This is a genomic window from Actinomadura sp. NPDC049753 (genome assembly GCF_040674655.1).
GTDB classification, from domain to species: Bacteria; Actinomycetota; Actinomycetes; order Streptosporangiales; family Streptosporangiaceae; genus Spirillospora; species Spirillospora verrucosospora.
The window spans coordinates 1-57252 of sequence record NZ_JBFARL010000027.1 but is presented as its reverse complement, the minus strand read 5'-3'; the positions used below and the strand labels follow the sequence as shown (position 1 = coordinate 57252).

At 71.0% G+C, this 57252-nt stretch carries 52 protein-coding genes and 1 riboswitch (1 of these 53 only partly in view); of the genes, 27 read left to right on the top strand and 25 right to left on the bottom strand.

The features are described 5' to 3' along the window. The 6 genes from AB0K37_RS10540 to AB0K37_RS10515 form a co-directional block, all read right to left on the bottom strand. Positions 1–1221 carry the 5' portion of a DUF4032 domain-containing protein gene (locus AB0K37_RS10540; protein WP_363977881.1) on the bottom strand. It extends 12 nt beyond the left edge of the window, so 1221 of the gene's 1233 nt are visible here — the first part of the coding sequence; the start codon lies at positions 1219–1221; its stop codon lies beyond the left edge, outside the window. Positions 1222–1224: 3 nt separating this feature from the next. Next, positions 1225–2514: a sn-glycerol-3-phosphate ABC transporter ATP-binding protein UgpC gene (gene ugpC / locus AB0K37_RS10535; RefSeq protein WP_363977878.1), complete on the bottom strand. Its 1290-nt coding sequence runs from the start codon at positions 2512–2514 to the stop codon at positions 1225–1227. A 9-nt stretch (positions 2515–2523) separates the two neighbouring features. Then, positions 2524–3354 (bottom strand): carbohydrate ABC transporter permease, encoded by an 831-nt coding sequence (locus tag AB0K37_RS10530; protein WP_363977875.1) that lies wholly within the window; start codon positions 3352–3354, stop codon positions 2524–2526. Continuing rightward, positions 3354–4304 (bottom strand): sugar ABC transporter permease, encoded by a 951-nt coding sequence (locus AB0K37_RS10525; RefSeq protein ID WP_363977872.1) that lies wholly within the window; start codon positions 4302–4304, stop codon positions 3354–3356. Before AB0K37_RS10525 ends, AB0K37_RS10530 begins: the two co-directional genes overlap by 1 nt. Positions 4305–4365: 61 nt before the next feature. After that, positions 4366–5745 carry an extracellular solute-binding protein gene (locus AB0K37_RS10520; RefSeq protein WP_363977869.1) on the bottom strand — a complete coding sequence of 460 codons (1380 nt, stop codon included), beginning with the start codon at positions 5743–5745 and terminating at the stop codon, positions 4366–4368. A 271-nt stretch (positions 5746–6016) separates the two neighbouring features. Next, positions 6017–7000, bottom strand: a complete 984-nt coding sequence (locus AB0K37_RS10515) for a hypothetical protein (RefSeq protein ID WP_363977866.1) — start codon at positions 6998–7000, stop codon at positions 6017–6019. Between the two features lie 199 nt (positions 7001–7199). Here AB0K37_RS10515 and AB0K37_RS10510 point away from each other — a divergent pair, with 199 nt between their 5' ends. Then, positions 7200–8378, top strand: coding sequence for a hypothetical protein (locus AB0K37_RS10510; RefSeq protein ID WP_363977863.1), 1179 nt, complete (start codon positions 7200–7202; stop codon positions 8376–8378). A gap of 40 nt (positions 8379–8418) precedes the next feature. Here AB0K37_RS10510 and AB0K37_RS10505 read toward each other — a convergent pair whose 3' ends face one another. Then, entirely contained in the window at positions 8419–8613 is a 195-nt protein-coding gene (locus AB0K37_RS10505; RefSeq protein ID WP_363977860.1) for a DUF6243 family protein, read from the bottom strand. Between the two features lie 247 nt (positions 8614–8860). Between AB0K37_RS10505 and AB0K37_RS10500 the strand changes: the two genes are divergently transcribed. Further along, a complete protein-coding gene (locus tag AB0K37_RS10500; RefSeq protein WP_363977857.1) occupies positions 8861–9931 on the top strand; it encodes a quinone-dependent dihydroorotate dehydrogenase in 1071 nt (356 codons plus the stop codon). A gap of 23 nt (positions 9932–9954) precedes the next feature. On the opposite strand, the gene AB0K37_RS10495 is transcribed toward AB0K37_RS10500, so the two are convergent. The 4 genes from AB0K37_RS10495 to AB0K37_RS10480 form a co-directional block, all read right to left on the bottom strand. After that, positions 9955–11394 (bottom strand): class I SAM-dependent methyltransferase, encoded by a 1440-nt coding sequence (locus tag AB0K37_RS10495; RefSeq protein WP_363977854.1) that lies wholly within the window; start codon positions 11392–11394, stop codon positions 9955–9957. A 65-nt stretch (positions 11395–11459) separates the two neighbouring features. Further along, positions 11460–12296, bottom strand: a complete 837-nt coding sequence (locus tag AB0K37_RS10490) for an N-acetylmuramoyl-L-alanine amidase (RefSeq protein ID WP_363977851.1) — start codon at positions 12294–12296, stop codon at positions 11460–11462. Positions 12297–12380: 84 nt separating this feature from the next. After that, positions 12381–12620: a hypothetical protein gene (locus AB0K37_RS10485; RefSeq protein WP_089315141.1), complete on the bottom strand. Its 240-nt coding sequence runs from the start codon at positions 12618–12620 to the stop codon at positions 12381–12383. Between the two features lie 429 nt (positions 12621–13049). Then, positions 13050–14105 carry a LacI family DNA-binding transcriptional regulator gene (locus tag AB0K37_RS10480; RefSeq protein WP_363977848.1) on the bottom strand — a complete coding sequence of 352 codons (1056 nt, stop codon included), beginning with the start codon at positions 14103–14105 and terminating at the stop codon, positions 13050–13052. A gap of 317 nt (positions 14106–14422) precedes the next feature. Between AB0K37_RS10480 and AB0K37_RS10475 the strand changes: the two genes are divergently transcribed. Then, a complete protein-coding gene (locus tag AB0K37_RS10475; RefSeq protein WP_363977846.1) occupies positions 14423–15112 on the top strand; it encodes a TetR/AcrR family transcriptional regulator in 690 nt (229 codons plus the stop codon). Positions 15113–15475: 363 nt separating this feature from the next. Here the strand turns inward: AB0K37_RS10475 and bldC are convergent, their stop codons facing one another. Together bldC and AB0K37_RS10465 are read right to left on the bottom strand one after the other, a co-directional pair. Then, positions 15476–15679, bottom strand: coding sequence for a developmental transcriptional regulator BldC (bldC, locus tag AB0K37_RS10470; RefSeq protein WP_012850682.1), 204 nt, complete (start codon positions 15677–15679; stop codon positions 15476–15478). A 273-nt stretch (positions 15680–15952) separates the two neighbouring features. Then, positions 15953–16870 (bottom strand): hypothetical protein, encoded by a 918-nt coding sequence (locus AB0K37_RS10465; protein WP_363977914.1) that lies wholly within the window; start codon positions 16868–16870, stop codon positions 15953–15955. An 86-nt stretch (positions 16871–16956) separates the two neighbouring features. Between AB0K37_RS10465 and AB0K37_RS10460 the strand changes: the two genes are divergently transcribed. After that, the gene (locus tag AB0K37_RS10460; RefSeq protein WP_363977843.1) at positions 16957–18039 is read left to right on the top strand and encodes a Glu/Leu/Phe/Val dehydrogenase dimerization domain-containing protein; all 1083 of its coding nucleotides are present in this window, start codon (positions 16957–16959) and stop codon (positions 18037–18039) included. Positions 18040–18369: 330 nt separating this feature from the next. Further along, the gene (locus AB0K37_RS10455) at positions 18370–18576 is read left to right on the top strand and encodes a DUF3073 domain-containing protein (RefSeq protein ID WP_149260363.1); all 207 of its coding nucleotides are present in this window, start codon (positions 18370–18372) and stop codon (positions 18574–18576) included. Positions 18577–18788: 212 nt separating this feature from the next. Here AB0K37_RS10455 and purM read toward each other — a convergent pair whose 3' ends face one another. Next, a complete protein-coding gene (gene purM / locus AB0K37_RS10450; RefSeq protein ID WP_363977840.1) occupies positions 18789–19829 on the bottom strand; it encodes a phosphoribosylformylglycinamidine cyclo-ligase in 1041 nt (346 codons plus the stop codon). After that, on the bottom strand, positions 19826–21280 hold the full coding sequence (gene purF / locus AB0K37_RS10445) for an amidophosphoribosyltransferase (RefSeq protein ID WP_363977837.1): 1455 nt from the start codon (positions 21278–21280) through the stop codon (positions 19826–19828). The genes purM and purF overlap by 4 nt, the downstream gene beginning before the upstream one ends. Positions 21281–21406: 126 nt before the next feature. Here purF and AB0K37_RS10440 point away from each other — a divergent pair, with 126 nt between their 5' ends. Further along, complete coding sequence (locus AB0K37_RS10440; protein WP_363977834.1) at positions 21407–21772, top strand: hypothetical protein; 366 nt, start codon at positions 21407–21409, stop codon at positions 21770–21772. A gap of 10 nt (positions 21773–21782) precedes the next feature. Here the strand turns inward: AB0K37_RS10440 and AB0K37_RS10435 are convergent, their stop codons facing one another. After that, the gene (locus AB0K37_RS10435) at positions 21783–22421 is read right to left on the bottom strand and encodes a LamG domain-containing protein (RefSeq protein ID WP_363977832.1); all 639 of its coding nucleotides are present in this window, start codon (positions 22419–22421) and stop codon (positions 21783–21785) included. Positions 22422–22511: 90 nt separating this feature from the next. After that, the gene (locus tag AB0K37_RS10430) at positions 22512–22955 is read right to left on the bottom strand and encodes a sterol carrier family protein (RefSeq protein WP_363977829.1); all 444 of its coding nucleotides are present in this window, start codon (positions 22953–22955) and stop codon (positions 22512–22514) included. A gap of 129 nt (positions 22956–23084) precedes the next feature. Between AB0K37_RS10430 and AB0K37_RS10425 the strand changes: the two genes are divergently transcribed. The 7 genes from AB0K37_RS10425 (at position 23085) to AB0K37_RS10395 (ending at position 30986) form a co-directional block, all read left to right on the top strand. Further along, the gene (locus AB0K37_RS10425) at positions 23085–25004 is read left to right on the top strand and encodes a serine/threonine-protein kinase (RefSeq protein WP_363977826.1); all 1920 of its coding nucleotides are present in this window, start codon (positions 23085–23087) and stop codon (positions 25002–25004) included. A gap of 136 nt (positions 25005–25140) precedes the next feature. Next, on the top strand, positions 25141–26304 hold the full coding sequence (locus AB0K37_RS10420; RefSeq protein ID WP_363977824.1) for a S8 family peptidase: 1164 nt from the start codon (positions 25141–25143) through the stop codon (positions 26302–26304). Between the two features lie 149 nt (positions 26305–26453). Further along, positions 26454–27422, top strand: a complete 969-nt coding sequence (locus AB0K37_RS10415) for a hypothetical protein (protein ID WP_363977822.1) — start codon at positions 26454–26456, stop codon at positions 27420–27422. Between the two features lie 202 nt (positions 27423–27624). Next, positions 27625–28725 carry a tyrosine-type recombinase/integrase gene (locus AB0K37_RS10410; RefSeq protein WP_363977819.1) on the top strand — a complete coding sequence of 367 codons (1101 nt, stop codon included), beginning with the start codon at positions 27625–27627 and terminating at the stop codon, positions 28723–28725. Next, positions 28725–29075, top strand: coding sequence for a helix-turn-helix transcriptional regulator (locus AB0K37_RS10405; RefSeq protein ID WP_363977816.1), 351 nt, complete (start codon positions 28725–28727; stop codon positions 29073–29075). Before AB0K37_RS10410 ends, AB0K37_RS10405 begins: the two co-directional genes overlap by 1 nt. Positions 29076–29576: 501 nt before the next feature. Continuing rightward, positions 29577–30671, top strand: coding sequence for a hypothetical protein (locus AB0K37_RS10400; protein WP_363977814.1), 1095 nt, complete (start codon positions 29577–29579; stop codon positions 30669–30671). Between the two features lie 108 nt (positions 30672–30779). Next, positions 30780–30986, top strand: coding sequence for a hypothetical protein (locus AB0K37_RS10395; protein ID WP_363977811.1), 207 nt, complete (start codon positions 30780–30782; stop codon positions 30984–30986). A 545-nt stretch (positions 30987–31531) separates the two neighbouring features. On the opposite strand, the gene AB0K37_RS10390 is transcribed toward AB0K37_RS10395, so the two are convergent. Then, entirely contained in the window at positions 31532–31891 is a 360-nt protein-coding gene (locus AB0K37_RS10390) for a hypothetical protein (RefSeq protein ID WP_363977808.1), read from the bottom strand. 178 nt (positions 31892–32069) lie between these two features. Further along, entirely contained in the window at positions 32070–32327 is a 258-nt protein-coding gene (locus AB0K37_RS10385) for a hypothetical protein (RefSeq protein ID WP_363977805.1), read from the bottom strand. A 193-nt stretch (positions 32328–32520) separates the two neighbouring features. On the opposite strand from AB0K37_RS10385, the gene AB0K37_RS10380 reads away from it, so the two are divergent. Beyond that, positions 32521–32700, top strand: a complete 180-nt coding sequence (locus AB0K37_RS10380) for a DUF1737 domain-containing protein (RefSeq protein ID WP_363977803.1) — start codon at positions 32521–32523, stop codon at positions 32698–32700. Between the two features lie 57 nt (positions 32701–32757). On the opposite strand, the gene purL is transcribed toward AB0K37_RS10380, so the two are convergent. From purL to purS, 4 genes are all read right to left on the bottom strand, one after another. Further along, complete coding sequence (gene purL, locus AB0K37_RS10375; RefSeq protein ID WP_363977911.1) at positions 32758–35049, bottom strand: phosphoribosylformylglycinamidine synthase subunit PurL; 2292 nt, start codon at positions 35047–35049, stop codon at positions 32758–32760. Between the two features lie 1031 nt (positions 35050–36080). Next, the gene (gene purQ / locus AB0K37_RS10370; RefSeq protein WP_363977800.1) at positions 36081–36761 is read right to left on the bottom strand and encodes a phosphoribosylformylglycinamidine synthase subunit PurQ; all 681 of its coding nucleotides are present in this window, start codon (positions 36759–36761) and stop codon (positions 36081–36083) included. A 101-nt stretch (positions 36762–36862) separates the two neighbouring features. Then, on the bottom strand, positions 36863–37306 hold the full coding sequence (locus tag AB0K37_RS10365; RefSeq protein WP_363977908.1) for an ATP-binding protein: 444 nt from the start codon (positions 37304–37306) through the stop codon (positions 36863–36865). 225 nt (positions 37307–37531) lie between these two features. After that, positions 37532–37774, bottom strand: coding sequence for a phosphoribosylformylglycinamidine synthase subunit PurS (gene purS, locus AB0K37_RS10360; RefSeq protein WP_363977797.1), 243 nt, complete (start codon positions 37772–37774; stop codon positions 37532–37534). A gap of 95 nt (positions 37775–37869) precedes the next feature. Between purS and AB0K37_RS10355 the strand changes: the two genes are divergently transcribed. From AB0K37_RS10355 to AB0K37_RS10340, 4 genes are all read left to right on the top strand, one after another. Further along, positions 37870–39489, top strand: a complete 1620-nt coding sequence (locus AB0K37_RS10355; protein WP_363977794.1) for a hypothetical protein — start codon at positions 37870–37872, stop codon at positions 39487–39489. A gap of 247 nt (positions 39490–39736) precedes the next feature. Further along, positions 39737–40867: a pyruvate dehydrogenase (acetyl-transferring) E1 component subunit alpha gene (gene pdhA / locus AB0K37_RS10350; protein ID WP_360358564.1), complete on the top strand. Its 1131-nt coding sequence runs from the start codon at positions 39737–39739 to the stop codon at positions 40865–40867. Then, complete coding sequence (locus AB0K37_RS10345) at positions 40864–41847, top strand: alpha-ketoacid dehydrogenase subunit beta (RefSeq protein ID WP_363977791.1); 984 nt, start codon at positions 40864–40866, stop codon at positions 41845–41847. The genes pdhA and AB0K37_RS10345 overlap by 4 nt, the downstream gene beginning before the upstream one ends. 5 nt (positions 41848–41852) lie before the next feature. Beyond that, positions 41853–43247 (top strand): dihydrolipoamide acetyltransferase family protein, encoded by a 1395-nt coding sequence (locus tag AB0K37_RS10340; protein WP_363977788.1) that lies wholly within the window; start codon positions 41853–41855, stop codon positions 43245–43247. Positions 43248–43285: 38 nt separating this feature from the next. Here AB0K37_RS10340 and AB0K37_RS10335 read toward each other — a convergent pair whose 3' ends face one another. After that, positions 43286–44776, bottom strand: a complete 1491-nt coding sequence (locus tag AB0K37_RS10335) for a hypothetical protein (protein ID WP_363977785.1) — start codon at positions 44774–44776, stop codon at positions 43286–43288. A gap of 386 nt (positions 44777–45162) precedes the next feature. Between AB0K37_RS10335 and AB0K37_RS10330 the strand changes: the two genes are divergently transcribed. The 4 genes from AB0K37_RS10330 (at position 45163) to AB0K37_RS10315 (ending at position 49861) form a co-directional block, all read left to right on the top strand. After that, positions 45163–45735, top strand: coding sequence for a type VII secretion system-associated protein (locus AB0K37_RS10330; protein ID WP_363977905.1), 573 nt, complete (start codon positions 45163–45165; stop codon positions 45733–45735). A gap of 717 nt (positions 45736–46452) precedes the next feature. Beyond that, positions 46453–47595 (top strand): DMT family transporter, encoded by a 1143-nt coding sequence (locus AB0K37_RS10325; RefSeq protein WP_363977783.1) that lies wholly within the window; start codon positions 46453–46455, stop codon positions 47593–47595. Between the two features lie 883 nt (positions 47596–48478). Continuing rightward, a complete protein-coding gene (locus AB0K37_RS10320) occupies positions 48479–48724 on the top strand; it encodes a hypothetical protein (RefSeq protein ID WP_363977780.1) in 246 nt (81 codons plus the stop codon). Between the two features lie 408 nt (positions 48725–49132). Beyond that, positions 49133–49861 carry an alpha/beta hydrolase gene (locus AB0K37_RS10315; protein ID WP_363977779.1) on the top strand — a complete coding sequence of 243 codons (729 nt, stop codon included), beginning with the start codon at positions 49133–49135 and terminating at the stop codon, positions 49859–49861. A gap of 66 nt (positions 49862–49927) precedes the next feature. Here the strand turns inward: AB0K37_RS10315 and AB0K37_RS10310 are convergent, their stop codons facing one another. Then, complete coding sequence (locus AB0K37_RS10310; RefSeq protein WP_363977776.1) at positions 49928–51763, bottom strand: acyl-CoA dehydrogenase; 1836 nt, start codon at positions 51761–51763, stop codon at positions 49928–49930. Positions 51764–52031: 268 nt separating this feature from the next. Here AB0K37_RS10310 and AB0K37_RS10305 point away from each other — a divergent pair, with 268 nt between their 5' ends. The 5 genes from AB0K37_RS10305 to AB0K37_RS10285 all read left to right on the top strand — a co-directional run bounded on the left by AB0K37_RS10305 (position 52032) and on the right by AB0K37_RS10285 (position 57214). Next, on the top strand, positions 52032–53369 hold the full coding sequence (locus tag AB0K37_RS10305) for a UDP-glucose/GDP-mannose dehydrogenase family protein (RefSeq protein WP_363977773.1): 1338 nt from the start codon (positions 52032–52034) through the stop codon (positions 53367–53369). Positions 53370–53483: 114 nt separating this feature from the next. Next, positions 53484–53550, top strand: a riboswitch (guanidine-III (ykkC-III) riboswitch). Between the two features lie 33 nt (positions 53551–53583). Next, complete coding sequence (locus AB0K37_RS10300; RefSeq protein WP_363977771.1) at positions 53584–53907, top strand: multidrug efflux SMR transporter; 324 nt, start codon at positions 53584–53586, stop codon at positions 53905–53907. A 142-nt stretch (positions 53908–54049) separates the two neighbouring features. Beyond that, entirely contained in the window at positions 54050–54835 is a 786-nt protein-coding gene (locus AB0K37_RS10295; protein ID WP_363977768.1) for a sporulation protein, read from the top strand. 76 nt (positions 54836–54911) lie between these two features. Continuing rightward, positions 54912–56369 carry a hypothetical protein gene (locus AB0K37_RS10290; protein ID WP_363977766.1) on the top strand — a complete coding sequence of 486 codons (1458 nt, stop codon included), beginning with the start codon at positions 54912–54914 and terminating at the stop codon, positions 56367–56369. 86 nt (positions 56370–56455) lie between these two features. Then, a complete protein-coding gene (locus AB0K37_RS10285) occupies positions 56456–57214 on the top strand; it encodes an SDR family oxidoreductase (protein ID WP_363977763.1) in 759 nt (252 codons plus the stop codon). Positions 57215–57252: the final 38 nt, after the last annotated feature.

Genomic DNA, 57252 nt, shown 5'->3' with positions numbered 1-57252 from the left:
GTCAGGAGGACGGCCGGTCTCTGTCAGGCCCTCGGGCACCTCCGGCAGGACGGAGGTGAGGTAGTCGCGCGCCGCCGCCGACGTTCCGACGTCGCGTCCCGCCTTCTCGGACAGGAACCAGCGGTGTTCGAGCACCTCGTGGAACAGTTCGACGTCGTCCAGCCGGTCGCGCAGATCGGGCGGGACCGCGGCGACGACCGGCTCGTACACGTCCGCCAGCCACCGGTTCGACGCGACCACCTCGGGGACCGGGCCGCCGCGGACCCGCTCCAGGTGGCCGCGGTAGGCGGCGATGTCGTTGAGGAGGCGGCGGGCCTGGTTCTCCTGCGCGTCCAGCCCGGTGCGGGCCATGAGGATGCGGCGGTGGTGGCCGGGTTCGGCCACGCGGGTGCGGACGCGCAGGCGGGCGCCGGACGGCCCCGCGTCCACCAGCTCCACCTCGTCCACGTCGAAGCCGAGGGAGTTGATGCGGCGCAGGCGCTCGGCGATGCGGTAGCGCTGCTCGTCGGGACGAAGGACCTCCTCGCGGGTCAGCTCGTCCCACAGCCCCCGGTAGCGGCGGACGGTGTCGTCCGCGACGTCGATCGGATCGACCTCGCCGGGGAGCGTGCCCGCGGCCGCGAGGTCGAACAGCTCCCCGGCGATCCGCTCGCGGGCGAGGGAGAGGTCGTAGCCGCGCTGCCCCTCGGTGAGGGAGGGGTGCAGTTCGGCGGTCTCCGCGTCCACCAGGTAGGCGGCGAACGCCCCGGCGTCCATGCGGAACAGGACGTTGGACAGCGAGCAGTCGCCCCACATGAAGCCCGCCAGGTGCAGCCGGACGAGCAGCTCCACCAGCGCGTCCAGCAGCCGGTCCGTGGGGTGGCCGTAGCGCGCGTTGGCGAAGAGCGCGCGGTAGGACGAGGAGTGGTCGAGGAACCGGGTGACAAGGACGGCGTCCAGCTCCGGGCGGTCCACGACCACCCCGACGACCTCGACGGCGGGCAGGCCGAGCTCGCGGAGCCGCCGCAGGAGCCGGTACTCGCGGCGCGCCAGCCGCGCGTCCAGCTCCTTCACCGCGTAGACGCCCCCGCCCTCGGACACGAACCTGACCGTGTGCCGGGACAGGCCCCGCTGCCGGATCTCCACGATCCGCTCGTCGTCCCAGGCGTCGAGCGGCTCGGACCACGGCAGGTCCAGCAGGCCGGCCGACGACTCCCCTGGCGGGGTGAAGACGAAGTGCACGGCTCAGGGTCGCGTCGCGGACGTCCCGCCCGCGGTTTCGGCGGCCGGCTCGCGCTGCGCCTCCCGGTGGGCGGCGCGCGACTCCTCCGCGAGCCGGTCGAGCTGCGCGACGCGCTCCTCGTCGCGGGTCAGGTTCTCGCCGGTGGCCGGGTCGAACAGGTGCACCCGCGTCGTGTCGATCCACAGCTCCGCCCCGCGCCCCGGCGCGATCATGCTGGCCGCGTCCAGCGCCACGACCGCCTGGGTCCGCAACTGGTCGCCGTCGAGCTCCCGCGACAGGTCCCGCAGCTGTGCGGCGAGGTCCTCGGGCGCCTCGTACGGGACGTAGGCGTACAGCTCGTTGCCCAGCCACTCGGTCACGTCCACCCGGACCCGCACGAGGCTGCCGCGCGCCTGCTTCTCCTCGCCGACGAGCGAGGCGTCCTCGAAGTGCTCCGGGCGGATCCCGACGAGCACGACCGACCGGTCGCCGACCGCGGCCGCCTTGCGCGCGTCGCGCAGCTCGAACCGCCCGAGCGGCGTCTCCAGGAACACGCCGTCCGCCGCGCGGTCCACGGACGCGGGCAGGAAGTTCATCGACGGCGATCCGATGAACCCGGCGACGAACAGGTTCACCGGCTCCTCGTACAGCTCGCGCGGGCTCCCGACCTGCTGCAGGACGCCCTTGCGCAGCACCGCGACCCGGTCGCCGAGCGTCATCGCCTCGGTCTGGTCGTGCGTGACGTACACGGTGGTGACGCCGAGGCGCCGCTGGAGCCGGGAGATCTCCGTGCGCATCTGCCCGCGCAGCTTGGCGTCCAGGTTCGACAGCGGCTCGTCGAACAGGAACGCGTCCGCCTGCCGGACGATCGCGCGGCCCATCGCGACCCGCTGCCGCTGCCCGCCGGACAGGTTCGCGGGCTTGCGGTCCAGGTGCTCGGTCAGCTCCAGCAGCTCGGCGGTCTCCGCCACGCGCCGCCGCACCTCCTCGTCGGCGGTCTTGGCGAGGCGGAGCGGGAAGGCGATGTTCTCGAACACGCTGAGATGCGGGTAGAGCGCGTAGTTCTGGAACACCATCGACAGGTTCCGCTCCCGCGGCGCGACCTTGTTGACGACCCGGTCGCCGATGACCATCTCGCCGGACGTGATGTCCTCCAGCCCGACGATCATCCGCAGCAGCGTGGACTTGCCGCAGCCGGACGGCCCGACCAGGATCATGAACTCGCCGTCCCGCACGTCCAGGGACACGTCGTTCACGGCCGGGAAACCGTCGCCGTACCGCTTGACGATGTTCTTCATGGTGATGGCGGCCATGGTTTCCTCTCAGCCTTTGACGGCGCCGGACGTCAGCCCGGCCACGATGCGGCGCTGGAACGCCAGGACGATGATCACGACCGGGACCGTGACGACGACGGCGGCGGCGCAGATGGCGGTGGTGGGCTGCTCGAAGTAGGACTCCCCGGTGAAGAACGCCAGCGCCGCCGGGACGGGCCTGGCCCGGTCGGTGGAGGTCAGCGAGATCCCGAAGACGAAGTCGTTCCAGCAGAAGAAGAAGGTCAGGATCGCGGCGGTGAACACGCCGGGCGCCGCCAGCGGGACGATCACCTTGCGGAACGCCTGCCAGGAGGTGGCCCCGTCCACCTGCGCGGCCTGCTCCATCTCCCACGGGATCTCGCGGAAGAACGCCGACAGCGTCCAGATGGCGAGCGGCAGCGCGAACGAGATGTAGGGGATGATCAGGCCCGGCCAGGTGTCGTACAGGCCGATGTTGCGCCACAGGTCGAACAGCGGACCGACCAGCGACACCACGGGGAACATCGCGATGGCGAGCGCGAACGACAGGATCAGCCTCTTGCCGGGGAACTCCAGCCGCGCGATGGCGTAGGCGACCAGCGTCGCGAACACCACCCCGACGAACGTGGCGATCAGCGAGATGCCGATCGAGTTGATCAGCGCCGAGGTGAACAGGTCGGTCTTGAAGACCGTCTCGTAGTTGTCCCACGTCCAGGTCTTGGGGAAGAAGCCCTGGACGTTGCCGATCTCGCTGGGCTGCTTGAACGACAGCATCACGATCCACACGATCGGGAAGGCCGTCCACACCAGGATCAGCAGCGAGGCGACGATCCACAGCGACTTCGAGCGCGACGACTCCATCAGCGATCACCTCGCACCTGGGACAGGTCCACGCGGAACCCCTTGATGAACACGGCCGCGATCAGCACCACCGACAGGAACAGCAGCACCCCGACCGCGTTGCCGAGGCCGAGCTCGGTCCGGGTGATGATCTGCTGGTAGGTCAGGAACGACAGCACCTGGGTCTTCTCCTGGCCGGACGTCATGACGAACACGTTGTCGAAGATCCGCCACGCGTCCAGCGTCCGGAACAGCACCGCGACGAGGATCGCGGCCTTCATGTTGGGGATCGTGACCCGCTTGAGGCGCTGCCACGCCGTCGCGCCGTCCACCGTCGCGGCCTCGCCGAGGTCGGCCGGCACCTGCGCCAGCCCGGCGAGCAGCAGCAGCGACACGAACGGGGTCGTCTTCCAGATCTCCGACAGGACGATCACGAACAGCGCCGCCCAGCGGTCGGAGAACCAGGCGAAGTCGCCGAGCCCGAACCAGGAGTTGACGAATCCCGACTGGACGTCGAAGGCGTACTTCCAGGCGAACGCGGAGATGACGGTGACGATCCCGTAGGGCAGCAGGATCGCGGTCCGCACGGTCCGCCGCCCGAAGACGGCCCGGTGCATCACCATCGCGAGCGCGAACCCGATGACCAGCTCCACCCCCACCGTGGCCACGGTGATGATCAGGGTGGTGAGCACCGTCTGCCAGAACAGGGCGTCCGACAGCGCGGTCGCGTAGTTGCCGAGCCCGACGAAGCGCCGGTCCTCGGGCGCGGTGATCCGGTAGCTGAACAGCGACTGGTAGACGGCGTTGACCAGCGGGTACGCGGTGACCAGCAGCATCACGACCACGGCGGGCAGCGAGAGCAGCAACCCGAGCCTGCGCTCGGCGCGGCCGCGGTCGGAGATCTCCGCGCGGGCGGGGGCGGGGGCACCGTCGGCGCGGCCGAGCTTCGGCGCCGTTTCTGCGGACGTCATCCGGACACCTTTCTTTCCGAGGCTTCCCTCACGGCGGCGCCGGCCTCGCGGCGGTCCTGTCTCACAGCAGGGCCTGGTCGCTCAGGACCGCCCGGACGAACTCCGCGGACCGGCGCGGCGTCGTCGCGGGGTTCACCGAGGCGGGCGGATGCCAGCGGTTCTGGATGGCGCCGGACAGGTCGGCGTAGTAGGGGGTGGCCGGACGGGGCGCGGCCGCGGCGATGGAGTCCCGCATCAGCGGGGCCATCGGGAACTCCTTGAGGATGTCGGGATCGTCGTAGATCGCCGGGCGGGCCGCGACGTTGCCCTCGTCGAGCATGTAGCGCTTCATGTTGGCCGGCGAGGTGATGCACCGGACCGCGTCCACGGCCAGGTTCTTGTGCTCGCTGTAGGCGCCCACGCCGATCTCGATGCCCCCGAACGGCGGTCTGCTCGGCTGCCGCGGGTCGACCCGCGGGTAACGGGCCCAGCCGAGGTCGCCGACGATGTTCTTGCCGATGGCACCCGCGTCGGCGTCGCCCTTCTCGGCCCGCCAGACGTAGCCCCAGTTGAGCAGGAAGCCGCCGCGCGCGCCGTTGATCGTCGCCCGGGACTGCTCCTCGATGTCGGTGGACAGCGTCGGGCTCGCCGCGGCGGACCGGGCGAGCCTCCGGATGATCGAGGCCGCCTGCCGGCCGGCCGGGGAGTCGATGTCGATGCTCGCGTCGTCGCCCTTCTCGGCGCCGCTGATGACGCGTCCCCCCGCCGAGGCGATCAGGGCGTTGATCCACACCATGTAGCCCTCGTACCGGTTGCCCTGGACGCCGATCGTGGTGTTCGTGCGGACGGCCGCGGCGATGAGCTTGTCCCAGGTGAAGTCGGCCGCGTTCGGGTCGATGCCCGCCTTCTTCGCCACCGACTTGCGGTACCAGAGCAGCTGCGTGTTGGCCCAGAAGGGCGCCGCGTAGAGCTTGCCCTCCCACATCGAGCTCTGCACCGCGGGGGCGAACACCCCGTCGGTCAGCGGCGCGGCCTCGCTCTTGGTGAACGGCCGCAGGAACCCGGCGTTGGCGGCCTCCGCCACGAAGACCGGGTCCAGGCTCATGAGGTCGAGCCCGGAGTCCTTGGCGGCCAGCCGCCTGATCAGCTGCTCGCGCTGCTGCGTCGCGTCGCTCGGCAGCAGGGACGTCTCGATCCGGTAGCGGCCGCCCGCGGCCTGCGTGCAGGACTTCGCGATGGCCGCCTGGCCGCCGTTGTCGGGGTTGACGTACCAGGTGAGCTTCGGCGCCCCTCCGCCGTCCCCGCAGGCCGTCAGCCCCCCGGCCAGCAGTGCCGCCGCCACCGCGCCCCTGAGCCAGGCCGATCGCGCCCGCTCCGCGGGACCGTGCCGCCCGGCCGTCCTCTCCCGGGGCCGGACGCGTCCCGCCTGCTCGCTCTCCGTTCGGTCGACTCGCTCGCCCATAGGGCCTCCCGGTGCTCCCACCGGACTGCGGGCACTTCGCCGGGCCGCACCCTCGGCGGGATTGGCCCTCCATTCGAACATCGGATCGCGTGAGTGTCGAGATCCGGAGAGTAATCGAAAAGCAAAGGCCCTTGGTCCGGATATGGCAATGCCCCGATCGGCACGTGATACACGTCACGACAAGAAGGCGCGAAGGGGGCGCGGGCCCCGACCGACCCGCGCCGCCCTCCGCGCCTTCGCCTGATGGGCGGGTATGGCGTGGTGAACGGCCCTAGTAGCCGCCCCCCGACCCGTAGCCTCCGCCTCCGCCGCCCCCGTCACCGGTGCCGGAGCCCGTGCCGGCGGCCTTCTTGCCGGTCGGCGTGGTGGCCCACCAGACCCCGCCCACGCCCTGGCCCTTGGTGTCGCCGGGCTGCTTGTCCTGCTCGTAGTAGTACATGGGCCAGCCGTCGATGGTGAGCTGGCACTTGCCGTCGTCCTTGCGCTCGATGAAGTTGACGACCTTCTTCGAGACGCCTTCGAGCTTGAGGTGCTTCCAGCCGTTGAAGACGGCCGGCGGCCACGCCTTCTTGCACGAGCCGAAGCAGTTCGTCGTCGGCGGCTTGTTCCTGTCCTTGTCATAGCGGTAGAGCGTCATGCCCTTGCCGTCGGTCAGGATCAGGCCGAGTTTCGGGTCCCGCCTGGCCTTGACGACCGTCCAGCCCTTCCAGCGGTTGCCGTTCGCCTGCTTGAGCGGGGCCGCCTTCTTGCCGGTCGGGGCCGCCGCGTACCAGGTGCCGCCCACGCCCTGGCCCTTCGTGTCGCCGGGGCTGCGGTCCTTGGCGAACCGGTAGAGCGGCCACCCGCCGAGCGTGACCTGCCACTTGCCGTCCGGCCGCTTCACCTTGCCGACCAGCGACTGCTGGACGCCCTTGACCTCGGTGTTCCCCTGGCCCGCCCACACCGGCGGCCACGCCTTGGCGCACGCGGCCGCGCAGGTCGACGCGGGCGGCCGGGAGGTGTCGTTGTCGAAGCGGTAGAGCGTCATGCCCGTGCCGTCGGTGACGACCCTGCCGAGCTTGGTGACGCTGGCCACCTCCAGCACCGTCGGCTGCGGGGCGGGCGACTCGGACGGCTCGGCCGACGGCTCCGCCTGCGCCCGGGAGCCCGCGGCGTTCTGCTTCCCCCCGGCCTTCTCCTGACCGCACCCGCTCAGCACCAGTCCCGACGCCGTGAGGGCGGCCGCAGCGGGGATCGCCCAACGTGGGAATTTCATGTCGTGTCCTCCAGGTCGTCCTGGGCCCCGGCTCCGGTTCCAGGTCCCGCGCGTCGATCGAGGTGGAGCCGCCGCTCCTGGATCGAGGAGGAATACGGTGAACCCCTCGGAGCGGGTTCAACCGCCTGGAACCGGTCGCCCGCGCGCCGAGTCACATCCCTGTGCCGCAGGTCTGCGGCGGCGGACGAGGAAGGCAGCGGTGACCACGGGAAACGACGCGGCGGGCGGCCCCGTCGACCTGACGAAGAAGCGCCCCCCGGCGCCGGAACCCGAACGCGGCGCGGGTCCGGCGTGGCTCGTCGTGCCGGCCCGCGTCGTGGCGCTGATCGTCGTGGTCCCGCTGCGGCTCGGCTGGGACCTGGTCGTGCTGCTGGCCCGCGGCGTCCGGGCGGCCTGGAACGCTCTCCTGCGGGTGCCGGGCCGGTTCGGCCGGTTCCTCGGCCGGATGCTGCGCGGCGCCTGGCGCGCCCTGTACCGGTGGCTGCTCGCCCCGGTCGGACGCCTGCTGGCCGCCGTCGGACGGGGCATCGCCGCGCTGCTCGACCTCCTCCTCGTCCGGCCGCTGCGCTGGCTCGCCGTCGTCGTGGTCCTCGGCTTCCTCCGGTGGTTCGGACGCGGGACCGGACGGCTGGCCCGGTGGGTCCACCGCGTCCTCATCGCGCCGATCGGCCGGTTCCTGGCCCTGCTCGGGCGCGGTCTCGGGGGACTGCTCGCGTTCCTGCTGCTGCGCCCGCTCCGCGTGCTCGGCCGGGGGCTCGCCTGGCTCTTCGGCGTCCTCGGGCAGGGCCTCGGGCTGCTGTTCCAGGGCATCGGCCTGCTGATCGGCGTGCTCGTCGTCCTGCCCGCCGTGTTGCTGTGGCGCTACGTCCTGCGCCCGCCGCTGCTCGGCCTCGCCTGGCTGGCCCGCGCCCTGTGGGCCGGTCTCGCCTGGCTCGGCCGTGGCACCCTCACCCTGCTGGCCGCGCTCGGCGGCGTGCTCGCGTCCGGCTGGCGCGCCTTCGCGGCGGCGGTGGCCTGGTCATGGCGGCTGATCGGACGCTGCCTGGCCTGGCTCGGACACGTTCTGATCGTCGCGCCCGCGAAGGCGGTGTGGCGGTACCTCCTGGCCCCGATCGTCGCCGGGGCGGTGGGAACGTGGCGTCTCGCCGCCCGGATCCTCCGCTGGCTCTGGCGGACGCTCGTCGTCGTCCCGGTGCGGGTACTCGTGGTCGCCCCCGCCCGCTGGGTACGCGCGAGCGTGCTGCGCCCGCTAGGGCACGGCATCCGCTCGGCATGGCGAGTCACCGTGAGAGACCCACTCCGCGCCGCAAGGCAGACGATGCGAGTAGCAGCCCACGACGTCCGCTCAACCCTCCGCCGCACCTTCCGCGGAAGGTGAACCGCGCCGGTCCCGAGTAGGGACCGGCGCGGTTCGCGTGTCACTCGTCGTTGGCGGAGGTGCTCCGCTCGTTGCGTTCGCGCATCTTGCGGAGCAGGTCCTTCTTCTTCTCGTCCGCCTTGGCGGCGTCGGTGTCGGCCGTCCGCGCCTTACCGCCGCGCAGTTCGCTGCGCGACAGGTTCCTACGCTGGCCGCCTACGCCGAGCATGCCGTTGCGACCTCGGCTCTTGGACATGAAGTTCTCCCGTTCGGCTGGGTGTGCGTGGTTCTTCGGCACCCAGGTCCGGCCGCGCGGGAGCGTGCCGCTCAGACGTCGATGGCGTCCCGGCCGGACCTGGCGGCGGGACGGTCGCGGTAGACGCGCTGCGGCGTGGGCCACCAGGCGGTGGCCTCGGCATGGAGAAGCATGCGGTCAGGGTAGGGAGCCGGTTCGGCGGCCCTCAAACGATTTTCCTTCGGGGCTGCTGGGATACTGGCCAGTGATGTATGCACTCTTCTTCTCACTGGTCATCGCCCGCATACCGGCGGAGCGCGCCCACCATCTGACCCTGCGCGCTCTGCACGCGATCCAGGTGGTGCCCGGCGCGGTGCCGCTGCTGCGGCGGCTGTTCGTGCCGCGCGACCCTGCGCTGGCCGTCCGCGCGTTCGGGCTGGACTTCCCGAGCCCGCTGGGCCTCGCCGCCGGGTTCGACAAGGACGCCGTCGCCTACGCGGCGCTCGGCGCGTTCGGGTTCGGCCACGTCGAGATCGGGACCGTGACCGGACGCCCCCAGCCCGGCAACCCGCGCCCGCGGCTGTTCCGGCTCGTCCAGGACCGGGCGGTCGTCAACCGGATGGGCTTCAACAACGCGGGCTCCGAGGCCGCCGCGCGGCGGCTCGCCCATCGGGCGCCGGGAACGGTCGTGGGCGCCAACATCGGCAAGACCAAGGCCGTCCCGGAGGCGTCGGCCGCCGCCGACTACGTGGCGAGCACCGAGCGGCTCGCCCCGCACGCCGACTACCTCGTCGTCAACGTCAGCTCTCCCAACACGCCCGGCCTGCGGAACCTCCAGGCCGTCGAGCACCTGCGCCCGCTGCTGACGGCCGTGCGCCAGGCCGCCGACCGCTCGTCCGCCCGCCGCGTCCCGCTGCTGGTGAAGATCGCGCCGGACCTGGCGGACGACGACGTCGACGCCGTCGCCGACCTCGCCCTCGAACTCGGTCTCGACGGCATCATCGCGACCAACACCACCATCGCCCGGGACGCCCTGCTCAGCCCGCCCGCGCTGGCCAAGGAGACCGGCGGGCTGTCGGGCGCGCCGCTGCGGGAGCGGTCCCTGGAGGTCCTGCGCCGGCTGCGGTCCCGCACGGGCGGGCGGCTCACGCTGGTCTCCGTCGGCGGGGTCGAGACGGCCGACGACGTGTGGGAACGCGTCCGGGCGGGCGCGACCCTCGTCCAGGGCTACACCGGCATGATCTACGGCGGCCCGCTCTGGGCGCACCGCGTCAACCGCGACCTGTCGCGCCGCCTGCGCGGCAGCGCCTTCCGCACCCTGGACGAAGCCCGCGGCTGACTCCCCGAGGCCGCGCCTCCGGGTCAGCCGAAGAAGCCGTCGGCGATCAGCTCCGGCAGGACGGCGTCGGCGTGCGCGCGGACCTCGCCGGGGTCCATGCCGGTGAGCTGGGCGATGGCGTCCAGGAGCGGATCGAGGGGCAGGGCGCCGTCGCAGACCCCCGCGAGGGCGGCCTCGACCGTCCCGACTCCGGCGGCGCGGCGGAGCCGGTCCGGCTGCCGCAGGACGATCCGTTCCGGGTCCTCGGCGCCCGGCGGGCCTATCTGTTCCTGGACGAGACCCGGCATCGCCGCGAGCGGCCGTCCACAGCCTGTGGAAAACTCTTCCGCTTTCACGAGGCCGTCCAGCACGTCGTGCGCGTACGCGCCGACGGGCTGATCGACGGCGTGGCGCAGCTCCTCGATCCGGACGGCCGGACGCTCGCTGCGCCGCAACGTGATCCAGCCGAACCCGATCCCGGTGACGTCCCGGCGCTCGAACTCGTCGAGCCACGCTTCATACCGGGCGCGGTATTCGGGCGTGCCCGCCTCGCAGGAATCGCGCAGCCACAACTCGGCGTACTCGGCCGGATCCTGAACGTCGCGCTGGACGATCCACGCGTCGCAGCCGTCCACCCACGCACCGACACGCTCCTCCCAGGGGACCCCGTCGACATGCAGCCAGTTGGCCAGGAGCTGGCAATATCCGCCGTCGTTCAGGTACCGGGAGGCGCTCTCGACGAGCCTGCGGCAGAAGTCGTCGCCTGCCATCCCCGACTCGCGGTAGGTGAACCGCCGGTCGCCGGGCGGCGCGACGACGAACGGCGGATTCGACACGATCAGGTCGAACCGGCGGCCCTCGACCGGCTCCAGCAACGACCCCCGCAGCAGTTCGGCGCCCTCCACACCGGACAGCACGAAGCTCATCGCGGCCAGCTCCAGTGCCCGCGGGTTCACGTCCGTCGCGGTGACGCGCGCACCCGGCGACCGCCCCGCCACGTGCACCGCCTGGACGCCGCAGCCCGTACCCAGATCGAGCACGTTGTCCACAGGCCTGTGGACAACCAGCCGGGCGAGGCTGCCCGACGCGCCTCCGGTCCCCACCACATGATCGTCCGCCGGGACGCGCCCGTCCCCGGGGCGCACCTTCAGATCGGACACGGCGTAACCGGCGTGCCCGTCGCCCTCCACCGCCTCCAGCGGCTCGACGCGCAGCAGCGCCCGCACCTGCCCGCCGGACACCTCGGCGAGCCCCGCCGCCACCAGGTCGTCCGCGGCGACCGCCGCTTCGGGGACGGGCACCTGGAGCCAGAACAGCCGGGTCAGCGCCTCGACCGGCGAGCCGCCGGCCGTCGCCCGCAGCGCGGGCACGATCTCGTCCCGCGCCAGCGCCCCGCCGGCGACCGGGCCGAGCGACTCCCGCACCCCCGCGACGGTGTAACCGGCCCCGAGCAGCAGTTCGCGCACACGACGAAGATCAGGCATCCGCTCATCCTGCCCGCTGCGGGCCCGGCGCGCGTCGCGGATCGCCGTTCGCGATCAGCCCGGGATCAGCCCAGGTAGGTCTGGAAGCCCTCGGCCAGGGACTCGGCGATGCGCTGCCGGAAGGACGCGCTGGACAGCTTGTCCGCGTCGCCCTGGTTCTGCATGTTGCCGCACTCGATGAAGACCTTCGGCACGGTCGACATGTTGAGACCGCCGAGGTCGTCGCGCCGGTCGATGGCCTTCTTGCCGAGGTAGTTGGAGTACGGGATGCCCGTGCCCTCGTGGTAGGCGTTCCGCAGCGCCTCGCCGAGCTCGGCCGAGTCGGACACCATCTCGGCGTTCCGGCCGATGGAGAGCGGCTCGATGATGTGGAAGCCGTGGCCGGACGCGGACGCCCCGTCGGCGTGGATGGACAGCGCGGCGTCGGCCTTGAGCCGGTTGCCGAGCGCGGCCCGCTCGGTGACGCAGGGGCCGACGCCCTTGTCGTCCTTGCGGGTCAGCGAGACCTTCGCACCCCGCGACTTCAGGATCGCGGCGAGCCGCTTCGACACGTCCCAGGTGAAGGCGTGCTCGGTGTAGCCGGCCTTGGTCTCGGTCCCGGTCGTGTCGCACGCCTTGCTGCCGTTGCCGATCTTCACCTGCCGGTTGATCTCCGACGGGTGGTCGGCGTTGCCGCCGTTGTGCCCGGGGTCGATGACGATCACCTTGCCGTCCAGCGACTCGGCATCCCCCCTGGCGGACGCGGGCGACTTCCCGCCCTGCGCGCCCGGGGACGCGGCCCCGGCCGTCGGCGGCCCGGCCGCCTCGCCGCCGGACGTCCCGGAGGAACCGTTGCACGCGACGAGCGCGCCCAGGCACAGCGCGATACCGGCGACCGCGGGGCCGCCCCGATGAATTCGCACAGGCCGATTTCCTCCGTGATGACTTCGTTACCGACCCTGACAGTCTGCACACCGGCGCAGGTTCGTCAAACGGAGTCGGAGAAATCAGCCGCGCAGCGGGTCCTCCTTGCCCAGCAGGGCCGCGAGAGCGCGCGCCTCGTCGGCGTCCAGGCCGAGGACCACGCGGGGACGGCCCCACGGGTGGTCGATCGAATGGGCCACGTAGCTGGCGACGGACTCCGACACCTGCTCGGCGAGGCCGCGGGCGTGCCGCCACTCCGACCACGCGCGTTCCAATTCGCTCGCCGCGCGCTGCGCGCACGACACCAGTTCCGGATCACGCACGACCTGTTCTCCTCTGGGTGAACGGACCCTCTCCCGACCGCCGGCCGGGCCCGGCCCGACGGCCTTCCGCGAGGCCGCCAGGGGCTGCCCGCCGACGGTGAAGTCCCATTAACCACCTGGTCGCGGGCCCCGTCCCGGCGAATGCGACAGGTTTGGCCTGCCCCTTACCCGGCGCACACCGTCCCGTGGAACGATCGACCGTCCCCGTACCCCGCCCATGACCGGCCCCAGCGACGCCGAGGCGATGCGTGGCGCTGCGCGCGCGAGTCACGTGAGCGACGGGCCACCAGAACGACGGACCTCGGGAGCACGTCCGCGGCGGCGCGAGGCGGAGCGGCGGGCGTCACGACGCGCGGGTCACGGCACGCACAGGGCCGGCGGGAGCGAGGGGAAGGCGGGGGGTCGTCCTGCGGCGGCGCACAGGCGGGGTCACCGGACGGGGGCGGGCCCCGTCGTCGAGCGGACCACCAGGTGCGGGACGACCAGCTTCTGCCGCGCGGGGCGGGGCGGGTCGCCGATGCGCGCGGTGAGCATCTCGGCGGCCACCCGGCCCATGTCGCGGCGCGGCTGGTCGACGCTGGTCAGCGAGATGTGCCGGATCGCCGCGAGGTGGGTGTTGTCGTAGCCGACGATCGAGAGGTCCGCCGGGACCCGCATGCCGAGCTCGTCGGCGGCCGACAGCGCCCCGGTGGCGACCAGGTCGTTGGGAGCGAAGATCGCTGTCGGCCGGGGGTCGCGGCGCAGCAGGGACAGCGCGGCCCGGTAGCCGCCGTCCTCGGTGAAGTCGCCGGGCTCGACGACGATCTCGCCGGCCAGGTCGTGCCGCCGCATCGCCTTCTCGTAGCCGGCGCGGCGGTAGCGCGCGGTGGTGGAGCGCGCGCCCTCGATGTGCGCGATCCGGCGGTGGCCGTGCTGGACGAGATGGTCGACGGCGAGGCTCGCGCCGAGCTCGTCGTCGTCCACCACGATGTCGACGCCGACCACGTCGCGCTCGCCGACGACCACCACGGGGACGCTGGCGGCGGCCTCCTTGAGCGACTCGGGCACGACGCTGAGCAGCACCAGCCCGTCGACCCGCATCTCCAGGAACGCCTCGACCGCCTCGGCCTCGAACATCGGGTCCCAGCGGCCGCTGCCGACCAGCATCCGCAGGCCCGCGCCGTGCAGGCTCTCCTGGAGCCCGTCGAGGAACTCGGCGAAGAACGGGTTGTGCAGGTCGGCGACGATGGCGCCGATCAGCCGGGTGCGCCCCTCGACGAGGCTGCGCGCCACGGCGTTCGGGCGGTAGCCGAGCTCCCGGGCGGCCTGCAGGACGGCCTGCCTGCGGCGTTCGCTCACGTGCGGTGACCCCCGCATGACCAGTGAGACGAGCGATTTGGACACTCCGGCGCGCTCGGCGACATTGCGGATCGTCGGTTTCGGCGCGGGCATCGTCTTGCCCTCGTCGCGCGGTGCGGGAGAGGGCTCGTTGCGCGGCCGAGGCACCGCGCCCTCTCCCAGCATGTCGTGCGGGGGATTTGCTTCATCAGCTGACATGGCGCTCCGTCCAGGGGAACCTGCAGGACCTGCCGCGGCGGCGCCCCGGAGGGGTATTCGGCGCGCCGCCCTCCGCTCAGGAGGAGATGCCATGATGCCGCGCCTTCCCCCCATAGCGCCGCGACAGTGAGTAACGGGCATCCGACAATGGTGGTTCGGGCCTGTGGTGTTCTGGATCACAGTCGCGGCGGGGAACCGGTGGCGGGCCCGCCGCCGGCGCGCTCGGTATGGGCCCTGACCGCGTCCGGCTCGGATACCCTGCCCAGGTGGGAGATCGTGCGGTGGCCGGTGCGAAGGCGCGCAACAGGCCGAGCGGCGGGCGCGGCCGTCGTCGACTCAGCGTGGACGAACGGCGGGACGAGCTGATCGAGGCGGCGCTGCAGCTGTTCAGCACGCGCTCGCCCGAGGACGTCTCGATCGACGACGTCGCGGCGAAGGCGGGGGCCTCCCGGGCGCTGGTCTACCACTACTTCGGCGGCAAGAACGAGCTGTACATCGCGGCGCTCGGCAGCGCCGCGAAGCACCTGTCGGTGCTGCTGGAACCGCCCACGGAGGGCAAGCCGCTCGAACGGCTGCGGATCTCGCTGAAGCGCTACTTCGACTTCGTGGAGAGCCACGCGGCCGGTTACACGGCGCTGCTGCGCGGCGGGCCGGCCGACCGCTCGGGCGAGGCCGGCGAGATCGTGGACGGGATCCGCCGGCTGCTGCTGGACCGGATCCTGCACTCCCTGGACGTCGACGTCCCGCCGCCGATCCTGCGCATCACGCTGCGCTGCTGGATGGCGACCGTGGAGACCGCGGGCCTGGACTGGCTGGAGAACCGCGACGTGGCCCGCCCCGATCTGGAGCGGCTGCTGGTCGACCAGCTCGTGGTGATCATGCAGGTCTCCGGCAGGCACGATCCCGGCACGGGCGCCCTGTTCGAGCGCCTGGCCCACGAAGAGATGAACCATTAGCCGCCCGGAGACGAACCCGTAACCGCTCGACCTGCGATTATCACGCTGACGTGCGCGGAGTTTCGGACATCCAACTCGGCCGCGTCCACAACCGGACACAACCCCCGGAACGGAACTCCGTTGTCCGAAGCCAGCGCGCTCTGCCCCCGGAGCGGGCGGACTGGTGCCCGTTCCGGGGACAGTGCGGCTTCGGCGTCCGGGACCGACGGTTCTCGGATGACCGTGGTCCCGTGTCGGCCAGGAGACACCGAGCGGGTCCCCGCACGTGACTCGGGTGCGAGGTCCGTTCCAGGGCCTCCTGGCCGCCCCCCTCCTGCGCTGTGCGTCCGGAGGACTCCCTCGGAGCCCCGCCGGTCGGCGTGTCTACTCCGAACGCTGCTGCGGGATTCCCGCGAGCAGCGCCCGCACCTCCGCCTCGCGGTACCGGCGATGCCCGCCGAGCGTGCGGATCGACGTGAGCTTTCCCGCCTTCGCCCAGCGCGTGACGGTCTTGGGGTCGACGCGGAACATCGTCGCCACCTCCGCCGGCGTCAGCAGGGGCTCGGCCTCTGGCGTACGTGCTGACATGTTTGCGGCCTCTCCTCCGTGGACCGATGACAGCGATCCTGCGATTGATCCTCGCGTGGTCACTGATGTCCCCTATGGCCCGAAAGAGCCACTATGACATCACAACGTGTAACCTTGCCACCACTCAGCGCAACAAGCAAGTTCCTGGCGGTAGTTGCGTGCAAACATCCCCGCGAGAGCGGGGAAGTGTGCATGTCCGGTGGCCGCTGGGTCACGCTGCGTGATTCTAGCGACACGTATAGTCGTATCGCGCGCGGATTCGGGAAATTTGTTTTAGTTCGCGGCCTCCAGCGCCCGCACGGGGCGCCAGCGGGCCAGGAGACGCTTGTACATCGCGACGGTCAGCTCGACCTCACCGCGCTCCATCCCGGTGAGGGCCACGGTCATCTCCGCGACCGACTCGTCGGTACGGAGCGTGGCGTCGTCCAGAAGGTGGACGAGCCCGCCGTAGTCGAGTTCCACGAGCGCGCGGGGATGGAACTCGCCGAGCCACCGGTCGAGGGTCTCCAGCCGCCCCGCCGACAGGAGGTAGACGTCCTCCGCCCCCTCGCCGAGGTTCTCGCGCACCACCGGGAGCGCGGCCGCCACCCGGCGGCGGGCCTCCCCCATCGAGGTGACGTAGACGAGGGTCCGCGCGGGCGCCGCCGTCGCCGGGCCGTGGGCCGCGAGCTCCTCGGCCGTGTCGTCCGCCGGCCGGTACCCGGTCCCCGGCGTGCCGAGCATCAGGCTCCGCTCACCGCGCGCGAACGGCACGAACCAGTCCAGCGGGATGTGCCAGGTGCTCGTCAGGATGTGCGGGCGGAGGGAGCGGCCGGCGTTCTTCCACTGCTCGAAGTCGCTCCGCACCCGCTCGGACAGGGGCGGCGGGACGAAGGCCGCCGCCACGCCCGCCGCGTGCTCGGCCCTGAAGCGCTCGAACGCCAGCCAGGACCGCAGCCGCGTGCCCCACGGGCACACGTAGATCATGTCCTCCAGGCGCCGCACGTAGGCGTCCCTGCTCTCGCGCTCCGGGACGACCTCGGGCGGCGAGCCCGTCAGCCTGAGCACGGACTCCCGGTGCTCCGCCCCGAGCGCGTGGACCCGCCGGGGACGGCGCCTGGAGTCGGCGTAGACCGTCCACAGGGTCCGCGCGGGCTCCGGGAAGGCGGTCACCGGTTCATAAACCCGTAGGTACGCCGCGTACGGAAGCACCATCGCATCGTGACATGAGATTCGGTCGGGCGTGGCGCCATCGCGCGCCCTAGGCTGATCTTAGAGACAGAGAGGAGGGCACTACCGTGCCTAATGTCTTCGGGGCGCCCCACAAGGGCACCGAACCCCGACACGAGCAGGTCGTCTTCTGCCAGGACGAGGCCAGCGGCCTGCGCGCGATCATCGCCATCTACTCCACCGCGCTCGGCCCGTCCCTGGGAGGCACCCGCTTCTACCCGTACGGCTCCGAGGAAGAGGCCCTCGCGGACGTGCTGAACCTGTCCCGCGGCATGGCGTACAAGAACGCCCTGGCCGGACTCGACCTCGGCGGCGGCAAGGCCGTCATCATCGGCGACCCCGCCACGGACAAGTCCGAGGCGATGCTGCGGGCCTACGGGCGTTTCGTCCAGTCGCTGAACGGCCGGTACTACACGGCGTGCGACGTGGGCACCTACAGCGAGGACATGGACATCGTCGCGCGCGAGTGCCGCTTCGTCACCGGGCGGACGGTCGCGCACGGCGGCGCCGGAGACTCGTCCATCCTCACGGCCTTCGGCGTGTTCCAGGGCATGCGGGCCGCGGCCGAGACGGTGTGGGGCCGGCCCACGCTGCGCGGCAGGCGGGTCGGGGTGGAGGGCGTCGGGAAGGTCGGTCACCGCCTCGTGGAGCACCTGCGCGAGGACGGCGCGGACGTCGTGATCTGCGACGTGGACGAGGCCGCCGTCGACCGCGTACGGGCGCTGCACCCCGAGGTGGAGGTCGTCGCCGACGCCGACGCCATGGTCCGCACGGAGCTCGACGTCTACGCGCCGTGCGCGCTGGGCGGCTCCCTCAACGACGACACCGTGCCCGTGCTGGCCGCCAAGGTCGTCTGCGGCGCCGCCAACAACCAGCTCGCCCACCCGGGCGTGGAGAAGCGCCTCGCCGACCGCGGCGTCCTGTACGCCCCCGACTACGTGGTGAACTCCGGCGGTGTGATCCAGGTCGCGGACGAGATCGAGGGCTTCAACTTCGACCGCGCCAAGGCCCGGGCCGCGGGCATCTACGACACCACTCGGAAGATCTTCGCGCTCGCCTCGGACGAGGGCGTCCCGCCGGCGGTGGCCGCCGACCGTCTCGCGGAGCGCCGGATGTCGGAGGTCGGCAGGCTGCGCGGCATCCTCCTCTGAGCGCCCGGAGGGCTCCGAGCCCCCGGAGGGCTCGGCCCGGGGTGTGGGTTTCCTAGACCTGTTTAGACCGTTGCAAAACCGTTGTGAGGGCCACCGCGGGGCGGCGTACGACCGTCCCACGGTGGCCTTCGCACGTTGACGTGACCACCGGATACACTGTTGTCATCAGCAACAGGGGCGCCGCCACGTACCGTCGATGTACCGAGCCAGGCGCAAAACGGGTACGGTTGTACCCGTGACTGACGCATGGCTCATCAGGCACCGGTTCGTGTGGTACACGCGCGCGTTGATGGGCCCACGAAAGCCCTGACCATCGAGGGGGTCGAGCCAATGGGTCGCGGCCGAGCCAAGGCCAAGCAGGTGAAGGTTGCCCGGCAGCTCAAGTACAGCACCGGCAACACGGACCTCGACCGCCTTAAGGATGAACTAGGAGTCAGCGACTCCGGCGAAGACTCCTATGACGAGCTCGCCGAGAAGTACGCCGACTACGCCGACGACTACGGCACGGAGCCCCGCAAGGACGGCACCTCCGGTTGACCGGCTGACAGGACGCCACCGCCCGCATCGCCGGGCGGTGGCGTTTGTCATGGGTCGGCACGCGCCCGGGGGCCTGCGTTCACGCTGAGCTACCCCACGGGCCGCGTCCGGTGTCCGGCATGCCCCCCGATGACCTGACAGGTCTGGGAGGCCGTCAGCGTCCCGTTCAGCCCCGCCCGCGAGGTCGGGCAGGGCGGGCCGGGGGCGGCCGCTCAGCGAAGCGTCGCGGCGCCGGCGCCTTCGGTGATCTCGCCGAGGGCCCAGGACGGGACGCCGCGGGAGGCCAGCAGGCGCAGCGCCTCGTCGGCGCGGTCCGGGGCCACGATCGCGGCCATGCCGACTCCGAGGTTGAACGTCTTGTCCATCTCGGCCTGCGGCACGTCGCCGTGCGCCTGGAGCAGGCGGAACACGGCGGGGACCTCCCAGGACGAGCGGTCCAGCACGGCGTCGACCCCCGGCGGAAGCGACCGCGCCAGGTTCGCCGCCAGCCCGCCGCCCGTGATGTGCGCGAACGCCCGGACCCCGCCGGTCTCGGCCAGGGCCAGGCAGTCCTTGGCGTAGATGCGCGTCGGGGTGAGGAGTTCCTCGCCGAGCGGACGGTCGAGGTCGGCCGTCCGCGTCTCCAGCGTCAGGTCCGTCGTCGCCAGGAGGTGCCGGACGAGCGAGTACCCGTTCGAGTGGATGCCGGACGACGCCATGGCGAGGACGACGTCGCCCGCCCGCACGCGTTCCGGCCCGAGGATCCGGTCGGCCTCGACGACGCCCGTGCCGGCGCCCGCCACGTCGAACTCGTCGGCCCCCAGCAGGCCGGGGTGCTCGGCGGTCTCACCGCCCACGAGGGCGCAGCCGGCCAGGGCGCACGCGTCGGCGATCCCGCCGACGATGTCGGCGATGCGCTCCGGGACGACCTTGCCGCAGGCGATGTAGTCGGTCATGAACAGCGGCTCGGCGCCGCACACCGCGAGGTCGTCGATGACCATGCCGACCAGGTCGTGCCCGATCGTGTCGTAGACGCCGAGACGCCGCGCCAGGTCGACCTTGGTGCCGACGCCGTCCGTGGACGTCGCGAGCAGGGGCCTCCTGTAGCGCAGCAGTGCCGAGGCGTCGAAGAGACCCGCGAACCCGCTGACGTCGTCGACGACCTCGGGCCGCCGCGAACGGGCCACCCGGGACTTCATCAGCTCGACGGCGCGCTCGCCCGCCGCGATGTCGACGCCTGCGGCCTCGTAGGAGGTCGTCGGGCGGTCCGTCATCGGGTGGCCTCCAGCAGGTGCTTGCCGCGGGCGTCCTGCTCCACCGGGATGGGGTACTGGCCGTCGAAGCACGCCCGGCACAGGTTGTCCTTGGCGATGTGCGAGGCGGAGATCAGCTCGTCCAGGGAGATGTAGCCGAGCGAGTCGGCGCCGATGGAGTCGCGGATCTCCTCCACCGACAGGTTCCCGGCGATCAGCTCGGCCCGGGTCGCGAAGTCGATGCCGTAGAAGCACGGCCAGGAGACGGGCGGGCTGGAGATCCGCACGTGCACCTCGGCGGCGCCCGCGTCGCGCAGCATCGACACGATCGCACGCTGGGTGTTGCCGCGCACGATCGAGTCGTCCACCACGACCAGGCGCTTGCCCTCGATCGCCTCCCGCAGCGGGTTCAGCTTCAGGCGGATGCCGAGCTGGCGGATCGTCTGGGACGGCTGGATGAACGTCCGGCCGACGTAGGAGTTCTTCACCAGGCCCTGGCCGTAGGGGATGCCGGACGCCTCGGCGTAGCCGATCGCGGCCGGCGTGCCCGACTCGGGCGTCGGGATGACCATGTCGGCCTCGACGGGATGCTCGCGGGCCAGCCGCCGCCCGACCTCGACGCGGGTCGCCTGGACGCTGCGCCCGGCGATCGTCGTGTCGGGCCGCGCCAGGTACACGTACTCGAACAGGCAGCCCTTCGGGCGCGCCTCGGCGAACCGCTCGGACCGCACGCCCTCGCCGTCGCACGCGATCAGCTCGCCCGGCTCGATCTCCCGGACGAACCGGGCGCCGACGATGTCGAGGGCGGCCGTCTCCGAGGCGACGACCCAGCCCCGGTCCTCCAGGGCGCCGAGCACGAGCGGCCGGATGCCCTCGGGGTCGCGGGCCGCGTAGAGGGTCCCCTCGTCCATGAAGACCAGGGAGAACGCGCCGCGGGTCGCCGGAAGGATCTCCCGCGCCGCCTCCAGCGGGCCGCCCTCGCCGCGCGCGGCGAGCAGGGCGGTCAGGACCTCGGTGTCGGTGGTGGCGGTCAGCTCACCGGGGGCGAGCCGCGCCGCCAGCTCCGGCGTGTTGATGAGGTTGCCGTTGTGGACGAGCGCCAGCCCGCCGTCGTCGGTGGACCGGAACGTGGGCTGCGCGTTCTCCCACGTGGGCGAGCCGGTCGTGGAATAGCGGCAGTGGCCGACGGCGATGTGGCCGCGCAGGGTGTTCAGCACCGACTCGTCGAAGACCTGGGCGACGAGGCCCATGTCCTTGAAGACGACGATGCGCGAGCCGTCGCTGACAGCGATGCCCGCCGACTCCTGCCCGCGGTGCTGGAGCGCGTACAGCCCGTAATACGTGAGCTTGCTCACTTCGGCCCGGGCCGCCTGCTCGGCGGGGACCCAGACGCCGAAGACGCCGCAGGCGTCCTGCGGAGCACGGTCGGAGGGATCGATGTCGTGGCTCAGACGTCCGTCACGGAGAGGCACGTTCGCCAGTCTAGATGCCCGGTTCACCTGCTCCGATCGGTGGCATCTCTTAACCGACCTTTACTCCCCGGAACCACGGGGATCTCGTGGTGCGGGGGAATCTGGGGACGACACGTGGAGGAACGCATGACCATGCCCGGGTATCGGACCCACTCGCCCCCCGCCCCGGCGAGGCGGAGCACCCTGGCACGGGCCTCGCAGGTCCTCGGAATCGTCGGCCTGGCCGGGCTCGCGGCGTGCTTCGCGGGGATGATCCCGGCGATCGCCGGCCTCGCCCTCGGGACGGTGTCCCTCGTGCGCCGCGACCCCGACCGGCGCCCCGCCCTCGTCGGGGTGGTCTGCTCCGCGGTCGCCCTCCTGATCGGATCCGGGACGCTGTTCTGGCTGCTGAGCAAAGCGGCCCAGTGCGGGGACGCGGCCCGGTATCCGGACGACCTGTCGCGGCGGCACTGCATCGAACGCGAGTTCCCGTTCGCTCACGCCGGCCCCTAGTGGTCCCCGTCTAACCGTCTGGCTGGTCCGCCAGGGCGCCGACCGCCTCGTGCCCGAGCGCCGAGGCGTACACGCGCAGGTCGTCGATGAGGCCGCCGAAGCCGGGCTTGGCGGGCTCCCTGCCCAGGTAGACGGGCCCGGCCGGGGTGACGACGGGGTGTTCCAGCGCGACGGCGGAGTCCTGCTCGCCGTCGATGTGGAGGACCATGCCCCGGGTGTCCACGACGAAGGCGATGTGGGCCCATTCGCCCACGGTCAGCCGGGCCCGGCTGTCGACGTAGCCGGGGCCCTTGACGGTGAACAGCTGGACGCGCAGCCTCATCGCGTCCGGGTACAGCCAGAGGCCGAGGCCGCGCGCGTCGTCATCGGCGACCGGCTTGTAGAGGATGCTGCGCCACTCGCCGGTGGGCCCCTCGTCGACCCGGACGAAGAAGGCCAGGCTGAACCCGAAGATCTGGCTGAGGACGAGCTGCGGCGCCCCGGGGATCACGGCGCGGTCGTGCTCGCCGAGCGACAGCGCCTCCCCGTCCCGTCCCGGGACGATCCGGGCGCCGCCCGCCAGCTCGGCGGCGGGGGCGGCTCCGGCGGTGTCGGCGGCCCGGCGGCCGTCCACGGTGCCGGCGTCGAACGTCCAGTGCGCGATCAGCACGGGATCACCTCCGGTAAGGCGCGCGTCACCCGCGCACGCTATGCGCGCCTTCCCGCCGAGTCGAGAGGCACCGCCGGTCGCGGGGCACCGTCAGCCGAGGGGCAGCGGGAGGTGCTGCGTCAGGTCGGCGCGCGGGCCGCTCGCCCGCACCCGTCCGTTCGCGGTCGCGTCCTGCCAGGTGAGACGGCCGGTGGCCAGCGCGATCCAGGTGGCGGCGTCCATCTCCACCACATTCGGTGGCGTACCCCGGGTATGGTGCGGGCCGTCGATGCACTGAACGGCGGCGTGCGGGGGGACGCGGACCTCCACCGAACGGCCGGGGGCCAGCTCGGCCAGCCGGTCGAGCAGGTACCGCACCGCTCCCCTGACCACCGGACGGCTCGGTTCGGCGCCGCCCGCGTCGACGCCGGCGAGGACCGTGTCCAGAGCCGCGCGGCGCAGCGCGGCGGGCTCGTCCGGGCCGGTGTAGGGCGCCAGCCCGAGCGCGGCGCGCTGCTCGTTCAGGACGGTGGAGGAAAGCGGTGTTCGCGGCATCGCGCATGACGCTACCGGGTCGGCCTCGGTACCGCGCAGGCGGTAGAAAGGACCCCCGTGCCAGGCATGGGGGTGCAGGGAACGGGGAGGCCGGGGACGCCGTCCCCGGAGGAGACGGAGGTTCGTCAGATGCCCGAGGCGCTGCCCCTGCAGCCGGGCGACCCGAGACGGCTCGGCTCGTTCGAGATCACGGGACGGCTCGGCGTCGGCGAGCAGGGCGCCGTCTTCCTCGGCAGGGATCCCTCCGGACGCCCCGTCGCCGTGAAGGTCCTGCACGTGCGGCTGAGCGGCGAGCCGGTCGCGCGCTCGCGGTTCGCCGACGCGTTCGCCCCGGCCCGCAAGGTCTCCGGCTTCTGCACGGCGGCGATCCTGCACGCCGACGTGGAGGGCGACCGCCCCTACGTGGTGAGCGAGTGGGTGGACGGGCCGTCCCTCCAGCAGCTCGTGGACGAGGAGGGCGTGCGCGGCTTCGCCGTCGTCGAGCGCGTGGCGGTCGGCATGGCGACCGCCCTGGCCGCCGTCCACCGCGCGGGCGCCGTCCACCATGATCTGAAACCCGGGAACGTCCTCCTCGGCCGCGACGGCCCCCGGATGAGCGACTTCGCCATCGCCCACGCCATGGAGGCCGTGAACGTGGCGTTCCGCGGTCACATGACCGAGGACCCGGCCTACAAGTCCCCCGAGCAGCTCAGCGGCATGGGCATCGGCCCCGCCGCCGACGTGTTCGCGTGGGCGTCGACCGTGCTGTTCGCCGCCGCGGGCCGGCCGCCGTTCGGCGAGGGCTCGCCGTCCGAGGTGATGCAGCGGATCGTCTACGACGAGGCCGACCTGTCGGCGGTGCCCGACTCCCTGCGCGAGGTGGTGACGGCCGCCCTGGCCAAGGACCCGGCAGAGCGTCCGATGGCCAGGACGATCCTCGAACAGCTGCTGGGCGCGGGCAGCGAGCTCGTCGAGCGCCTGCCGGCCTCGATGATCGAGGAGGGCCGCGCCCTCGCGACGGGCGTGATGGTCCGCCATACCCTTCCCCGGGTCACGCCGCCGCCGCGTCCGACCGTGAACGCCCCGGGCAGCCCCATGGGAGCGGCGCCCCCGGCCGGGTTCACCCCGGGCCCTGCCACGCCGCCGGCCCCGCCGCCCGCCCCGCCTCTAGGGCCGCCACCGGGCCCGCAGCCGGGCCCGCCGCCGGTGGAGTCCGCATCGCCGTCTGTGCCGCTGCTCGGGAAGCTCGCACGCTCCCGCCGCGCGCGCCCGGAGCCCGAGCGGCAGCCCGAACCGCCCGCCGCCGAACTGGACCCCTCCGCGTTCGAGGCGACCACGGCCTTCAACGCGGTCGGCCTGAACCGGCCCGAGCAGCACGCCCGCACGGGCGGTGGCGAGCAGGCCGAGCAGACCGCGAGGTTCGACGCCATCGGCGCCGACCGGACGGCCGTGTTCGACGCCGTCGACCCGCCCGCCCCGCCGGACCCCACCGCGCCGAACCCCCTCGTCCCGGGGCTGGGCCATGGCCGCGAGGGCGGCGGCGGACACCGCTCCCCGACCCGCCCCTCGCCCTTCGCGGCACTCGCGAAAATGCGGCGCCCCGGCAACCACGTCCTCGGCCTGGCGCTGTCTCTGGCCATCGGCGTCAGCGTCGGCATCGCCATCATCGCCCTGGTGCTGTGGCCCCAGTTGAAGGCCGACGACGACGGGTCGCCGCCCGACAGCACCAACACGTCCGACAACCGCCCGGTGACCACGATCCCGGCCTCGTTCGCGGGGACGTGGAAGGGGACGGTGGTCAACACGGGCCGCAACGCGTCCTTCCCGGTGCAGATCACCTTCGAGACCGGCGGGACGACGGGGCGCGCCCTGTATCCGCGGGAGAACTGCAACGGCACCCTCCGGCTCGCCCGGGGCACCGAAAGCGCGCTGAGGATGACCCTGGACATCGGCAAGCCGTGCACGTCCGGGGTCGTCCAGGTCACCCGGCAGCCTGACGGGACGCTCCAGTACACGTGGACGAAGCCGGGAACGAACCTCGGCTACGGCGGACGGCTCAGCCGGGCCTGACCTCCTTCTGCCACCTTTGGCAATACGTCCAATTTGTCGACTCATATCAGGACAGTTCCGCTAGGGTTTCCCCTCGATCGAAACATCGATCATGGGCGGGACCGCCTCCGCGCGCTCCCCGGCAGAAGGAGGGGTCTTGCGGGCTGTCCACCGAAGGCTGCTGCTCGTCGGCTCGGTCGCGGCGTGCCTCGGCGCCGCCGCGGCGTTCCCGGTGCTCGCCGACGACGCGTCGTCCCTGGTGAAGGTGACGGCGGCGGAAGGCACCCCGGTGCCCGGCCGGTACATCGTCACCCTGAAGTCCGGAGCGTCCACCGACGCCGCCGCCAAGAACGTCAAGGCGACGGGCGTCCGGCGCTTCGACGGCGTCCTCAACGGATTCGCCGCGCGGCTGAACGGCGACCAGCTGAACAAGCTGCGCCGCGACGACCGCGTCGCCGCGATCGAGCAGGACCAGATCGTCAAGGCCACCACGACGCAGCGCGCACCGCTGCCCTGGGGGCTCGACCGCATCGACCAGCGGTCGGCGAAGCTGTCCAAGACCTACACCTACAAGTCGTCCGGCAAGGGCGTGAACGCCTACGTCATCGACACCGGCCTGGATGTCAAGCACGCGGAGTTCGGCGGCCGCGCCTCGATCGCCTGGGCGGCGAGCAGGTTCAACGGCGACGGACGTGACTGCAACGGCCACGGCACCCACGTCGCGGGCATCATCGGCTCCAAGACCTACGGCGCCGCCAAGTCCGTGAAGCTGCGGGCCGTCCGCGTCCTCGACTGCAACGGCGAGGGCTCGATGTCGGACATCGTCGACGCCGCCAACTGGCTGCGCACCCACGCCGTCAAGCCGGCCGTGGCGAACATGTCCCTCGGCGGACCCAAGTCCACCGCGGTGAACACCGCCGTGACGAACCTGTCCAAGTCCGGGGTGTTCACCTCCGTCTCCGCCGGCAACGAGAACGCCGACGCGTGCAAGGTCTCGCCGGCCGGCGCGGGCTGGGTCATGGCGGTCGGCGCGACCACCAAGAGCGACACGCGCGCCTCGTTCTCCAACTGGGGCAAGTGCGTCGACATCAACGCCCCCGGCTACGGCATCTACTCGACCTGGCCCGGCAACCGCAGCAAGGCGCTCAGCGGCACCTCCATGGCCGCCCCCTACGTCAGCGGTGTCGCCGCCCTCTACCTGTCCACCCACCCGAAGGCCACCTTCCCGACGGTTCAGAAGGTGCTGAACGACAACTCCACCCACACCCTCAAGGGACTGCGTTCGCAGCCCAACAGGCTCCTGTGGAAGGGCAAGTTGTGAGTCCCGTCACGTAGGATGGCCCGGCTCCCAGCAAGGGAGCCGGGCATCTCGCGCCTTAGCCTCGTCCCACCACCGCAGGGGTTTACCCTTGGCGAGGCAGACGGCTCTTTAACGTTCATTGACCTTCGGCCATGACGAGAGGAGAACACGTGGAGACCCCCGCCTCCACCCGTCGGCACGCAGACCGCCGCCGTGGCCGGCGACGCGCCGCCGCGGCTCTCGTGGCCCTCGCCGCCGCGGTGCCCCTGGTCGCCTCCGCCACACCGTCCGCGGCCGCGCCGGCGTCCCTGCCCCTGGACCCGGGCGACAGCGGCAAGTTCGCGAAGCTGAACCGCCAGATCGAGCAGCTCGACAAGGAGTACGGCGGCGACCTCGCCAAGCTGAAGGACGCCGAGTACGCCGCGAAGAAGGCGCTGGACAAGTCCAACGATCTGCAGCGCGACCTCCAGGAGGCCCGCGGCGTCGTCGCCCAGCTCGCCGCGTCCCAGTACATGACGAACGGCGAGGATCCCACCGTCACCTTCCTGGCCGACGCGGACCCCTCCGACCTGCTCAGCAACGCCACCCTGGTCAGCCATCTCGCCCAGAACAAGGCGGGCAAGGTCGCCCAGATCCAGAAGCTCGTCAACGACCAGCTCGCGGCCCGCAAGGCGGCCCAGCAGAAGATGACGGAGCTGAACAAGGAGATCAAGGACCTGAAGCGGCGGAAGTCGCAGATCCAGTCCCTGGTCAAGAAGTACAAGCCCGAGTCCCCGAGCGTCGGCATGGGCGGCGTCACCCCGCGCATGCTCAAGGTGAAGAACACCCTCGACCTGGAGATGGGCCCCTTCCCCACGATCGGCTGCGTCCGGCAGACCGGCGACCCGCAGGACCACGGCACCGGCCACGCCTGCGACTTCATGGTGACCACGGGCGGCGTCATGGCCTCCGGCAGCGCCCAGTCCCTGGGCGACCGCACCGCCGCCTACGCCATCGCCCACGCGAGCGCCCTGGGCATCAAGTACATCATCTGGCGCCAACGCATCTACGACCTCCGCAGCCCCGGCTGGCGCGCCATGGAGAACCGAGGCGGCGTAACCGCCAACCACTACGACCACGTCCACATCTCGGTCTTCTAATAAGGGGACGAATAGCATCTGATGCGCTATTCGCACCGTTGAAGAAGGCGTTTGGCCTGGCCGGGAGTCCGCTTCTCACACCTCGCTCCAAGGCGGGATGGCGACTGTCCCCTGTCCTGTGACGTGGTATTTCTTGGATTTGAACCCATGGCTCTCGCATTGGATGCGGCCATCTCGCGTTAGATGCGAGGGGGTGTTGTGGGTGAGACGGGTCCCCATCGAGGGCGCTGCCCATCTGGTCCTTGCGGACGGCGTAGTGCCGCTGCATCCGGCCGATGCAGTGTTCGATGCGATGCTGGTGGGCTGGGAACGTCAGCAGCGCAGCAGACTGCTCGCGGCCTCGACGATCAAGTCACGAGTGGATCTGGTGCGGCGGTTCACGGCGTTCACCGGCACGTTCCCGTGGGAGTGGCTGCCGGGCGACGTCGAGGATTGGGCGACGGATTTGCTCTCGGCGCCCGGGCCGTTGCGGCACTCGACGGTCCGCACCTACCTGAACCAGATCGCGATGTTCTGCGACTTTCTCACCGACGCGCGCTACGGATGGGTTGAGCAGTGCCAGGAGCAGTTCGGGACCCACCCGGTGCAGATCTGCCACGAGGGCAACATGCCAGCCCATACCTCGCCCTATGAGGGCCGCCCGGAGGTACGGGCGCTGACCCGGGCAGAGCTGCAGGAGTTCTTCGACTTCGCCGACGAGCAGGTGCTGCGGGCTCGCGTGGCGGGCCGCAAGGGCTGGCTTCCGGCGTTCCGGGACGCGACTCTGTTCAAGGTCGTCTACGGGTGGGGGCTGCGGCGGCGGGAGGTCGCCAAACTGGACTTAGTGGACTTCTCTCGCAACCCCAAGGCGCCAGAGTTCGGCCGCTACGGAGCCTGTTACGTCCGTTACGGCAAGGCGACCAAGGGTTCGCCGCCGCGGCGGCGAACCGTGCTGACGGTCTGGGACTGGGCCGCCGAAGCGTTGGCGGAGTACGTCGAGGAAGTCCGCCCGCAGTTCGGCGTCGGCAAACGGCAGTTGCTCTGGCCGACTGAGCGCGGCGCCAGGATCAGCGGCCGCCACATCACCCGACGGTTCGCCGCTTACCGCGATGAGCTAGGTCTGGAGGAGGCGCTGCATCCGCACTGCCTGCGGCACTCATACATCACCCACCTGATCGAGGACGGCGCCGATCCGCACTTTGTGCAGCGGCAAGTGGGTCACGCCTGGGGTTCAACGACCTCGCTCTACACCCACGCTGGGTCGGACTTCATGAACCAGTCGCTTCGGGGCCTGCTCGATGCCGGGTTGGAAGGAGAGCACTGATGCGGATGGTCGGCTACAAGTGGCATCTACGTGAATTGATGGCCCGGCGCGGCATGTTCAACACCACCGACCTGGCGCCGCACCTAGCCGATCGCGGCATCGAACTGTCGGCCTCGCAGGTGCATCGGCTCGTCACCGGCACCCCCGAGCGGCTGAACCTGCAAGTCCTCGCAGCGCTCTGCGACATTCTGGATGCCGAGCCGGGCGAGCTGTTCGAGCCTTATGCGGTCGAGCGATCCCGCCGCAAGTCTGCGGACGCCGAGCTCGGACTGGCCCCAGGCGCAGGCTCGGGCGGGAGCCCTGAGATTCGCCGACCGCGCCGGGCCCGGATCCTGCCAGACGGGCCGTGACCAGGGAGTTCTCGTGAGTAGACGCTTGGCGGCCTGCGCTGAGTGCGGCCGTGTCCGGCAGGTCACCGGTCCCCGGGCCGATGGCGCACCGCTTTGCGGCGCCTGCTACCGCGATCACGCCCCGAGGGTGGTCTGTGACGGCTGTGGGGAGCTGGCGCCTCCGGCGGTCAAGGCGGGCGGCCGCTCGGGCAGCGATCAGTCACTCTGCCGGCGCTGCTACCGGGCGGTGCGGCCGCGCCGCCGCTGTGACGGTTGCGGCAACATCCGAGTGATCAACGCCCGCACCGCGGACGGCGAGTCCCTCTGTGTCACCTGCTACACACGCGCCCGGGCCCCGAAGGTTCACTGCGAATCCTGCGGAGAACTCACTACTCCCGCCGTTCGCGCTGGCGGCCGCTCAGGCAGCAGCCAAACACTTTGCTCGCGCTGTTACGAGCTGCCTCGCCGTCGATGCGGCCACTGCGGGCGGGTGCCGGGTTGAAACCGCTACGAGAAGCAATCGTGGCCACCGACAAACCCGAAGCGACCCTGAGCAACCTCGGGCGCAACCGGGCCAGTGACCTTCTGGCCCGCATCGCCTCCGGGCAGGCGTCTTTGTCTCACGCCACGCTCGACGAGCACGGCGACAACCGCTCAGTCCAGCACCTTCGCGCACTGCTGGTCTCCGCCGGAGCACTGCCCGCCCGCGACGAGCACCTGGTCCGCCTGGAGCACTTCGCCGCCAAGACCGCCCGCGGCGCCCACCCCGACGACCAACTCCTGCTGAGGCTGTTCGCCAACACCCACCTGCTGCGCCGACTCCGCAAGCGCCTGGCCGGGGCCGACCTGCCTGCCAACGCCGCCTATCGGGTCAGAGGCGAACTCACCGCCGCAGCCCGCTTCCTGGCTCACCTGCGCAGCCAGGGCCGCGACCTCACGTCCTGCCGCCAAGCCGACATCGACGCCTGCCTGACCAAACCCCGCCAGGGCGCATCCACCCGCCCGTTCCTGACCTGGGCCATCCGCCACCGCCACCTACCGCCGCTCACCATCCCCACTCCAGCCCGCAACGAGCCGAGCCAGTTCACCCCCGCCGACGCCCGCTGGGACCTGGCCCGCCGCATGCTCACCGACGACACCCTCGACACCGCCGATCGCGTCGCCGCATGCCTGGTACTGCTCTACGCCCAGCCCGTCACCCGGATCGTCACCCTCACCCGCAAGCACCTGCTCCACACTCCGGACGGGCGGACCCACCTGCGCCTCGGTCAGACCGACCTCGACCTACTCCCGCCACTAGATCACCTGATCACCCAGCTTCCCCTCCGGCCGCCCAGCGGCATCGCCGGCCAACTCCACCAAGTCCCATGGCTGTTTCCCGGCAAGAAGCCAGACAGACCCCTTCACCACAGGAGCCTGGCCCGCCGCCTCACCGCGATAGGCGTCGACCCCCGCCCCGACCGCAACAGCGCCCTGCTCGAATACGCCCGCCAGCTCCCACCGCCCGTGATCGGCAAGCTCCTCGGCCTTCACCCAGACACCACCGACCGTTGGGCCTCGATCGCCGGCGGCAAGTGGGCCCGCTACACCCCGCCCTCCCCCACCCGCGGCCGATGACCTGCCCGCCGCCCGGAACCGACCTTCGACCGGTGGTGTTGCGGCGACCAGGGCAACCCGGACAGTCGACTACGGCATGAGGCCCCACGACAAACAGGGAGCTTGACCATGGGCATCAAGAGGCTGTTCAACCGCTTCTTCGGGAGCAAGACCATCACCACCGCTCAGGACGAGGGCGGCGTCATCGTCGTCACGGGCAAGGCCCGGGTCGTCCGCCAGAAGCGCGGCCCCAACGGGCTGGTTCAGGAAGTCCGCGCCGGCAAGGGCAGCCGGACCATCATGGCCGGTGGTGACCTGCACATCGACGGCAGCTGATCCAAACCGCCGCCAAACACTGAGGGGACCCGGCGCAGGCCGGGCCCCCTCTTTCCGCCATCGAGCCGCCTGCACGGTGACCCGGCGAGCCTCCCGCGCACCCCGCCGGCCGGAAGGCGGATGACCGGCGGAGAACTCACACGAGGGGCGGCGCCCCTAGCCCTCGTCACACGTCTGCACTCAGCCTCCTCGCGGGCCAACCCACCAACCTAGAATTCACACACCTTGAATAAGACCCTCCGCCACTGCCGCACCCGGCTCTGACCAGACCCGCGGCTACCGGAATCTCCCGAGAGGGCACATCAGGGCAGCTGCTCGTCTTCACTCCAAAATGGCCGCTCATACGAATCGTCGTAGCGTTTCAGTACGCTGCCTTTGCTGGAGACCGGTCTGAGCCCGCGGCTCAGGGAGGGTGGGTATGGACCCACTCCCGGATACGTCTCGGAGTAGGCAGAATCCCGTGACCCCGCCCTCCCCCGGCCAATCGGCTGACGTCGCCATAGGTTGAGGGTCGGAGCCTGGGGCTTCGGTGCGCGAGGCGCGGGTCACCAGACTCCGAGCGCCATAACGTTCCATGAGAGACGAATGACGGGACGCGTCTGAAGGTACAACGGATCGAACTCCTCACTGTTGAATCGGAGGACCAGGCCCTCATACTCGTCCCGCTTCTCAACTGTGAGGGCCTCCAACTTGCGGAGCCTGCCAAGAGAAATGGCCTCTTCCCCACCTTCGAACATCGTCAGATACGCCTCGCCCGACATGGGGTCGAGCGAGAAGAGCACTTCGCGAGAACCCCGCCGCAGACGAAAGGACTGAAGCCCGACAGGCCAGGTCAGGTCCTCGTCCGCCGAGGTCGGTTCGTCCTCGAAGAGCGAGATCAGTTCCGCAAGCTCAGGCGTCTCCACATGACAGACGCTATAGCCGGACGCTGGGCAACGGCGGCACACTGGCCTTCGACCTGGCCGCCTACCTGGCGAGTACGCCAGCGTCCCATGGGAGCGGAGAAGCGTACGGCCCTCCGGTGAGGGAGGGCCGCTGCTTGGAAGGTCGGCGCGGGAAGAGCGCCGGCCCGAAGTGGGTGGATCAGCCTTCTCGGACGGTCACCGTGGCCGCGTAGTCCCCGGTGAACTGGTTCATGAACACGTCCGGACGGACGATGTACCCGGGAACGATCGTGTACTTGCCGTCCTCGCCGAAGCAGGCCTTGGCCTTCGCCAGAGCGACCTCCTCGATCCCGGCCGCGGTCTTGGCACGGACGGTGACGAGGATCGTGCGGCTGGGGCTGATCAGGCAGGCCAGCGCGAAGAGCCAGTGGGCCAGCGTTTTGCGCAGGGTGTGCATCAGGTTCTCCCGACACGTGAGGGGTGGTGCGACCGCGAGGCCGCATCACCGATTTGGTTTTTTGGCGTTTTCGGGGATGACAGTCCAGCCGGACCTGCTTTGGGCAAGCGCGGAACGCCGTTGGGTGGGGAGAACGGACCGATTCGTTCGGGCTGGGTGGGGCCGCCTGGGCTCGGTCTTCTAGGGTCGGGGGATGGGTGAAAAGCGGGAGCTTCCGCGGTATCGGGTTTTGACCGGGCCTGATGATGAGACGTTCTGCTGGCGGGTCAGCGAGGCCCTCGACCTGGGGTATGAGCTGCACGGGTCGCCGTCGGTGACGTTCAACGGGGATCGCGTCATCGTCGCTCAGGCGCTCACTCGGCGCCCGGAATAGCGGGCGGGTGACATGCGAAGGGCGCCCCCGGTTCGGGGGCGCCCTTCGGTGCTCGGGTCAGTCGGCGTAGGTGGGGAGCATGCGTTCGTGGGCCTCGCGGAGTTCGGAGAGGCCGATGCTGAACAGCTCCTGGTCGCCTTCGGGGCCGCGGCCCGTCACGTGCAGGGCGTCGCCGCCCGCCACGCCGATCTGGCTGACCGGGACGCCCGCCGACTCGCACAGGGCCGCGAGACGCGACTCGGCGCCCGGGCGGACGACGACCATGGCGCGGGCCACCGACTCGCTGAACAGCGCGACGAACGGGTCGCCGTGCAGGGTGATGCGGGCGCCGAGGCCGCCGCGCAGGCACGACTCCACCAGCGTCTGCGAGAGGCCGCCGTCGGAGAGGTCGTGCACGGCGTTGACCAGGCCGTCCCGGACGGCCGCGACCATGACGGACGCCAGGGCCGCCTCGGCCTTCAGGTCGACCAGCGGCGGCAGGCCGCCCAGGTGCCCGTAGACGACGTGCGCCCATTCCGAGCCGCCGAACTCCTCGCGGGTCTCGCCGAGGAGGGCGATCGTGGCGCCGTCGGTGGCCAGCGACATGTTCACCCGGCGGCGCACGTCGTCGTGGACGCCGAGGACGCCGATGACCGGGGTCGGGTTGATCGGGGTGGAGCCCGTCTGGTTGTAGAAGCTGACGTTGCCGCCCGTCACCGGGATGCCGAGGTACTGGCAGCCGTCCGCCAGACCCGTGACCGCCTGCGCGAACTGCCACATGACGCCCGGGTCCTCAGGGGAGCCGAAGTTCAGGCAGTTGGTGACGGCCAGGGGCCGCGCGCCGGTCGCGGCGACGTTGCGGAACGCCTCGGACAGCGCGAGCTGCGCGCCCGCGTACGGGTCGAGCCGGGTGTAGCGGCCGTTGCCGTCCAGGGACAGCGCGATGCCGAGGCCCGACTCGTCGTCGATGCGGACGACGCCGGCGTTCTCGGGCATCGCCATGACGGTGTTGCCCAGGACGTACCGGTCGTACTGGGAGGTCACCCACGTCTTGCCGGCGAGGTTCGGGGAGCCGGCCAGCCAGAGGACGGTCCGGCGCAGCTCGTCGCCGTTGGACGGGCGGGTGAGCCGGCCCGGGGTGTCGGACTGCAGGGCGCCGAGGTCGTGCGGGGGCGCCAGCGGACGGTTGTAGACGGGGCCCTCGTCGGCGGCCGTGACCGGCGGGATGTCGACGATCGTCTCGCCCCGCCACGTCATGACCAGCCGGCGGGTGTCGGTGACCGTCCCGATCACGGTGGCCGGGATCTCCCAGCGCGCGCAGATCTCCATGAAGCGCTCGACCTTGGCGGGCTCCACCACCGCCATCATGCGCTCCTGCGATTCGCTCATGAGGATCTCCTCAGGGCGGAGCGTCTCGTCGCGGAGCGGGACGGCGTCGAGGTCGACGTGCATGCCGCCGGTGCCGGCCGCGGCCAGCTCCGTCGTGGCGCACGAGACGCCGGCGGCGCCGAGGTCCTGGATGCCGACCACGAGGTCCTCGCGGAACAGCTCCAGGCAGCACTCGATGAGCAGCTTCTCCATGAACGGGTCGCCCACCTGGACCGACGGCCGCTTCTGGTGCGACTCCTCGTCGAAGGTGGCCGAGGCGAGGACGGACGCGCCGCCGATGCCGTCCGGGCCGGTCAGGGCGCCGAACAGGATCACCTGGTTGCCGGGGCCGGGGGCCACCGCGCGCTTGATGTCCTCGTGCTTCATCACGCCGACGCACAGGGCGTTCACGAGCGGGTTCTGCTCGTAGCAGGCGTCGAAGACCGTCTCGCCGCCGATGTTGGGCAGGCCGAGGGAGTTGCCGTAACCGCCCACGCCGGCGACGACGCCGGGCAGGACGCGCTGGGTGTCGGCGGCGTCAGCCGGGCCGAAGCGCAGGGAGTCCATGACGGCGATGGGGCGCGCCCCCATCGACATGATGTCGCGGACGATCCCGCCGACGCCGGTCGCGGCGCCCTGGTACGGCTCGACGTAGGACGGGTGGTTGTGCGACTCCACCTTGAAGGTGACCGCCCAGCCCTGGCCGATGTCCACGACACCGGCGTTCTCCCCCATGCCGACGAGGAGCTTGTCGGTCTTGGGGGCCTTGTCGCCGAACTGGCGCAGGTGCACCTTGGAGCTCTTGTAGGAGCAGTGCTCGCTCCACATGACGGAGTAGATCGCCAGCTCGGCCGAGGTGGGCCGGCGTCCCAGGATGTTGCGGACGCGCTGGTACTCCTCCTCGTTCATCCCCAGCTCGGCGTACGGCTGCGGACGCTCGGGAGACGCGGCGGCGACGGCGACCGTGTCCGTGCCCTGGTCGTAGCGCGCGGACGCCTCGATGGCGGGCTGGGGGCCGGTGCCGCGCCCGATGGCGGGCAGCGGACCCGTCCCCCGCCCGACGGCGGGCTGGGGCCCCGTGCCGGAGCCGATGGCGGGCTGCGGGCCGGTGCCGCGCCCGACGGCGGGCTGCGGACCCGTTCCGGAACCGACCGCGGGCAGCGGACCCGTTCCCGGACTGATCCTGGGCAGCGGGCCGGTTCCCGGGCGGACGGCGGGCAGGGGACCCGTGCCGAGGCCGACCGGGGGCTGGGGACCCGTGCCCTGGCCGATGGCGGGCAGCGGGCCGGTCGCCGGGCGCACGGTCGGCTGCGGGCCCGTGCCGCGCCCGACGGCGGGCTGCGGGCCCGTACCGGTGCCCACGGCGGGCTGAGGGCCCGTGCCCGGGCCCACCGGAGGAAGCGGGCCGGTGCCGGGGCCCTGCGCCAGCGGGCCCGTGTTCAGGTCGATGAGAGGCTGCGGGCCGGTGCCCGGACGGACGGCGGGCTGCGGGCCCGTACCGGTGCCCACGGCGGGCTGAGGGCCGGTGCCCTGGCCTACGGCGGGCTGAGGGCCCGTGCCGTGGCCGACCGCCGGCTGCGGGCCCGTGCCGGAACCGGCCACGGGCTGCGGGCCGGTGCCCGTGCCGCGGGCGGGCGGCGGCGCGGCGAAGGCGCTCAGGTCGGGAACGGTGAGCGACGGGTCCACGACGGTGGACGTGGGGTCGCCGCTGGAGCGCTCCTCTTCGAGGGCCCGCGCGAACTCCTGGTCAGGCACGCCTTGGGACGGCGCAGGGCCCGGGACGGGTTCGTCGTTCAGCACCGGGATGGGCCCGGTGAAGGGCCCGGGGGCCGGTTCGGCGGCCGGGTCGTCGGAGCCGGGCAGGGCGGGGGGCTGCTCCTCTTCGAGGATGGCCTTGAAGCCCTGCGTCACAGCGGGGTTGACGGGCTGGAGCTCCGGGTCGTCCGCGTCGGACTTGAGCTCGCCGAGCCACTCCATCGAGGGCTCGTCCTCGTCCCGCCTAGCCCTTCCGGAAGCGTGGGGCCGTTGCTCACTCATGCGTTGACCAGTCTCTTGACGATCGAGGTGAAGAAGCCGAGCCCGTCGGTGGACGGCCCGGTCAGCGACTCGACGGCGTGCTCGGGATGGGGCATGAGCCCGACCACGTTGCCGGCCTCGTTGCAGATCCCGGCGATGTCGTCCTGGGAGCCGTTCGGGTTCAGGTCGAGGTAGCGGGCGACGATGCGGCCGGAGTCGGCCAGTTCGAGCAGCGTCTCCCGGTCGGCGGTGTAGCGGCCGTCCCGGTTCTTCACCGGGATCACCAGTTCCTGGCCCTCCTGGTACTCGGAGGTCCAGGCGGTGTCGGCGTTCTCGACGCGCAGCCGCTGGTCGCGGCAGACGAAGTGCAGCCCCGCGTTCGGGAGCAGCGCGCCGGGCAGCAGGTGCGACTCGCACAGCACCTGGAACCCGTTGCAGATGCCGAGGACCGGCAGGCCGTCGCCGGCGGCGGCCACGACCTCGGACATCAGCGGCGCGAACCGGGCGATCGCCCCGGCCCTCAGGTAGTCCCCGTAGGAGAACCCGCCGGGCAGGACGACGGCGTCGACCCCCCGCAGGTCGTGGTCGCCGTGCCAGAGGGCGACCGGCTCCGCGCCGGCCAGCCGCACCGCGCGTGCGGCGTCCTTGTCGTCAAGGGAACCTGGGAAGGTGATGATCCCAACCCGGGCAGCGTCCATCTGTTCTGTTCCTCCGAAATGAGGTGCGGCCGAGACGATCGGGATCTCCTCCGCCGATCAACCCCGATGCGCGTCGCATTCCCCCGCGCGCAGGTCCCAATCTACCCGGCGTTGGGAATGAGGCTGCGGTCGAGGCGCCGGACCAGCGCCCCGTCCCTCCAGGTCAGCCGCTTTCGCAGGTGAACGACGGTGCCGCGGTCGGGTGCGGAGTCGATGTTCAGGTCGTCCACCAGCGCGCGCATGAGCCCGATCCCGCGCCCCGACTCGCTCAGCGGCCCGGGCTCGGGCGGGGCGGACCGCAGCCCGCGTCCCCAGTCCATGATCTTGAGCCGGCAGGTGCCGCCGTCGTCCACGTGCCCCGTCACCTCGTAGTCGCCGTTCGCGCGGGCGTGCTCGATGACGTTCGTGCACGCCTCGGAGATCGCGACCAGCAGGTCGTCGACGCAGTCCTCGGCGACGCCGAGCCCGCGCAGGGCGTCGCCCGTCACCCGCCGGACCACCGGGATGCTCAGCGCGTCGCGCGGCAGCGCGAGCGAGAACCTCATATCCACCCGGACACCTCGTGTCATGCTCCGGGCGTCCCGACCGTGCCCCCGGTCCCGGAGCGTGCTCGACGACTCAACGCAGCTAACACTTCCCCGGAGGAAACTTCCGTAATCGCCACAGTCGCGGGCCCGCGGATTGGAACGGGCCATGTCGCGACCGGAAACCGAGCGGTGTTCTACCGCCGGTCCGGGCGGCGGGCCGGTCCCGGCCGCGCGCCCGGGCGGTTACAGAACGTGAACCTCGTAGTTCTCGATGACCGGGTTCGCCAGCAGCGTCTCGGCGATCTTGGCGACCTTCTCCAGGGCCGCCTCGTCGGCGTCCCCCTCCAGCTCCACCTCGAACCGCTTGCCCTGCCGGACGGCCACGACCCCGTCGAACCCCATCTGCGGCAGCTTGCGGGCGATCGCCTGCCCCTGCGGGTCGAGGATCTCCGGCTTGAGCATGACGTCCACGACGACACGCGCCACGGTCGCCCCCTCACTGATCTGCGCTTTTGCTTACGATCCTGAAGCGTACGGCACCATGGCCCATCACGAGCCATCAGCACCCCCGGAGCCAGCCGATGAACATCGAGGACCTCACCCCCGTGGAGCGCCGCCTCTGGAAGGCGTTCCCCAAGGGGGAATCCGTCGACCTGTCGGTCGGCGACCAGGCGATGGACGACATCACGCGCTCCGACCGGTGGGGACGTGACCGGATGGTCAGGGCGGAGGTCCTCGTCGCGCTGCTCGTGGGCGCGGTGGAGCCCGAACCCGGCCAGGTCGCCGCCGTGCGGCTCGGCGGCGCCCGCATCACCGGCGCGCTGAACCTCGGGCACGCGGAGGTCCAGGTCCCGCTGGCGCTCACCGGCTGCGACTTCGACGAGGCGCCGCACCTGTACTGGGCGAGCATGAACAGCGTCCACCTGATGCGCTGCCGGCTGCCCGGCCTGATCGCCTCCGGCACGCGGGTGGACGGCCACCTGTGGCTGGAGGGCAGCCGCATCAACGGCGGCCTGTGGCTGGACGGGGCGAACATCACCGGCATCCTCAACCTGTCGGGCGTGCACCTGTCCAACCCGGGCGGGGACGCGATGCTCGCCGACCGCCTCTCGGTCGAGGCGAACGTCTACTGCGACCAGGGGTTCGCCGCCAACGGCGAGGTCCGCCTGCCGGGGGCCCGCGTCGGCGGCCAGCTGATCTTCCGGGGCGCGCGGCTGCACAACCCGTCCGGCGCGGCCCTGTACGCCAGCCGCCTGGACGTGGCCGCGAACGTGTTCTGCGACGGCGGGTTCAGCGCCGAGGGCGAGGTCCGGCTGCGCGGCGCCCGCGTCGGCGGCTACCTGTCGTTCGTCGGCGCCCGTCTGGCCGCCCCCAAGCGGACCGCCCTGAACGCCGACGACCTGGCCGTCGAGACCGACGTCTACTGCTCGGACGGGTTCACCGCCGTCGGCGCCGTCAGCTTCTCCGGGGCCCGCGTCACCGGGCAGCTCAGCCTGCGCGACGCGCGCCTGTTCCACGACGAGGGGACCGCGCTCGGCCTGCAGCGCCTCCAGGCCGAGGAACTGCTGATGCGCACCGCCGAGCCGATCAAGGGGACCGCGGACCTGTCCTACGCGCGCATCAACCTGCTGCGCGACGACGCCGCGTCCTGGCCGGAGCGCCTCCAGCTCGACGGCCTCCAGTACGAGACCCTCGAACCGCCGCTCACCGCCCGCGAGCGGCTGGCGTGGCTGCGCCGCGACACCGACGGCTACGCCCCGCAGCCCTACGAGCGGCTCGCGCAGACCTACCGCTCCCTCGGCCTGGACGCCGACGGCCGCTCCGTCCTGCTCGCCAAGGCCCGGGACCGGCGCCGGACGCAGGGCCTCCCCCGCAAGATCGTCGGCTGGTTCCAGGACGTGCTGGTCGGCTACGGCTACCGCCCGTTCCGCGCCGCGAGCTGGCTGGTCGGCCTGCTCGCCTTCGGGACGATCGTCTTCTCGATCCACCGGCCGGACGTCCTGGACGACGGCCACAAGCCGCACTTCAACGCGTTCTTCTACACACTCGACCTCCTCCTGCCGATCGGCAGCCTCGGCCAGGAGATGGAGTTCGCGCCCAAGGGCGTCTACCAGTGGATCGCCAACTTCATCGTCGCGGCGGGCCTGCTCCTCGGCCTGACGGTCGCGGCCGGCGCCACGAGGGCGCTCTCCCGGGAGTAGCGGGGCAGGCGTCCAGGGCATAGGGGCATAGGGGCATAACGTGCGTCACGTCCGGATCGCGGGGTAGGGGCCGGGGGTAGGACCTCCGGTGGCGGGAGTCGCATCGCGGTGGCGGGGGCTTGCATCGCAGGGTGTGATGTCTGCCACGATGGCGTTGCGGCTTTTGTCCCTTACCGGGGGCGGGCCGTCGACATCGGCCGACCGCGCGGCGACCCCGCGCGACGGCCCCGAACGAGGAGTGTCATCGATGACGATCGACTCCGTGCGCGGCGCGCCCGACACCCCGAAGGCCGCCGAGCCCGAACTCGTCCAGCTGCTCACCCCCGAGGGCGAGCGGATCGAGCACCCGGACTACCCGCTCGACCTCGGCGCCGAGGACGTGCGCGGCCTGTACCGCGACCTGGTGATCGTGCGGCGGATCGACCAGGAGGCCGTGGCCCTCACCCGGCAGGGCGAGCTCGGCCTCTGGGCGTCGCTGCTCGGGCAGGAGGCGGCGCAGATCGGGTCCGGGCGGGCGGCGTCCGCCAACGACATGGTGTTCCCGACGTACCGGGAGCACGGCGTCGCCTGGTGCCGGGACGTGGAGCCGCTGAAGCTGCTCGGCATGTTCCGGGGCATCAACCACGGCGGGTGGGACCCGAAGGAGCACGGCTTCCACCTGTACACCGTCGTGATCGGCAGCCAGACGCTGCACGCGACCGGATACGCGATGGGCGTCCAGAGGGACGGCGTGCTCGGCACCCCGTCCGCCGGCGCCACGATCGCCTACTTCGGGGACGGAGCGACGTCCCAGGGCGACGTGAACGAATCCTTCGTTTTCGCCTCGGTCTTCAACGCGCCGATCGTGTTCTTCTGCCAGAACAACCAGTGGGCCATCTCCGAGCCCCTCGAACGGCAGTCCAGGATCCCTCTCTACAAGCGCGCGCAGGGTTTCGGCTTCCCGGGCATCCGCGTGGACGGCAACGACGTGTTCGCCTGTCTGGCCGTCACCAAGAAGGCCTTGGAGAACGCCAGGACAGGCCAGGGCCCCACGCTCGTCGAGGCGTACACCTACCGGATGGGCGCCCACACCACGACCGACGACCCCACGCGCTACCGGCTGAAGACCGAGGAAGAGGCATGGAAGCTCAAGGACCCGATCGAGCGCGTCAAGGCGTACCTGGTGCGCGGCGACATGGCCGACGCGGGGTTCTTCCAGAAGGTGGAGGACGAGGCCAAGCAGATCACCAGGGAGCTGCGTGAGGCGTGCCTGGCGCTTCCCGACCCCGAGCCCCTGTCGATGTTCGACCACGTGTATGGGGAAGAGCATCCGCTGATGACCGAGGAGCAGGAGCAGTTCGCCGCCTACCTGGCGTCGTTCGAGGAGGAGGCGAAGTGAGCACCCTGACCCTCGGCAAGGCCCTCAATGTGGGCCTGCGCAAAGCCATGGAGAACGACCCCAAGGTCCTGGTCATGGGCGAGGACGTCGGCAAGCTCGGCGGCGTCTTCCGCATCACCGACGGCCTGCAGAAGGACTTCGGCGAGGAGCGGGTCATCGACACCCCGCTCGCCGAGTCCGGCATCGTCGGGACGGCGATCGGGCTGGCGCTGCGCGGCTACCGGCCCGTGGTGGAGATCCAGTTCGACGGGTTCGTGTTCCCCGCCGCCGACCAGATCATCACGCAGCTGGCGAAGATGCGGATGCGCTCGCTCGGCGCGCTGGAGCTGCCGGTCGTCGTCCGGATCCCGTGCGGCGGCGGCATCGGCGCGGTCGAGCACCACTCCGAGTCGCCCGAGGCGTACTTCACGCACACCGCCGGGCTGCGCGTGGTGGCGTGCTCGAACCCGCTGGACGCCTACTCGATGATCCAGCAGTCGATCGCGTCCCCCGACCCGGTGGTCTTCTTCGAGCCGAAGCGCCGCTACTGGGACAAGGCGGAGGTCGACACCGACTCCGACCCGGCCGACTGGACGCCGCTGCACCGGGCCGCGGTCGTGCGGCCGGGCGAGCACGCGACGCTGCTCGCCTACGGGCCGGCGGTGAAGACGTGCCTGGAGGCGGCCGGGGCCGCCGCCGAGGAGGGGCGGGAGCTGGAGGTCATCGACCTGCGCTCGCTGAACCCGCTCGACATCGGCACGGTGACCGACTCGGTGAACCGGACGGGACGCTGCGTCGTCGTCCACGAGGCCCCGGTGTTCAACGGGTACGGCGCCGAGCTGGCCGCCCGGATCACCGAGAAGTGCTTCTACCGGCTGGAGTCGCCGGTGCTGCGCGTCGGCGGGTTCTCCACCCCGTACCCGCCGTCCCGCATCGAGGACCATTACCTGCCCGACCTCGACCGCATCCTGGACGCGGTCGACCGGACCTTCGCGTGGTGACGCCGGTGAGCCAGCCCAAACTGTTCAAACTGCCCGACGTGGGCGAGGGCCTGACCGAGGCCGAGATCGTCAAGTGGCACGTCCAGCCCGGCGACACCGTCGAGGTGAACCAGACCATCGTCGAGATCGAGACGGCGAAGGCGATCGTGGAGCTGCCCTGCCCGTTCGAGGGCGTGGTGACCGAGCTGCTGGTCACCGAGGGGCAGACCGTGGACGTCGGGGTCCCGATCATCGCGGTGGACCCCGGCGGCGAGGGCGGCGTGGCGACGCCGGTGTCCGAGCCCCCGGCGCAGGCGGCCGCGCTCCGCGAGGAGGGCGTCCCGACCGTCAACGAGCCCGGCATGGTGTCGCCGCAGGAGTCGCCGAAGCGCACGCCCGTCCTCGTCGGCTACGGCGTCAAGGAGGGGACGACCAGGCGCCGTCCCCGCAGGTCCGCCAACGGCGCGGCGTCCGCGGCTCCGGCCGCCCCGGCGCCCGCGCCCGCCCCGCAAGCGCCGCCGGCGCCTCGTCCGAGCCCTTCGGGGGACGGGCTGCCGCTGGCCAAGCCGCCCGTACGCAAGATGGCCAGGGATCTCGGGGTGGACCTCACGTCCATCACGGGGTCGGGCCCGCAGGGATCGATCACGCGCGAGGACGTCCTCGCCGCGCGGTCCGGGGCCGAGGCTCCCGCCGCGCCCGTCCAGGCGGGCCCGCGCGAGGAGCGGATCCCCGTCAAGGGCGTCCGCAAGGCGACCGCGGCGGCGATGTCCGGTTCGGCGTTCACCGCCCCGCACGTCACCGAGTTCCTCCAGGTGGACGTGACGCGGACGATGGAGACCGTCAAGCGGCTCCGCGAGCTGCCCGAGTTCGCGGACGTGAAGGTGTCGCCGCTGCTGCTGGTGGCGCGCGCGCTGCTCACGGCCGTGGCGCGCAACCCGATGGTGAACTCCACGTGGGCGGACGGCCCGGACGGCGCGGAGATCGTCGTCAAGCGCTACGTGAACCTGGGGATCGCGGCGGCCACCGAGCGCGGCCTCATCGTCCCCAAGGTGAAGGACGCGCACGAGCTCGACCTGCCGGGCCTCGCGCGGGCTCTGAACGAGCTGGCGGCGAAGGCCCGCGCGGGCAAGGCGTCCCCCGCCGACCTGTCCGACGGGACGATCACGATCACGAACGTGGGCGTGTTCGGGGTGGACGCCGGAACCCCGATCCTCACCCCGGGCGAGGCCGCGATCCTGGCGTTCGGCCAGGTCCGGGACATGCCGTGGGTGCACGAGGGCGAACTGGCGATCCGCAAGGTGACCACGCTGGCGCTCTCGTTCGACCACCGCATCGTGGACGGCGAACTGGGCTCCCGCGTCCTGCGCGACGTCGGGGACATGCTCGAAGACCCGATCCGCATGCTCGCCTGGAGCCGCTGACGGTTCCGTGGGGGTCGGCCTAGAGCCGGCCCCCACACTCAGGAGACGGGAACCTTCTCGACCTTGCCGAAGGGCCCGGCGTCGAAAGTCACGGACGTGACGTTGCCGGGCGGAGCGGGAAGGTAGACGAAGCCCCGGACGGGCTCGTTGACCGCAGTGCGGAACACGACCCGTCCAGCGTCGACGTAGTTGGTGGGACGCCCTGGCGTGGAAGGACCGACCCGAACGGCGCGGTAGACGTCCTTCTTGCCCGGCACCTGGATCGAGAACGCTCCGAACACTCCGCCCGGATAACTCGGGTTCGGGTAGGACGCGTCCGGCGGCGTAGTGCCAGGGCCCTCATTCACGATGTCGAACACGGCGACGATGTAGGCGCCGTCCCGGTAGAAGGGTTTGACCTCAAGGCGCCTCTTGGCGGCTCCAAAGGGAGCCGTGCGGGACGCCATCTTCTGCCCGTCCTGTGCACGGAAGGCGGCCGGTGAGCCAGAACCAGGTGCCGACGACTTGAGCTGGTAAGTGACGTCGACCCCGTCACCCTCCTGCCGCCCGTTCGCGGTGTAGGTGAAACCAGTGCCGAGCCTGGTCTTCATCTCCTTCAGAAGGGCCTGGGCCCGGTCCCCGGACACCTTGGCGTCATTGGCATGCGCCACGAGCGTCAGCGCGCCGGCCGCCTGCCCCTTCACCTGTTGCGCGACCCCGTCCAGCGCGGCCTTGGCCCCGCTCGTCAGTTTGGCCGAACCTGCCTCGAACAGGGCATCGCTACGCAGGCCCACCGTGACGCTCGATCCGCTGGACGAGACGGTCCGACCATCCGCCTCGACGATGTCGTACAGCTCGACGGGGTTCCCGCCAGGCGTGCTGCTGGGCGGGGAGGAGGAGGCCGACGGAGAGGTCGTGATCGGAGACGGCGCACCCGCCATGAACGGCTCAGCCCCGACCTGCGGCTCAGCCCCGACCGACGGAGAAGACGACGCCGACGGAGAAGACGGCGCGGACGAGAAAGACGGCGTCCCAGGCGCGGTCGGCGTGGCGGTAGCGGACGGCGTGGCCGACGCGGCGGCCACCGGAATCCCGGTGAACTCCCCGGCCGTCCCCGGCGTGATCGCGGTGACCTTCTGGACGGTCGCCGGGATCGGCGGATAGTCGGCGGCCATCTCGCGGGTCGTGCCAGGCGCGAAGCCGGAGCCGCTGGTGGTCCCGGTGGGCTTGTAGAGCTTGCGCCCGGCCGTGTCGAGCAGCGCGATCTCGAACGGGACCGACTTCACCGACGAGTCCAGCGACGTCACGCTGTAGCGCAGCACCGACTTGGCGGCCTGCCGCTCGACGCCCCTGATGGCCACGCGCGCGTGCAAACCGTCCGCGCCCCCGAACCACCCCTCCTTGGCGTACGCGCCCGCGGGCTGCACGGTGGGAAGAGCGGCCCCCGCGCGAACCGTCGGCGGAGCGACCTTCTCGGCCCGGTCGGCATCGGCGCATCCGGCCACGAGCAGCAGGCCGATGGAAGAGACGGCGAGGGGCAGCGCACGCATCATTCATCCGGACGAGAGGAGGGAACGGGCGAGGGACGCGGGCAACAGTAGTCAACCGCGCCACCCCCCGCCATAACCCCGGCAACCCCGCAGCCCCCGCCGACCGCACTCCTGCAGCCGAACCTGCAAGTCCCCAGAGTTACCGCCCCACGCTCCCGCCCTTCGACGGCGGCCAAACAACAGCGCCGCCGAACCCACGGACCGCCGACGAGCCCGCCGCACTTTCGAAGGAGACATTCACCTCTGTGATCAGCAAGCGTGCCAATCTCCAGCAATCACGCTTCAATGGGCAGTCGATGTGACCGGACGTCAGCCCCGCACGCCATCGGAAACATCCGGCAGTACGAGCGATGCATTGACCGTGGTCGGGTTCATCTGCGGAAGGGCTGAAGCGTGGGCGTCGAGCATCCCACCAGGACCGATACCAAGGTGGAGACCGACGACCAGCCCGGCCCGCCCGGACAGAAGCCTTCTTCGACTCCGATGACGACGTCCCCGCATACGGCATCGTCGGAGCATGGAGCATCGACGAAGACGGGAAAATAACGAACTCATTCAAGAAGAACCCTGATTACCGGCCTTCGCCTGAGGTGCTCGGCTTTCCCGAGCCGACCGACCCGCTGGACGCTGCGATCCAACTGGTCGTAGCCGGGTACGGAGACGACAGTCAAGCACTTGCCCAGTTGCGATCCTCGGAGGTACTGGTCGCGGCCGGTCCCGAAGGAGACAGCGGCTCCGTCTGGGTTCATGAGATCGACGGCATCGAGGGCGTCTTCACTTTCACCTCCCGAGCGCAGTTGCCAAAAGAACCGCTGCTCGAGGGAGGATCATGGCGGGCCCTCCCCGCGAGAGAACTCGCCTCGTCCGTCCCGGACAACGTCGACATCGTGATCAATATCAACAGCCCCGCGCGCTGGAAGATCGACTCTCAAAGCCTGAGACTGCCCTCAGGGCGTTGATCCGCCAAGACCCTCCGCCCATCGAGGGGCACGGCATCGCGAACTAGATGCCTTTGCGGATTCTCAGGAAGCACTGGAAATCTTTGGGATGCCTTCCTCAATCCAGTCGACTCGACTCTATCCCTCCTGCGCCAATTTCCTGAGCAACTCTTACACTGAGTACATCGTTAGATCATAAGGCACTCGGAGTTACTTGGGTTTCTCCGTGAGGTGTACTCGTTGCGGCTCATGAGAAGCATGGGGCCGCTGGGCTCTTCGCTGTCCCGGAGCGCCACCATGTTCGGCGAGGCGGCGGTCGTCTCGCGGGTCGTGCCTGGCGCGAAGCCGGAGCCGCTGGTGGTCCCAGTGGGCTTGTGAGCTGACATCCGGCCAAGTCCAGCAGACGATGGCACGCCTGGTGCGCGCTGCGAGGACCGCGGGGCCTGGGGTTGCCGCGCGGGAGACGTGAGCTGTCGGTCGTGGCGCACTGCATCGTGGGGCCGCCGGTCGGGCACCCCGACGGCCAGGGCGGGCCAGAAACGCCCCCATTCGTCGCGAGTCGAGCCTATGATCTTCTCGAACTTCACAAACCAGAAAAATTTCCGGTTCTGCGGAGTCTCGTCGTATCCATCGGCGCGATCTCCAGGGGACCGGCTCACAGCTGATCCTCTTGCGCGCCTGTCCGAGGGGATCAGAACAATGAAGACAATGCCGGCCGCAAGGCCGGACAATATAGCCTTGGGCGCGGGTCTCACCCTCGTCGAGGGTTCCTCGAAGCTGTTCGGGCGATCGATCTTCAAGAACTACCTGCTCGAAGGCATCACGTTGTCGGCCCTGGTCGTCGCGACGGCCGAGTACGGCATCGGCGCGATGGTCATGCTGCTGGTGGCGTACAGGCTCCAGATACTGGGGCTGATCGGCCGCATGATGTCGCGGTGGTCCCAGCGGCTCCCGTACACCCGGCGGGCCGTGAAGGCGACCATCGCTCTCACGGTGGTCATGCTGGTCATCACGTGGGCCGATTACGGCACCGTGCTGGCAGCACTGCTGGTGGCGTACAGGATCCAGGTACCGGATCCTTTCCACCGCGGGAAGCCGCGGCCTGTCCGGCTCCGGTTCACCTGGAAGACCGTGACGGCCGTCATCATCTTCGCCGGCTGCAACATCGCGGGCCGGGGAATGATCGTGATGGCGATGACGTCGCCGGGGACGGCCCTCGCCACCATCAACGCGATCACGTTCGCCGTCTCGACCATGACCTACTCGTCAGGGGTCTGGAAGACGGGGCAGCGGTTCGCGGCGATGCTGGTGCCGCTGCTCATCGTGCTGGGCCTCGCCGTCTCCATCGAGGCGTGGCACATCACGGCGAGCCCGTGGGGAGTCCTCTGGTCCATCGGATCGGCTCTCTCCGGCATCGTCTACATGGCGCTGTCCCGAGGTTTCGTCGAGCGGGGCGGCGCGGAGGCCGACCAGTTCCAGGCCCTGGGCACGGGCCTGGGCGTGGTGGGTCTCGGCGTGTGGGCGTTGCTGGCGGGCGAGGACGCGTCGGTCGGCTGGTCCTGGGAGGTCCTCTTGGCGCTGCTCTGCACGGCGCTGATGACCGTCGTCGTACCCAGGTACCTGCACACCCGGGCGAGGAAGGCCCTCGGAGACGCCATCTACACGATCTTGTGGAGCGTCATTCCGCTGCTGGGGCTGCTGGTCGATCTGATCATGGAGCAGAAGATCCCGACGGCATGGCAGATCATCGGGATGTCATGGATCAGCGTGATCGCGGCCGTGGCGTCCCTGCTCCGGAAGAAGCCCGAGGCGGAGATCGTCACGGGCCGAACCTTACGCGGGATGCTCAAGCGCCCGAGAAGGCCGGTCGGCTGCGGGTGATCCAAGCCGGTCGGCACAGCTCGTGCGGTTTCGCATGACCCGCACGATCCGCGCGGGGGAGAGACAGGCTCAGTCTCCCCGGCGTTCGCGGTGTCCCGGTGGAAAGGCTCGAAACCTCTCCGCCGGGACCCCGTTCTGCCCTGACCGAACGCGGCTTCGCCCTGCTCACCCCACGCTGGCGCATCCTGCAGCACATCACCGCCAGCCCCAGTCGAATCGGCGACATCAACAAGCCGCATTCGTCCTCACCCATTTCGAACACCGCTACGCCCGGTGAATCGCTAGATCGCCTCAGTGGACACGACGCGCCGGGCCTTATGGGAGCCGAGCTGGGGCCGCCATTTGGAGGTGAAGAAATCTACTTCAGGCGCACCGAGGGGCAACCTCTAAATCACCCGACAATCGCGTCAAATAAGACCTCGAACAGTGGATACGGAATTTACATGGTGCAGCAAAGACTCGTGAAACAAGAAACCACACGGCGACACTTATAGGCCCTTGTGGAAGGTCGACAGGGGATATCCCGACGGCATCGGCTTCTCGTGGGTGGCGTGGTGACTCCTCTTCACATGGAGCACCCATGGCGCCGTCACCTGATGGCATCGGTCGCCGCAGCCTCGACATTGGTAATGGCAGCGTGCTCACAGCACGCCAGCGCGCCAAAACCACCGGCGAATGTCACGTTCACAGGTCTCGATGACGCCGAGCCGCTCAGCGGCCCGGTCCAGGCCGAGATCGGTAGTGAGCGGCCCGGCTCGCGGCCGGTACCGCCCTCGCGCCCGTCGCGAACGCCGAGTCCGCCGACTCTGCGGCCGTCACCTCAGTGCCCGCCGGTTGCAGGGAGTACAAGGACAGCGTCACTCACATCCACCTGAGCGCCTGCATGGCGAAAAAGGGCAACAAGGCGTACGCCAGCGTCAACATCTACAAGGGCCACTCCAGCCGGAACTGCAAGCTGCAGGCGGTTCTCTACAAGCCCGGTAGTGACGTCCTCCGCAACATCCCCTGCGAGATGGGCGGCTACGCGATCGGCAACGGCTACACCGCCAAGGGCAAGTACCAGGTCGGCGTCGCCTCAGAGGGATATATCCACGACACCGTGTGGAGCCCCGTCGTCAAGCTGGGCTGATCCGGTTCAACCAAGTCCGGTCGCATCCAACGGAGCCGTTCCTGAGATGGTCTGAGGTTGCTTGGCGAGATCCCGTCCGATCGTCTTGATCGGACGGGATCTCGGTCGTTCTGCGCGCGTCGTGATCGCAGACCGAGTCGGGCTACGTACTCATGGCGGCCTGGCAGTCCTGAGACCGACTGCTCTCCTTGATGGCCTCGCGACCGACTCGGCTCTGCGGCCGCCGGGCTCCGGAAAAGCCGTTGGCGGGGCGCGATGACCGCTGCTACTTTTCTGGAGGCCGTGCCAGAGAGCGAGGAGGTGGTACCCGTGAACCTAGTATCGACATGGGTGCTCCCCTCTGGGGTCACGGTCGGGCGGTAGGTCGTCCGGGAGCGCCGTTCATGAGCACTCCCGAAAGGCACGACCTTGCATTTCATCTCCGAGCGGCGCCTCGACGACGGCGTTCTCGAACGCGAATTCACCCTTGGCGAGGTTCCCGGCATCCTGTGGACGCCGCCCGCGTCCGCGCCGGTCCCGCTGATCCTGATGGGTCACCCCGGTGGGTTGGACAAGATGCGTCCCCGGCTGACGGCCCGAGCCCGGCACTCGGCGAAGGACGGCTTCGCCGCGGCCACCATCGAGCTGCCCGGAAGCGGTGAGCGGCCCCGCTCGGCCGCCGCCGAGCAGGCCCGTGCCGACCTTCAGGCGGCGGTGAGGGCCGGTGGGCCGGTCGATGACGAGATCGTGGACCGGCTCGTCCTCCCGCTGGTCGACAAGGCCGTCCCGGAGTGGCAGGCCACGCTGGACGCCCTCCTCGCGCTGCCCGAGATCGGCGGCCCGGTCGGGTTCTCGGGGGGAGTGACCGCCATCGGGGTCCGGCTGGCGGCGGTCGAGCCGCGCGTGGCGGCCGCCGTTCTGTTCGCCGGGAGCTTCGTGCCTCGTGTCCTGTTCGAGGAGGCCCGGCAGGTCACCATTCCGCTGCACGTCCTGCTGCAGTGGGACGACGAAGGGAACGACCGGCAGGCGGCCCTGGAGCTGTTCGACGCCTTCGGCTCCAAGGAGAAGACGCTGCACGCCAACATGGGCGGGCACACCGGTGTCCCGCAGTTCGCCGGGGACGCCGCGGCGGCGTTCTTCATCCGGCATCTGAGCTAGCCGTCGGTCCGCTCGCCTGACAGCACTGTGGCCCTGCCCGGAGGGGCAGGGCCACAGTGCGGCGGGCTAGAAGGACTCTTCGGGGAGGTCCATCACGTCCAGGGTGGTGGACTCGGTGATGGCGCGGTCGGAGGCCAGGCGGGGCAGGACGGTCTGGCAGAAGAACTGCGCGGCCGCGACCTTGCCGGTGTAGAACGCCTTGTCGGAGTCGGACACGTCGCCGCCGCCGAGGGCGTTGAGCGCGACCTCGGCCTGGCGGCACAGGAGCCAGCCGACGATCAGGTCGCCGAGGGCGAGCAGCAGGCGCGAGGAGTTGAGCCCGACCTTGTAGAGCTCCTTCGGGTTCTCCATCGAGCCGAGCGCCCACCCGACCATCGGGTCGAGGATGCCCTGGACGTCGTCGAGGGCCCGGCCGAGCAGGGCGCGCTCGTTCTTGAGCCGGCCGTTGCCGGCCTCGGAGTCGGCGAACGCCCGGATCTCCCCGGCGAGCACCTTCAGCGCCTCGCCGTTGTCCCGCAGGATCTTGCGGAAGAACAGGTCCTGGCCCTGGATGGCGGTGGTGCCCTCGTACAGGGTGTCGATCTTGGAGTCGCGGATGTACTGCTCGATCGGGTACTCCTGCAGGAAGCCGGAGCCGCCGAGCGTCTGCAGCGACTCGGCGCCGAGCAGCGCGTAGGCCCGCTCGGAGCCGAAGCCCTTCACGATCGGCAGCAGCAGGTCGTTGACCTTCTCGGCGGTCTCGTCCCTGCGGCCCTCGAACTCGGCGAGCTGCACGGCGTCCTGGTAGGACGCGGTGAGCAGCACGAGCGCGCGCATGCCCTCGGCGTAGGCCTTCTGCGTCATGAGGCTGCGCCGGACGTCCGGGTGGTGGGTGATCGTCACCCGCGGAGCCGTCTTGTCCGTCATCTGCGTCATGTCCGCACCCTGGACGCGCTCCTTCGCGTACTCCAGCGCGTTGAGGTAGCCGGTCGACAGGGTGGCGATGGCCTTGGTGCCGACCATCATCCGCGCGTACTCGATGACGAGGAACATCTGCCGGATGCCCTGGTGGACGTCGCCGACCAGGTAGCCGATCGCCGGGTGCTTCTCGCCGAGGGTGAGCTCGCAGGTCGTGGAGACCTTGAGGCCCATCTTCTTCTCGACGTTGGTCACGTAGGCGCCGTTGCGCTCGCCGAGCTCACCGGTCTCCACGTCCACCAGGTACTTGGGGACGAGGAACATCGACAGGCCCTTGGTGCCGGGGCCGGCGCCCTCGGGGCGGGCCAGCACCAGGTGGAAGATGTTCTCGGACATGTCGTGCTCGGCCGAGGTGATGAAGCGCTTGACGCCCTCGATGTGCCAGGTGCCGTCGGGCTGCTGGACGGCCTTGGCGCGCCCGGCGCCGACGTCGGAGCCGGCGTCCGGCTCGGTCAGGACCATCGTCGCGCCCCACTGGCGCTCAAGGGCCAGCTCGGCGAACTTCTTCTGCTCGGGCGTGCCGATGTGCCAGAGGATCTGCGCGAAACCCGGGCCGGACGCGAACATGTAGACGGCCGGGTTGGCGCCCAGGACCTGCTCGGCGACGGCCCAGGTCAGCGAACGCGGGGCGCCGCTGCCGCCGAACTCGGGGGCGAGGTCGAGGCGGTACCACTCGGAGTCCATCCACGCCTTGAACGACTTCTTGAAGCCCTCCGGCATCGTGACCGTGCCGGTGGCCGGGTCGAAGACGGGCGGGTGGCGGTCCGCGTCCTCGAAGGAGGCGGCGAGCGGGCCCTCGGCCAGCCGGTTCACCTCGTCGAGGATGCTGCGCACGGTGTCCTCGTCCAGTTCGGCGTACGGGCCGCTGCCGAGGAGGTCCTGGCGCCTGAACACCTCGAAGAGGTTGAACTCCAGGTCCCGGAGGTTGCTCTTGTAGTGCCCCATTCGAGACTCCGTCTGGTTCCGGCGGCGACCGGCGGCCCCGCTGCGTACTGGTCAGTAACTCAACAGCATGCTACCCGCTGGTAACCCCTAACAACCACCCCAATCATCCGGTTTCCGGGGAGGCAGGCCACATCGATACCACGCCGGTCTCCGTCGCGTGACCCAAGTCACCAAGGCCCCCTGAGTCGCACCCTCCTACGCCCCGCGCGAGAGGGGTGGCAAGATCAAGCGGGCGCGAATTCACCCGCGGTGCACGAGGAGGTGCGCAATGAGGCAGGAGGAGGAGGCCGCCCCGAGGCTGACCGTCATCGGGACCGGCTACCTCGGCGCCACGCATGCGATCTGCATGGCCGTGCTGGGGTACGAGGTCCTCGGCGTGGACGTCGACCGGCACAAGATCGAACAGCTGGCGTCGGGCGAGGTCCCGATCTTCGAACCGGGGCTGCCGGAGCTGCTCACCAAGGCGCTCGACTCGGGCCGGCTCCGGTTCACCACCTCCTTCGCGGAGGCCGGGGAGTTCGGGGACGTCCACTTCGTGTGCGTGGGAACACCCCAGCAGGCCGGCTCGGACGCCGCCGACCTGACCTACGTCGACGCCGCCGTCAGCTCCCTGGCGCCGCACCTGCGCCGCAGGTCCCTGATCGTCGGCAAGTCCACCGTGCCGGTCGGGACGGCCGCGCGCCTCACCGGCCTCGTGCAGGGGCTGGCGCCCGCCGGCACCGACGTCGAGCTGGCCTGGAACCCCGAGTTCCTCCGCGAGGGCTTCGCCGTGGACGACACGCTGCGCCCTGACCGGCTGGTGTTCGGCGTCGCGTCCGACTGGGCGCACGAGCGGCTGCGGGCGGCGTTCAGGCCCGTCCTCGACCTCGGCACGCCGGTGATCCGCACGGACCTCGCGACCGCCGAGCTGGTCAAGGTCGCGGCGAACTCCTTCCTCGCCACCAAGATCTCCTACATCAACGCGATGGCCGAGGTCTGCGAGGCGGTCGGCGCCGACGTCAAGGACCTCGCCGACTCGCTGGCGCTGGACGACCGCATCGGCGGCAGGTTCCTGCGGCCGGGCCTGGGGTTCGGCGGCGGCTGCCTGCCGAAGGACATCCGGGCGTTCGCGCACCGGGCCGAGGAGATCGGCGTCGGCCAGGCCGTGTCGTTCCTGCGCGAGGTGGACGACATCAACCGGCGCCGCAGGGCCCGCACCGTCGACCTCGTCCGGGACCTGCTGGGCGGCGACCTCGCCGGCAAGCGCGTCGCCGCGTGGGGCGCCGCGTTCAAGCCCAACTCCGACGACATCCGGGACGCGCCCGCGCTGGACGTGGCGCGCACCATCCACGGCCTCGGCGGGGACGTCCGTGTCTACGACCCGGTCGCCCTCGGCAACGCCCGCCGGGCGTTCCCGGAGCTGACCTACGGCGAGAGCGCGTTCGACGTGGCGCGGGACGCCGACGTGGTCGTCCTGCTGACCGAGTGGTCGGACTTCCGGGAGGTCGAGCCGGAGGCGCTGGCCGGGATCGTCCGGCACAAACGGGTGGTGGACGGCCGCCACGCGCTCGACGCGGACCGCTGGCGCGCCGCGGGCTGGGAGTACCGCGCCCTGGGCCGCCCCTGAAGGTGTACCGGCCCCCGCGCCGAGTGGCGCGGGGACCGGCGAGGCGGGAGCTTCTCGCTACGGGCGCGGTGGAACATCCCGGGGTTTGGGGCCGTTGGTAGAAGTGAGGGCCGCGCCCAGGACGGGCGTACGTTTCTCCCGGACGAGGTGCGCCGTACCCGGAACGCGAAGACGGCGCGTGACAGCAGTCGTCTCGTCATCCGGGAGTGCCACCATGGCCTGGATCCTCGTCATCGTCGCCGGCCTCTTCGAGGTCGCCATGGCCCTGTGCCTGAAGGGCAGCAAGGGCTTCACCCAGCCGCTGGAGTCGGCGGGGTTCCTCGTGTTCGCCGTTGCGTCCTTCGGCCTGCTCACCGTCGCCCTCAGGCACCTGGAGGTCGGCACCGCCTACGCCGTCTGGGTCGGCATCGGGGCCGTCGGGACGGCGGTGCTCGGGATGCTCTTCATGGGCGACGAGGTCTCCGCGACCCGCGTCGTCGCGCTCGCGTTCATCGTCCTCGGGGTCGTCGGGCTTAACCTCGCCGGAGGCGGCCACTGACGGGAGGCGCCGGAGAGCGGCACGGACGGCCAGGAACGGCCACCGCCGTCGCAGGTCAGCCGAGTTCCCGGAACGTACTCTCCCGTAACAGCGTCTATGGGACGAGAGCGCGGGGAGTCGCTCGAACACGGGAGGACGGACCTTGGTCTTCAAGAAGCTGCGTCAGGCGATGGGCATCGGCGGCCCGTCGATCGAGACGGTTCTGCACGACCCGAACACGATGCCCGGCGGGGTCGTCACGGGCGAGATCGCCATCATCGGCGGCCAGTTCAACTCCGACATCAAGGCGGTGAACCTCGCCCTGCGCACCAAGGTCGAGGTCGAGTCGGGCGACAACGAGTACACCTCCAACCTGGAGTACGCCAAGATGCCGGTCGCGGGCGGGTTCAGCCTGCAGGAGGGCGCGCGGCACAGCATCCCGTTCCAGTTCCCGATCCCGTGGGAGGCGCCGCTCACCCACATGTACGGGCGGCCGCTGCACGGCACGACGGTCGGGATCGCGACGGAGCTGGAGGTCGCGGGCGCGGTCGATCCGGGCGACCTCGACCCCATCGCCGTCCACCCGCTGCCCGCGCAGGAGCGCATCCTCGTGGCGTTCTCCAATCTCGGCTTCCAGTTCCGCAACGCCGACTGCGAGAAGGGCCGCATCTGGGGCGTCCACCAGGAGCTGCCCTTCTACCAGGAGATCGAGTTCTACCCGCCGGGGCAGTACGCGCGCGGCATCAAGCAGCTCGAAGTGACGTTCGTGTCGTACCCGCAGTCGATGGAGGTCGTGCTGGAGCTCGACAAGCGCGGCGGCGTGTTCACCGAGGGCCATGACGCGTTCAGCCGGTTCACGGTCGACTACGCGACCGTCGAGCACACCAACTGGGAGCAGCAGCTCGACGGCTTCCTCCAGGAGGCCGGGCGCCGCCGGGGCTTCTTCTGACCGCCGGCCGGCCGTTCATGGGGGTCCCCTCCGCGATGTTGATCGCGGAGGGGACCTCCGCGTAGAAAGGGGTCCCGTGCCCCAGCCCCCTGGACTGACCAACGCGGAACGGCGCCTCTGGACGGCGTTCCCCACCGGTTCGGCCGTCGTCCTCGGCGACGACCGCCCGGCCGGCCCCCTGCCCGACCGCATCGTCCGCGCCGAGATCATCACCCGGCTGCTGCTCGGCGAGTGCGAGCCGCGTCCCGGCGCGGTCGCGGCCGTCCGGCTCCGCGGCGCCTACGTCACCGGGCGGCTGGACGTCGCGGGCGGTCGCGTCGAGGCCGAGCTGCTCCTGGAGGACTGCCGGCTCGTCGAGGAGCCGGTGTTCGCCAACGCCGAGACGCGCCAGCTCCGGTTCTCCGGCTGCCGGATGCCCGGCTTCGACGGCGGCGGCCTGCGCGTGGACGGCTTCCTCAGCCTGTCCGGCTCCGAGATCGAGGGGGAGGTCCGGCTGCCGCGGGCGCAGATCCTCGGCGGCCTGCGGATGAACGGGACGCGGGTCACCGCGTCGTCGCCGGAGAAGTGGGCGGTCTCCGGCGGCGCGCTCGTCGTGGACGCCGGGGCGTTCATCCGGGACGCCGAGATCACCGGCGGTGTGCGGTTCGTGGGAGCGCGGATGAACGGCGGGCTGTTCATGGAGCGCACCACGCTCGCCAATCCGGGGCGCATCGCCCTGGACGCGCAGAACATGGTCGTCGAGGATGCCGCGGAGCTGAGCAACGGGTTCAGCGCGGTCGGCACCGTCCGCCTGCGCAGCGCCCGCGTCAACGGCACGCTGTCGTTCGCCCGGGGCCGCCTGGACTCGTCCGACCCGGCGCGGATGGCGCTGCACGCCAGCCACATGCAGGTCGACGAGCTGCTGATGCGGACCGCGGAGCGGATCAAGGGCCGGGTGCAGCTGGCGTACTCCAGGATCGACCTGATCATGGACCATCCGGACGTCTGGCCGGACGAGCTGTACCTGAACGGCATGACGTACCAGACGCTGCGCGGCGCCGAGCTCAAGAACCGGCTCAGCTGGGTGTCGCGGGATCCGGAGTTCCACCTCCAGCCGTACGAACAGCTCGCCGGCTGGTACCACAGCATCGGCCACGACGACCTGGCCCGAAAGGTGCAGCTCGCCAAGCTGCGGGCGCGGCGCCGCAGGCTGCACCCTGTCGCCCGGGTGTGGAACCACGTGCTCGACTGGACGGTCGGGTTCGGCTACCGGCCGTGGCTGGCGTCCGCGTGGTTCGCCGCTCTGCTGGCCGTCGGGACGACGGTGTTCTCGATCGAGCATCCGCGCGCGGTCAAGCCGGCGGACGAGCTGCCCTCCTTCCACGCGCTGATCTACACCTTGGACCTGCTGATCCCGCTCGACACGTTCGGGCAGCAGCTGTCCTACGACGCGGTGAACTGGTCCCGCTGGGTGGCGTACGCGCTGGTCGCGACGGGATGGGTGCTGGTGACGGCGCTGATCGCCGGCGCGGCGCGGGTGCTGCGCCCGAACTGAGGCGCGGGCCGCCCCGGGGCGGGGCCGAACCAGCGCGCCGTCCCGGGCGTCCATCCGGGGTAGGGGATCGACGAGAATGGGACGCCATGGGCACGTATCTGATCACGGGCGCGACCGGCGGCATCGGCACGGCGGTGGCTGAGCTGCTGCGCGAGCGCGGGCACGACCTCCTTCTCACCGGCCGCTCCGCCGAGCGCCTGGACAAGCTCGCCGCGGCGCTGCGCGGAGGCGCGCACGCGGCCACGCAGGTCATCAACCGGGGGGCGGTCGCCTCGCCGCCGCGCGCGGCGTCGATCGGCACGATCCCGCTCGACCTGACCGAGCCGCGCCGCATCGAGGCACGGCTCGCGGCGGCCGGGATCCCCGCCCGGCTGGACGGCGTCGTCCACGCGGCGGGCATGGTGCATCTGGGCACGGTCGCCGCCACCGAGGCCGACGAGTGGATGGAGCACCTGTCGGTCAACCTGGTGTCGGCCGCGGAGCTGACGCGGCTGCTGCTGCCCGCGCTGCGCGCCGCCGAGGGCCACGTGGTGTTCGTCAACTCCACAGCAGGGCTGCGCGCCAACCCCGAGTGGTCGGCGTACGCGGCGAGCAAGTTCGGCCTGCGGGCGCTGGCCGACTCGCTGCGCGCCGAGGAGCCGGCCCTGCGCGTCACGAGCGTCTACCCGGGGCGGACGGCCACGGAGATGCAGCGCAGCGTGCGCGCCCAGGAGGGCCACCCCTACGCCGAGGACGACTTCGCGGCCCCCGCCACGGTCGCGCGCGTGCTGGTCGCCGCGCTGGAGACGCCGCGGGACGCGATCGTCTCGGACGTCACCGTCAGGCCGAACCCGTCGCGGAGCTGACGGTCGCGTCGCCGCGCGGCGGCGACGGTCGCGTCGCC

Excerpts from the sequence above, each read along its gene's own strand:
- AB0K37_RS10355 (WP_363977794.1), top strand. The coding sequence starts at position 37,870 with ATGAACATCGAGGACCTCACCCCCGTGGAGCGCCGCCTCTGGAAGGCG.
- AB0K37_RS10455 (WP_149260363.1), top strand. The coding sequence starts at position 18,370 with ATGGGTCGCGGCCGAGCCAAGGCCAAGCAGGTGAAGGTTGCCCGGCAG.
- ugpC (WP_363977878.1), bottom strand. The coding sequence starts at position 2,514 with ATGGCCGCCATCACCATGAAGAACATCGTCAAGCGGTACGGCGACGGT.
- AB0K37_RS10440 (WP_363977834.1), top strand. The coding sequence starts at position 21,407 with ATGACCATGCCCGGGTATCGGACCCACTCGCCCCCCGCCCCGGCGAGG.
- AB0K37_RS10430 (WP_363977829.1), bottom strand. The coding sequence starts at position 22,955 with ATGCCGCGAACACCGCTTTCCTCCACCGTCCTGAACGAGCAGCGCGCC.
- AB0K37_RS10300 (WP_363977771.1), top strand. The coding sequence starts at position 53,584 with ATGGCCTGGATCCTCGTCATCGTCGCCGGCCTCTTCGAGGTCGCCATG.
- AB0K37_RS10515 (WP_363977866.1), bottom strand. The coding sequence starts at position 7,000 with ATGAAATTCCCACGTTGGGCGATCCCCGCTGCGGCCGCCCTCACGGCG.
- AB0K37_RS10310 (WP_363977776.1), bottom strand. The coding sequence starts at position 51,763 with ATGGGGCACTACAAGAGCAACCTCCGGGACCTGGAGTTCAACCTCTTC.
- AB0K37_RS10395 (WP_363977811.1), top strand. The coding sequence starts at position 30,780 with ATGGGCATCAAGAGGCTGTTCAACCGCTTCTTCGGGAGCAAGACCATC.
- purQ (WP_363977800.1), bottom strand. The coding sequence starts at position 36,761 with ATGGACGCTGCCCGGGTTGGGATCATCACCTTCCCAGGTTCCCTTGAC.
- AB0K37_RS10335 (WP_363977785.1), bottom strand. The coding sequence starts at position 44,776 with ATGCGTGCGCTGCCCCTCGCCGTCTCTTCCATCGGCCTGCTGCTCGTG.
- AB0K37_RS10405 (WP_363977816.1), top strand. The coding sequence starts at position 28,725 with ATGCGGATGGTCGGCTACAAGTGGCATCTACGTGAATTGATGGCCCGG.
- pdhA (WP_360358564.1), top strand. The coding sequence starts at position 39,737 with ATGACGATCGACTCCGTGCGCGGCGCGCCCGACACCCCGAAGGCCGCC.
- purM (WP_363977840.1), bottom strand. The coding sequence starts at position 19,829 with ATGACGGACCGCCCGACGACCTCCTACGAGGCCGCAGGCGTCGACATC.
- AB0K37_RS10495 (WP_363977854.1), bottom strand. The coding sequence starts at position 11,394 with ATGCCTGATCTTCGTCGTGTGCGCGAACTGCTGCTCGGGGCCGGTTAC.
- bldC (WP_012850682.1), bottom strand. The coding sequence starts at position 15,679 with ATGTCAGCACGTACGCCAGAGGCCGAGCCCCTGCTGACGCCGGCGGAG.
- AB0K37_RS10505 (WP_363977860.1), bottom strand. The coding sequence starts at position 8,613 with ATGTCCAAGAGCCGAGGTCGCAACGGCATGCTCGGCGTAGGCGGCCAG.
- AB0K37_RS10285 (WP_363977763.1), top strand. The coding sequence starts at position 56,456 with ATGGGCACGTATCTGATCACGGGCGCGACCGGCGGCATCGGCACGGCG.
- AB0K37_RS10500 (WP_363977857.1), top strand. The coding sequence starts at position 8,861 with ATGTATGCACTCTTCTTCTCACTGGTCATCGCCCGCATACCGGCGGAG.
- AB0K37_RS10525 (WP_363977872.1), bottom strand. The coding sequence starts at position 4,304 with ATGACGTCCGCAGAAACGGCGCCGAAGCTCGGCCGCGCCGACGGTGCC.
- AB0K37_RS10530 (WP_363977875.1), bottom strand. The coding sequence starts at position 3,354 with ATGGAGTCGTCGCGCTCGAAGTCGCTGTGGATCGTCGCCTCGCTGCTG.
- AB0K37_RS10305 (WP_363977773.1), top strand. The coding sequence starts at position 52,032 with ATGAGGCAGGAGGAGGAGGCCGCCCCGAGGCTGACCGTCATCGGGACC.
- AB0K37_RS10320 (WP_363977780.1), top strand. The coding sequence starts at position 48,479 with ATGGCGAAAAAGGGCAACAAGGCGTACGCCAGCGTCAACATCTACAAG.
- AB0K37_RS10520 (WP_363977869.1), bottom strand. The coding sequence starts at position 5,745 with ATGGGCGAGCGAGTCGACCGAACGGAGAGCGAGCAGGCGGGACGCGTC.
- AB0K37_RS10385 (WP_363977805.1), bottom strand. The coding sequence starts at position 32,327 with ATGCACACCCTGCGCAAAACGCTGGCCCACTGGCTCTTCGCGCTGGCC.
- AB0K37_RS10365 (WP_363977908.1), bottom strand. The coding sequence starts at position 37,306 with ATGAGGTTCTCGCTCGCGCTGCCGCGCGACGCGCTGAGCATCCCGGTG.
- AB0K37_RS10380 (WP_363977803.1), top strand. The coding sequence starts at position 32,521 with ATGGGTGAAAAGCGGGAGCTTCCGCGGTATCGGGTTTTGACCGGGCCT.
- AB0K37_RS10425 (WP_363977826.1), top strand. The coding sequence starts at position 23,085 with ATGCCCGAGGCGCTGCCCCTGCAGCCGGGCGACCCGAGACGGCTCGGC.